This is a genomic window from Paenibacillus sp. PvR133, assembly GCF_017833155.1.
GTDB lineage: Bacteria > Bacillota > Bacilli > Paenibacillales > Paenibacillaceae > Paenibacillus > Paenibacillus polymyxa_B.
On the sequence record NZ_JAFIBS010000001.1, the window covers coordinates 3,335,931 to 3,393,601 of the forward strand.

Annotated in this window: 45 protein-coding genes (2 of these 45 cut by a window edge); 30 read left to right on the forward strand and 15 right to left on the reverse strand. The window is 45.7% G+C overall.

Annotation, left to right across the window (positions count from 1 at the left end):
- From JOE49_RS14795 to JOE49_RS14835, 9 genes are all read left to right on the forward strand, one after another.
- Positions 1 to 205, forward strand: partial view of an MFS transporter gene (locus JOE49_RS14795; RefSeq protein WP_023988092.1) — the 3' end only. Its footprint begins 1,001 nt before the window's first position; 205 of the gene's 1,206 nt are visible here — the last part of the coding sequence; its start codon lies beyond the left edge, outside the window; it ends in the stop codon at positions 203 to 205.
- Positions 206 to 599: 394 nt separating this feature from the next.
- Positions 600 to 2,207 (forward strand): extracellular solute-binding protein, encoded by a 1,608-nt coding sequence (locus JOE49_RS14800; protein ID WP_209941677.1) that lies wholly within the window; start codon positions 600 to 602, stop codon positions 2,205 to 2,207.
- Between the two features lie 30 nt (positions 2,208 to 2,237).
- Positions 2,238 to 3,140: an ABC transporter permease gene (locus JOE49_RS14805; protein WP_025721738.1), complete on the forward strand. Its 903-nt coding sequence runs from the start codon at positions 2,238 to 2,240 to the stop codon at positions 3,138 to 3,140.
- Positions 3,141 to 3,156: 16 nt separating this feature from the next.
- Positions 3,157 to 4,029 (forward strand): carbohydrate ABC transporter permease, encoded by an 873-nt coding sequence (locus tag JOE49_RS14810; RefSeq protein ID WP_209941679.1) that lies wholly within the window; start codon positions 3,157 to 3,159, stop codon positions 4,027 to 4,029.
- Positions 4,026 to 4,988, forward strand: coding sequence for a sugar phosphate isomerase/epimerase family protein (locus JOE49_RS14815; RefSeq protein WP_481856236.1), 963 nt, complete (start codon positions 4,026 to 4,028; stop codon positions 4,986 to 4,988). The genes JOE49_RS14810 and JOE49_RS14815 overlap by 4 nt, the downstream gene beginning before the upstream one ends.
- A 34-nt stretch (positions 4,989 to 5,022) precedes the next feature.
- Complete coding sequence (locus JOE49_RS14820; RefSeq protein WP_209941681.1) at positions 5,023 to 6,774, forward strand: hypothetical protein; 1,752 nt, start codon at positions 5,023 to 5,025, stop codon at positions 6,772 to 6,774.
- Positions 6,775 to 6,960: 186 nt separating this feature from the next.
- Positions 6,961 to 7,701 (forward strand): DUF1361 domain-containing protein, encoded by a 741-nt coding sequence (locus tag JOE49_RS14825; protein WP_209941683.1) that lies wholly within the window; start codon positions 6,961 to 6,963, stop codon positions 7,699 to 7,701.
- Positions 7,702 to 7,766: 65 nt separating this feature from the next.
- Positions 7,767 to 7,970, forward strand: coding sequence for a YwbE family protein (locus JOE49_RS14830; RefSeq protein WP_013309792.1), 204 nt, complete (start codon positions 7,767 to 7,769; stop codon positions 7,968 to 7,970).
- Positions 7,971 to 7,995: 25 nt separating this feature from the next.
- The gene (locus JOE49_RS14835; protein WP_023988099.1) at positions 7,996 to 8,628 is read left to right on the forward strand and encodes a DUF2238 domain-containing protein; all 633 of its coding nucleotides are present in this window, start codon (positions 7,996 to 7,998) and stop codon (positions 8,626 to 8,628) included.
- Between the two features lie 57 nt (positions 8,629 to 8,685).
- Here JOE49_RS14835 and JOE49_RS14840 read toward each other — a convergent pair whose 3' ends face one another.
- Both JOE49_RS14840 and JOE49_RS14845 read right to left on the reverse strand, forming a co-directional pair.
- Entirely contained in the window at positions 8,686 to 9,855 is a 1,170-nt protein-coding gene (locus JOE49_RS14840; RefSeq protein ID WP_209941685.1) for a glycosyltransferase family 4 protein, read from the reverse strand.
- Between the two features lie 93 nt (positions 9,856 to 9,948).
- On the reverse strand, positions 9,949 to 11,271 hold the full coding sequence (locus tag JOE49_RS14845; protein ID WP_209941687.1) for an MFS transporter: 1,323 nt from the start codon (positions 11,269 to 11,271) through the stop codon (positions 9,949 to 9,951).
- Positions 11,272 to 11,458: 187 nt separating this feature from the next.
- Here JOE49_RS14845 and JOE49_RS14850 point away from each other — a divergent pair, with 187 nt between their 5' ends.
- The 3 genes from JOE49_RS14850 to JOE49_RS14860 all read left to right on the forward strand — a co-directional run bounded on the left by JOE49_RS14850 (position 11,459) and on the right by JOE49_RS14860 (position 17,220).
- The gene (locus JOE49_RS14850) at positions 11,459 to 12,490 is read left to right on the forward strand and encodes an FUSC family protein (RefSeq protein ID WP_175405266.1); all 1,032 of its coding nucleotides are present in this window, start codon (positions 11,459 to 11,461) and stop codon (positions 12,488 to 12,490) included.
- Positions 12,491 to 12,846: 356 nt separating this feature from the next.
- The gene (helD, locus tag JOE49_RS14855) at positions 12,847 to 15,225 is read left to right on the forward strand and encodes an RNA polymerase recycling motor HelD (protein WP_245248383.1); all 2,379 of its coding nucleotides are present in this window, start codon (positions 12,847 to 12,849) and stop codon (positions 15,223 to 15,225) included.
- A 153-nt stretch (positions 15,226 to 15,378) separates the two neighbouring features.
- Positions 15,379 to 17,220 carry an adenine deaminase gene (locus JOE49_RS14860; protein ID WP_075154052.1) on the forward strand — a complete coding sequence of 614 codons (1,842 nt, stop codon included), beginning with the start codon at positions 15,379 to 15,381 and terminating at the stop codon, positions 17,218 to 17,220.
- 289 nt (positions 17,221 to 17,509) lie between these two features.
- On the opposite strand, the gene JOE49_RS14865 is transcribed toward JOE49_RS14860, so the two are convergent.
- Positions 17,510 to 18,358 carry a copper amine oxidase N-terminal domain-containing protein gene (locus JOE49_RS14865; RefSeq protein ID WP_071558910.1) on the reverse strand — a complete coding sequence of 283 codons (849 nt, stop codon included), beginning with the start codon at positions 18,356 to 18,358 and terminating at the stop codon, positions 17,510 to 17,512.
- Between the two features lie 243 nt (positions 18,359 to 18,601).
- Here JOE49_RS14865 and JOE49_RS14870 point away from each other — a divergent pair, with 243 nt between their 5' ends.
- Positions 18,602 to 19,876, forward strand: coding sequence for an ABC transporter substrate-binding protein (locus JOE49_RS14870; RefSeq protein WP_209943634.1), 1,275 nt, complete (start codon positions 18,602 to 18,604; stop codon positions 19,874 to 19,876).
- Positions 19,877 to 19,909: 33 nt separating this feature from the next.
- The gene (locus tag JOE49_RS14875) at positions 19,910 to 21,613 is read left to right on the forward strand and encodes a methyl-accepting chemotaxis protein (RefSeq protein WP_209941691.1); all 1,704 of its coding nucleotides are present in this window, start codon (positions 19,910 to 19,912) and stop codon (positions 21,611 to 21,613) included.
- A gap of 96 nt (positions 21,614 to 21,709) precedes the next feature.
- Here the strand turns inward: JOE49_RS14875 and JOE49_RS14880 are convergent, their stop codons facing one another.
- A complete protein-coding gene (locus tag JOE49_RS14880; RefSeq protein WP_071558907.1) occupies positions 21,710 to 22,984 on the reverse strand; it encodes an oligosaccharide MFS transporter in 1,275 nt (424 codons plus the stop codon).
- An 872-nt stretch (positions 22,985 to 23,856) separates the two neighbouring features.
- Between JOE49_RS14880 and brnQ the strand changes: the two genes are divergently transcribed.
- A complete protein-coding gene (gene brnQ, locus JOE49_RS14885) occupies positions 23,857 to 25,215 on the forward strand; it encodes a branched-chain amino acid transport system II carrier protein (RefSeq protein ID WP_023988110.1) in 1,359 nt (452 codons plus the stop codon).
- A 15-nt stretch (positions 25,216 to 25,230) separates the two neighbouring features.
- Here brnQ and JOE49_RS14890 read toward each other — a convergent pair whose 3' ends face one another.
- Entirely contained in the window at positions 25,231 to 26,151 is a 921-nt protein-coding gene (locus tag JOE49_RS14890) for an AraC family transcriptional regulator (RefSeq protein ID WP_209941693.1), read from the reverse strand.
- Between the two features lie 181 nt (positions 26,152 to 26,332).
- On the opposite strand from JOE49_RS14890, the gene yicI reads away from it, so the two are divergent.
- Positions 26,333 to 28,657: an alpha-xylosidase gene (yicI, locus tag JOE49_RS14895; protein WP_209941695.1), complete on the forward strand. Its 2,325-nt coding sequence runs from the start codon at positions 26,333 to 26,335 to the stop codon at positions 28,655 to 28,657.
- Positions 28,658 to 28,800: 143 nt separating this feature from the next.
- Here yicI and JOE49_RS14900 read toward each other — a convergent pair whose 3' ends face one another.
- Positions 28,801 to 29,754 (reverse strand): serine hydrolase domain-containing protein, encoded by a 954-nt coding sequence (locus JOE49_RS14900; RefSeq protein WP_209941696.1) that lies wholly within the window; start codon positions 29,752 to 29,754, stop codon positions 28,801 to 28,803.
- A 270-nt stretch (positions 29,755 to 30,024) separates the two neighbouring features.
- Here JOE49_RS14900 and JOE49_RS14905 point away from each other — a divergent pair, with 270 nt between their 5' ends.
- Together JOE49_RS14905 and JOE49_RS14910 are read left to right on the forward strand one after the other, a co-directional pair.
- Entirely contained in the window at positions 30,025 to 31,743 is a 1,719-nt protein-coding gene (locus JOE49_RS14905) for a methyl-accepting chemotaxis protein (protein ID WP_076294894.1), read from the forward strand.
- Between the two features lie 90 nt (positions 31,744 to 31,833).
- Positions 31,834 to 33,144 carry an MFS transporter gene (locus tag JOE49_RS14910; protein ID WP_028542766.1) on the forward strand — a complete coding sequence of 437 codons (1,311 nt, stop codon included), beginning with the start codon at positions 31,834 to 31,836 and terminating at the stop codon, positions 33,142 to 33,144.
- 91 nt (positions 33,145 to 33,235) lie between these two features.
- Here JOE49_RS14910 and JOE49_RS14915 read toward each other — a convergent pair whose 3' ends face one another.
- The 3 genes from JOE49_RS14915 to fsa form a co-directional block, all read right to left on the reverse strand.
- Positions 33,236 to 34,435: an MFS transporter gene (locus JOE49_RS14915; RefSeq protein WP_075154062.1), complete on the reverse strand. Its 1,200-nt coding sequence runs from the start codon at positions 34,433 to 34,435 to the stop codon at positions 33,236 to 33,238.
- 1 nt (position 34,436) lies between these two features.
- Positions 34,437 to 34,892: a MarR family winged helix-turn-helix transcriptional regulator gene (locus tag JOE49_RS14920; RefSeq protein ID WP_023988117.1), complete on the reverse strand. Its 456-nt coding sequence runs from the start codon at positions 34,890 to 34,892 to the stop codon at positions 34,437 to 34,439.
- Positions 34,893 to 35,095: 203 nt separating this feature from the next.
- Positions 35,096 to 35,743 carry a fructose-6-phosphate aldolase gene (gene fsa, locus JOE49_RS14925; RefSeq protein WP_013309811.1) on the reverse strand — a complete coding sequence of 216 codons (648 nt, stop codon included), beginning with the start codon at positions 35,741 to 35,743 and terminating at the stop codon, positions 35,096 to 35,098.
- A gap of 185 nt (positions 35,744 to 35,928) precedes the next feature.
- Between fsa and JOE49_RS14930 the strand changes: the two genes are divergently transcribed.
- Together JOE49_RS14930 and JOE49_RS14935 are read left to right on the forward strand one after the other, a co-directional pair.
- Positions 35,929 to 36,639 carry a CBS domain-containing protein gene (locus JOE49_RS14930; protein ID WP_034095015.1) on the forward strand — a complete coding sequence of 237 codons (711 nt, stop codon included), beginning with the start codon at positions 35,929 to 35,931 and terminating at the stop codon, positions 36,637 to 36,639.
- A 22-nt stretch (positions 36,640 to 36,661) separates the two neighbouring features.
- Positions 36,662 to 37,282: a TraX family protein gene (locus tag JOE49_RS14935; RefSeq protein ID WP_028542763.1), complete on the forward strand. Its 621-nt coding sequence runs from the start codon at positions 36,662 to 36,664 to the stop codon at positions 37,280 to 37,282.
- A gap of 91 nt (positions 37,283 to 37,373) precedes the next feature.
- Here JOE49_RS14935 and JOE49_RS14940 read toward each other — a convergent pair whose 3' ends face one another.
- From JOE49_RS14940 to JOE49_RS14950, 3 genes are all read right to left on the reverse strand, one after another.
- Positions 37,374 to 38,372 (reverse strand): polysaccharide deacetylase family protein, encoded by a 999-nt coding sequence (locus JOE49_RS14940; protein WP_209941698.1) that lies wholly within the window; start codon positions 38,370 to 38,372, stop codon positions 37,374 to 37,376.
- 118 nt (positions 38,373 to 38,490) lie between these two features.
- Positions 38,491 to 42,186 carry a non-ribosomal peptide synthetase family protein gene (locus JOE49_RS14945; RefSeq protein WP_209941700.1) on the reverse strand — a complete coding sequence of 1,232 codons (3,696 nt, stop codon included), beginning with the start codon at positions 42,184 to 42,186 and terminating at the stop codon, positions 38,491 to 38,493.
- 144 nt (positions 42,187 to 42,330) lie between these two features.
- Entirely contained in the window at positions 42,331 to 44,100 is a 1,770-nt protein-coding gene (locus JOE49_RS14950) for a methyl-accepting chemotaxis protein (protein WP_209941702.1), read from the reverse strand.
- 467 nt (positions 44,101 to 44,567) lie between these two features.
- On the opposite strand from JOE49_RS14950, the gene JOE49_RS14955 reads away from it, so the two are divergent.
- From JOE49_RS14955 to JOE49_RS15000, 10 genes are all read left to right on the forward strand, one after another.
- On the forward strand, positions 44,568 to 45,038 hold the full coding sequence (locus JOE49_RS14955) for a GNAT family N-acetyltransferase (RefSeq protein ID WP_028542760.1): 471 nt from the start codon (positions 44,568 to 44,570) through the stop codon (positions 45,036 to 45,038).
- A 60-nt stretch (positions 45,039 to 45,098) separates the two neighbouring features.
- A complete protein-coding gene (gene rpiA / locus JOE49_RS14960; protein WP_023988124.1) occupies positions 45,099 to 45,767 on the forward strand; it encodes a ribose-5-phosphate isomerase RpiA in 669 nt (222 codons plus the stop codon).
- On the forward strand, positions 45,767 to 46,216 hold the full coding sequence (locus JOE49_RS14965; RefSeq protein WP_023988125.1) for a VanZ family protein: 450 nt from the start codon (positions 45,767 to 45,769) through the stop codon (positions 46,214 to 46,216). Before rpiA ends, JOE49_RS14965 begins: the two co-directional genes overlap by 1 nt.
- Before the next feature lie 199 nt (positions 46,217 to 46,415).
- Positions 46,416 to 46,877 carry a MarR family winged helix-turn-helix transcriptional regulator gene (locus tag JOE49_RS14970; protein ID WP_160790245.1) on the forward strand — a complete coding sequence of 154 codons (462 nt, stop codon included), beginning with the start codon at positions 46,416 to 46,418 and terminating at the stop codon, positions 46,875 to 46,877.
- A gap of 193 nt (positions 46,878 to 47,070) precedes the next feature.
- Positions 47,071 to 48,135, forward strand: a complete 1,065-nt coding sequence (locus tag JOE49_RS14975) for a cobalamin B12-binding domain-containing protein (RefSeq protein WP_209941704.1) — start codon at positions 47,071 to 47,073, stop codon at positions 48,133 to 48,135.
- A 49-nt stretch (positions 48,136 to 48,184) separates the two neighbouring features.
- Entirely contained in the window at positions 48,185 to 49,900 is a 1,716-nt protein-coding gene (locus JOE49_RS14980; protein ID WP_209941706.1) for an ATP-binding protein, read from the forward strand.
- Between the two features lie 54 nt (positions 49,901 to 49,954).
- Positions 49,955 to 51,208 carry an MDR family MFS transporter gene (locus tag JOE49_RS14985; RefSeq protein ID WP_013309823.1) on the forward strand — a complete coding sequence of 418 codons (1,254 nt, stop codon included), beginning with the start codon at positions 49,955 to 49,957 and terminating at the stop codon, positions 51,206 to 51,208.
- 19 nt (positions 51,209 to 51,227) lie between these two features.
- Positions 51,228 to 51,782 carry a nucleotidyltransferase family protein gene (locus JOE49_RS14990; protein WP_023988129.1) on the forward strand — a complete coding sequence of 185 codons (555 nt, stop codon included), beginning with the start codon at positions 51,228 to 51,230 and terminating at the stop codon, positions 51,780 to 51,782.
- 42 nt (positions 51,783 to 51,824) lie between these two features.
- Positions 51,825 to 52,247, forward strand: coding sequence for a GNAT family N-acetyltransferase (locus JOE49_RS14995; RefSeq protein WP_023988130.1), 423 nt, complete (start codon positions 51,825 to 51,827; stop codon positions 52,245 to 52,247).
- A 71-nt stretch (positions 52,248 to 52,318) separates the two neighbouring features.
- Complete coding sequence (locus tag JOE49_RS15000) at positions 52,319 to 52,957, forward strand: GDSL-type esterase/lipase family protein (RefSeq protein ID WP_023988131.1); 639 nt, start codon at positions 52,319 to 52,321, stop codon at positions 52,955 to 52,957.
- A 103-nt stretch (positions 52,958 to 53,060) separates the two neighbouring features.
- Here the strand turns inward: JOE49_RS15000 and JOE49_RS15005 are convergent, their stop codons facing one another.
- The 3 genes in view from JOE49_RS15005 to JOE49_RS15015 are tightly spaced (each overlapping or abutting the next) and all read right to left on the reverse strand, a layout consistent with a single transcriptional unit that may run on beyond the window.
- Positions 53,061 to 53,942, reverse strand: coding sequence for a TetR/AcrR family transcriptional regulator (locus tag JOE49_RS15005; protein ID WP_023988132.1), 882 nt, complete (start codon positions 53,940 to 53,942; stop codon positions 53,061 to 53,063).
- The gene (locus JOE49_RS15010; RefSeq protein WP_160789435.1) at positions 53,939 to 57,019 is read right to left on the reverse strand and encodes an efflux RND transporter permease subunit; all 3,081 of its coding nucleotides are present in this window, start codon (positions 57,017 to 57,019) and stop codon (positions 53,939 to 53,941) included. Before JOE49_RS15010 ends, JOE49_RS15005 begins: the two co-directional genes overlap by 4 nt.
- Positions 57,016 to 57,671: the 3' portion of an efflux RND transporter periplasmic adaptor subunit gene (locus JOE49_RS15015; protein ID WP_209941709.1), read on the reverse strand. 757 nt of this gene lie beyond the right edge of the window; the window shows 656 of its 1,413 coding nt (coding positions 758-1,413); its start codon lies off the right edge, out of view — the gene reads right to left on this strand; it ends in the stop codon at positions 57,016 to 57,018. Before JOE49_RS15015 ends, JOE49_RS15010 begins: the two co-directional genes overlap by 4 nt.

Below are 57,671 nucleotides of genomic sequence, written 5' to 3' on the forward strand. Positions count from 1 at the left end.
TGCCGGGCTGGCAGGGATTGTAGGTAATTTGTTAAATGGCTTTCTTCTTCACGCTGGAGGGCCGCAATTAATGAACCTGGCGTGTCTGATCAGCGCAACCTTGGGGGCATTAATGATGGTTTATGTATCACGTAGCCGTAAGGATGGGAAAACAGGGAAGGTACGCAAACTATCCATGAGCCTCCCTTCAGAGACTTCACAGTAGGAGTAGTGACATTAGTATTTCATTGAAATTAACAAAATGTAGTGTGAGCATCGAATCCCTGATGAGGGTGAGGATGCTCTTTTTTTAGTGCGAAAAACTTTTAAATCACGTGATATGGAACTATAGCTCACACAAAACGAATAAAGAAAATGGTTTATTCACAGGAAAATAGTGATTTTTAATAAGAGTAAGCGCTTCATCATGTTCAGTAATCGCTTTCAATCAACCGGTTTATGATTGGGAAACTAGTTTATTGTCAGTTTTCCTGCGGTCATGTCATACTAAGGCACATCCCGGACCAAAAGGGACAGACTCATGCCGATGCATGAAATGTCATAACCTCCTCCTCAGAAGAGGCGACGAACGGGAAAAGCAGACAAAGGGGTGTTCAGGAATGAGTGGGAATAAGGCTGGAGGAACATTGAAGAAGCTTCGTCTGCTGCTTGCAGCTACGGTTGCACTGTCGGTTGTATTGAGTGGATGCTCGTCGGGTGAGGCGGACAAGGCTTCGACCGCTACCGGAAACAAGGGTGGTTCATTGAAGGTTGAAATTTTTGACAGAGGCAATACACCTCAGGGCTATACCATTACTGACAGCTATTTAACCCGTTATGCAAAAGAAAACTTTGGCAAACCCAACGATATTGATCTGACGTACGTGCCCGTTCAGCGCTCCGAAGAAGTTACCAAGCTGAATGTTCTGATGGCTAGCGGTGGTGATGTACCTGATATCGTGTTCACTTATGATTCCGGAACCTTTGAACGGTATGCGGAGCAGGGTGGACTGACAGACTTGACCCCTCTGCTGAATGAGTACGGCCCAAATCTTAAAAAATTCCTCGGTGAAGATACGCTCAGCTACGGTCAGGTGGGGGGCAAGCAGTTCGCCATTCCCGGCAAACGTACCATCTTAGGGAAATATTCCTCTTTTATTCGTCAGGATTGGCTCGATACGCTGAATATGCCTGTTCCTAAAACGACAGACGAACTATACAACACGCTAAAAGCGTTCAAGGAAAAAGACCCCGGCAAGACCGGCGGTAAGGTCGTTCCGCTGGGAATGACGATGGAGCCGGGGCAATATGATCCGCTGTTGTGGTCTTTTATTAAGCCAGTGACAGATGAGCAGAAATATACGCTAACCCAAGAGCTGGGTTCCCGTGACTATCCAATCCTGCTACCTGGATTCAAGGATGGAGTTCAGTTTATGAACAAGCTTTACAATGAGAATCTGATCAGCAAGGACTTTGGTCTGGATAAGGACAAAAAACAGCTGACTCAGGATATTCAAAGCGGAAATACCGGTTTTTTCAGTGAAGATTACGACAACATCTATTATAACGACTCCGCCTATCCGAATCTGTTGGCTAACCAGTCCGCAGCGAAGCTGACTCCAATGGACCCTTATACCAACAGTGAGGGTAAGCACGCCAAGCCAGAATTTGCATCCAATGGACTCTACATTATGGTACCTAAATCCAGTGAGCATGCGATTGAGGCGATCAAGTATCTCGACTGGATGTCTTCCGAGAAGGTGCTGCTTGAAATGCAAAATGGTGTGGAAGGCGAGAACTATACCTTGAAAGACGGAATTCCAGTTGCCAAGGAGAAACCGACACAAGAAGCGCAGGATCGTATCTATAATCAGGGTGATGTGGTCATTATTGCGAATGGCAAGATTGCAGGAGACGATAACAAAAACAAGGAAGCCTTTGTTTTGGGCATGCCGTCCCAATTCCAGGAGGATGTTCGCAAGGCGATGGATATTTCCAACACGGACACAATTTCACCAGTGAAATTTGACCATCCGATTAAAGCCGAGTCAAAATACAGTAACTCATTGCTGGATAAGTTTGACGAAATGGTCGTTAAATCCGTGATGGTGCCTCCGGCGCAGTTTGATGCAACATTCGAAGCGGCGTTGAAGGATTATATGGTGAGCGGTGGTCAAGCGATATTGGATGAGCGTACCGAAGCTTATAAGGCCATGACAGGCAAGTAAGAAGGCGGAAAGTAAAGGAGGAGACAGCGCATGAAAGGGAACGTTTACTTCCGCAGATATTGGCAATTATACGCGTTGCTTGTGCTGCCCCTGGCCTACTTCATTGTGTTCAAATATGGTCCGATGTGGGGAGTACAGATCGCGTTTAAGGATTTCAACTTTTTTCAGGGAATTACAGGGAGTGAGTGGATCGGGTTCGATGCGTTTAGAGAAGTGTTTCGTATGGATGATTTTTATCGAACGCTGCGCAATACCATCGTGCTAAATCTGCTTGATTTGCTGGTATCTTTTCCAGCACCTTTAATCTTGGCGATTTTGCTCTATGAAATGAAAGTAGTCTGGTTTAAAAAGCTGTCACAAACGATTTTGTACGTTCCCCATTTTATTTCGTGGGTGATTATTGGCGGGATTGTGTACCAGGTGTTTGGTACGCAGTCCGGCATGATCAACAATGTGCTTACTTCGCTCGGGTTTCAGGCGATTCCATTTTTGACAGATAAAAATGACTGGGTACTCACCTACCTGCTGACAGGGGTGTGGCAAAGTGCAGGCTGGGGAACGATTTTGTACCTCGCTGCCTTGACTGGGATTAACCGGGAATTGTTCGAAGCTGCCGAGGTAGATGGTGCAGGACGCATGAAAAGAATTTGGTACATTACGATCCCTGGCATGAAAACGACAATTGCTACGCTGCTTATCATTAATTTGGGTAATATGATCACTATTGGCTTTGATCGTCCTTATGTAATTGGAAATGTGGCGGTTCGAGATTATTCCGATGTACTTAGCACGTTCGTGTATCGCATCGGGATGGAATCCGGGCAATATACGCTGGCAACGGTGGTAGGCCTGTTCCAAGCTGTGGTTGGTCTCATCTTCGTATTAGGCGCTAACTATGCCTCCAAGAAACTGACAGATGAAAGTATTATGTAAAGGAGCTGACAATCTGATGAGTGAACGTACTGCAAATCGCACCTTTGATATCGTAACCACCGTGTTGGTGGCTGTGGCTGTACTACTGTGCTTGGCCCCGTTTATTCACATTTTGTCTATTTCCTTTAGCTCGAACCGGGCCATTACATCCGGGGAAGTTACTTTGTTCCCAGTAGAGTTCAATTTGAAGGCATACGGAAAGGTCTTTTCTGATATGAGCATGATCCGTTCGCTCGGGTTTACAGTTATGCTGACGCTGATCACGACAGTGCTGAGTATGTTAATGACAATTATCGCAGCATATCCATTAACAAAGAAACACCTAAGAGGTCGTAAAACGATTATGTTCATTATTGTAGTAACGATGTTTTTCAGCGGCGGCATCATTCCTGAATACATTCTGGTGCGCGACTTACATTTGTTGAATAATATGTGGTCCCTTATTTTACCAGGGCTGATCAGCCCGTTTTATCTGATTATTTTGATTTCCTTTTTTAATGGGATTCCAGAAAGCTTGGAAGAAGCAGCAGAAGTCGATGGCAGCAGCCAGTTCGGCACTTTGCTTCGGATTGTACTACCGCTGTCCTTGCCTGTGCTGGCGACATTAAGCCTGTTTTACGGTGTTGGCCGTTGGAACGGATTTCAGGATACGCTGATGTATATTCAAAACCCCGATTTGTTCCCGTTACAGCTCAAGCTGTATCAAATGATTCAAAATAATATGGTATCCGAGCTAACCAGGCTGGAAGGAGCCAGTGGCGCGAGAATTACGCCTGAAGGGTTGAAGGCAGCAAGTGTCATTTTTGCAACGGTTCCAATTCTGCTAGTGTATCCGTGGCTGCAAAGATATTTTGTCAGCGGCGTGATGGTGGGAGCGGTGAAAGGGTGATGATAATGAAGGCGAAGGGGGAATATTCCTTTTCCACCTGTTGGAATATTAAAAAGCATACGGTCGGCCGAGAACTTGTAGAGGAAATCCGTCAGTTGGGCTTTAGCAGGGTGGAGTTGAACTATAACATTACCCGGGAAATGCTGACGACGATTGAGCCTATGATTGAGCGGGGAGAAATCGGCATATCGAGTGTGCATAATACATTTCCTCATACACCAGACCCGGATTACGGCACGGATTCCGTTCTGCTCGGGTTTGACGATGAAAGCAAGCGACAACGTGCGATAGAGCTGTTGGTGCAATCTGCGGAATATGCGCATCGTTATGGTGCAAAAGCGGTAGTTGTGCATCCCGGAGAGGTTCCATTTCCATATGATATCAGTGAGGAACTAGAGGATATTTTCAATGAGCAGGGCAGGAATTCTGCTGCTTATCAAACGTTGTGGGGCCAAATGCTGGAGCGTCGGAATTCACTGAGTGGGCACTATGTACAACGCATCCGTGATAGTCTGGAAGAGGTATGTGACCGCATCGCATCCAAGGGATATGATGTAGCCATTGGCATTGAAACGCGTTCACGTTGCTATCAGATGCCTACGTTGCAGGAGGCAAAGACGATTATAGATCGTTTGAAGGGTGCACCTGTCTATCTGTGGTATGACATTGGACACGGTATGATTATGGACCGAATGGGACTGTACGACAACGCCAAGGAAGCCAATGAAATGATCGACTATATTCTCGGTGTTCATATTCATGAAACCATTGGATTATCTGATCACTGGTGCCCTTATATTCATAGCGGTGATCTGGAGTTCTTTGATCGTTTCGTGAATATTATCCGGCAGGCCCCTATTAAGGTTTATGAGCTGAAAGCAGCTTGTCAGCCGGAGGATATTGAACGTAGCCATGAGTTGCTGACAAGTAAGATAGCGAAGCTTCAGCCGCAAGGATGATAAACGATTATGCATATTACAGGGGTTGAGAGGAATGTATAGTAAAATCGTAGCGATCAACGATGCCTGGGTAAAACCAGGTATGGACCATCAGGTGCTGGATGCTGACAGCCGTTATTACGGCGGAGTGACTGATGATGAGAATGGAATCGCCTGGCCTAATCATTCGGTCGGTACTCCTGCCGCAATGGCGATCTGGGCGGCAGCGCTCGTCAATCCGGATTCTGCATATTATCGGAATGAGGATGTACTCATCCGACTGGAGCTGGCTGTGCAGTACATGCTACGTGTGCAGCATGAGGACGGTTCTATTTCACCGGGCTGGACCAATTTTCACTCGCCACCGGATACAGCGTTCGTGGTGGTAGGCTACGCCCAGGTCTATCAGCTGCTGGTTGGTGACGACTGGCTGGAGCTGCGTCGGGTGATTGATGCGATCCGCTTGTTTCTGGAGCGGACGATTCCGGTCATGCTGACCGGAGGTTGCCATACGCCAAATCACCGTTGGGTATTGTGTGCTGCGCTGGGATTTCTACATGAGCTGTTTAATCTACCCGAGGCACTCGTGCGGGCCGAGGCTTGGCTAGCCGAAGGGCTGGACGGGACACCAGATGGCGAATGGACGGAGCGCAGCAACGGAATTTATAATGCCGTTAGCGATATTATGCTGATTCATGCTGCCCGATTATTAAAACAGCCGGAGCTACTAGAGTCGGTGCGCCGTAATTTACGCATGATGGTGTACCTTGTCCATCCTGATGGCGAAGTGGTCACAGAGTATTCAGGGAGACAGGATTTTGGGGTGATCCTGAACTTATCTTCTTATCTTCTACCATATGCCATGCTGGCTACAGAGGATGAGGACGCTATATTTGAAGCGATGGCTGTCGCCGCTATTCAAGTCATGGATCATCCTGGCGGTGCTCCTATCAATGCGGCTGTGCGCTTTTTACTAGATCCGCGTTTGCAAACTCGTGAAGTATTGCCAGCTACATTACCTGTCACCTATAACCAACTACTGAACGGAGACTTCCCAAGGGCTGACTATCTGAGTCGAATGGATGAGGCAGGCCATCACCAGCAGATTTATCATAGCCGACTGCATACGGACTTTGGCGCGCCAGTCGTTCGATATCGGCAGGAGGATACCAGTGCCACACTGATGACCGAGGCTTCATCGTTCCTATCGTTGCGGCACGGAGATGCACGATTATTGGCGGTTCAGGCTGCATCGTATTTCTCGCCTGGTTTTGTACCCATGCAGAAGCTGACAGCTCACGAACATGGTTGGACTCTGTCGGGCACACAGGTCAAAGGTTATTATGGCCCTGTAGCGACCTTAGATCTGCCGCCTACCTCGCAGGAGGAAGTCAGTCCGTGGTACTTGCTTCCGCATCACAAACGGCCATTAACCCATGAACAAAAGCATGAAATTCGGGTCGATGTGGATCGTCAGGGTGATGTGTGGACGCTTCGTTTTCGCTCAGAGGGTCCAGTAGATTGCATGACACAGATTCGATTTATTTTTGGGCGCGAAGGACGCTTCACTTGCGGGGAATATCGGCTGGTTAACGAAACGATTCAATGTTGGACTGGCGGTATGGCGCGCTATGAATCTGGGAATGCGTGGTTTGAGTTGATGGGAACAACCGTAGAGCATATGGCTAATTCCGTAAGGGGAGCCACTCTCCCCATGGATTGCCATACATTGCTGGTCAACTGGATGGCTCCGTTTGATCAGACGATCCACATTCGTATGTCGCCTTTACCTGTGAGTGAAGTCTAAAACACAGTAAGCATCTATTTTTCGGGGATGAGGTCAATTCCCGGAGAACAGATGTTTTTTTATGTTCATTTATGTAGAGGTAGAGCGCTTCCATTGAGCTTGAAGCCATTGTGGTGTACACTGTCCAGAACAGGTGTAAATTGGAACGTCAGGAAGGCAGGACGGTTACAAGGAGGAAAGACACATATGTATGCCCGTTTAAGATCGTTAAATTATCCACTAAAACTCTATGTTTTTTTAGCACTGGCCTTATGCTCCGTAATCAGTACATTGTGGATCATTAACGTGCGACTGCCCTCAGGGGGCCGCCCTTATCTTTTTATTTGGTGGAATATGATGTTGGCCTGGATTCCTATGCTGTTGACGCTACTGCTTGATGTAATGTACAGCTCGTGGAGGCGGGGAACAAGGACATTTTTACTCTGGGTTACGGGGGCGGCATGGCTTTTCTTTTATCCCAATACACCCTATTTGATCACAGATTTGCTGCATGTATTCGCCAGATATCCATTTCTCGGGGAGCAACGTTTCTGGGGAAATCCGTACTTTTGGAATCATGTACTGGGAATGCTGCTGGTAGCCGTACTTGGCCTGACAATGGGTTTTGTATCGCTCGAATCCGTACGACAATTGGTACAGCGTGCACGTGGTGGGCTTGTTAGTTGGCTGTTTATGCTGGCGGTACTCTTGTTGAGCAGCCTGGGTATTTACATTGGCCGTTTCTTTCGAGGAAACACATGGGATATTGTTTCTGCGCCCTCTCAACTGTATGGACAGGTATCTTCCATATGGGCAGACTCCTTGCAACGTACTCATTTTGTGGAGTTTAGTGGGATGGTATTTGTTATTTTGCTCGTCAGCTATGTATCCACGATGTGCGTAGTCTGGATGGGGAACAACCGCCAGGACGAATGGCGTCGCTGGTGATTTGATTGCAGCTGAGTGGCTGGATATCATCAAAAAATTGTAAAAACAAAGGAGGAGTAGCTACAATGAACGGACAGAATCGATCCGATATTCGCGCTGGTCTTCAGGTAGATATTGTACTTAAAAAGGATCAGCCTACCGGTAAGCTGACGCGAGGAACGGTGAAAGATATTTTGACCAATTCCCCGCGTCATCCGCATGGAATCAAAGTGCGTTTGGCAGACGGACAGGTTGGGCGTGTCAAACATATCGTAACGAACGAAGGCTAGAGCTTTGGGCTGAGGAGGAATGAAGATGAACCAGGCAACGGCATGGTCTAAAAATGATCGCTACCCGCTTGTTTTACTTGTATTGCTGGCGCTTGCCCTCATTTGGTCCTTGATTCGCCCGGTGGATTATTTTACATGGGTACTGGAAGTTCTACCCGCGGTTTTGGGAGCTGTGCTGCTGACGGCTTTGTACCGTAGATTTCGGTTTACCAATCTGGTATACACCCTAATCTGGCTGCACGCATTGATCCTGATTGTCGGTGGACATTATACCTATGCCGAAATGCCACTGTTCAACTGGATCCGGGATACGTTCGGACTGGAGCGCAATTATTATGATCGACTTGGGCATTTTGTACAAGGTTTTGTACCTGCACTCATTGTCAGGGAAGTGCTGTTGCGTAAAACGGCCTTGGGAAGCGGGAGCTGGCTCACTTTCCTCACGGTTAGTGTGTGTCTTGCGATCAGCGCTGTGTACGAACTGATTGAGTTTGCTGTAGCCAAGGCAACCGGAACGGCAGCAGAAGCCTTTTTGGGCACACAGGGAGATGTATGGGATACCCAATGGGATATGCTTCTTGCGTTCATCGGTGCCTTGACCGCAGTGATTTTGTTGAGTGGGGTACATAACAAGCTGCTGAAACAATTAAGGTATTAGCAGAATTTATTTACCTCGCTTTTATCATGCTATCTGGAATTTCGCTGTTTTTGAAGGCTACATTCGCGTCATGGGACGGCTGTCGAGGTGTAGGGTTGCTGCGTCCATGTAGCTGTCCAGTAGCCGTTCAAAAATACGGTCCCACGTCTGCTCCAGGCTGTAGGCTCTACCCGCTCTGGACATAGAATCGCGAAGTGAGGCATTCTCGTACAACAGGTGTACAGCTTTGGCAAAGGCAGCGGCGTCCCCAGCAGGACACAATAGCCCTGTTTTTCCATGGATTAGATTATCTTTTACCCCGCCTTCATTGGCACCGACCACAGATGTACCGCTCGCCATAGCCTCCAGTACAACGTTGCCGAAGGTTTCCGTGGTGGAAGGGAAGAGAAATACGTCGGCTGCGGCGTAGAGTTCAGCTAATTCCGGCCCTTTCACAAAACCAAGCCAGTGGACTGCATGCTCCGGTACCCCTATATCCGCTGTAGTTTTGACCTTATACAATGGACCATCTCCTGCAATGACCAGCACAGAGGCTGCGCGGACGTCGTCGGGTAACTGGAGATAGGAATCCAGTAACGTGTCTATCCCCTTTTCCGGTGCAAGCCTGCCCACATACAAAATAACAAATGCATCTGCATGAACGCCCCATTTCCTCCATACTGCATTACGGTCCACCTTTGGTTGAAATCGGTCAGTATCAATGCCTCTACTCCAGATTTCGAGCTGCCCCATTCCTTTATTGCGCAACAATTCCATGGTTGATTGAGAAGGGACATACACCCTTTCGCAATGTCTGTGAAACCAGAGCATGTATTTCCATAACGCAGGTTCAAGCCAGCGAAGCTTGTAATATTCGAGGTATTTATCAAAGTGGGTGTGATATGAGGCGACGAGTGGAATATGGTGTTTGGCTGCGTAGCTTGTTCCATACAGGCCAAGGTTAAACGGAGTAGCGACATGAATCAAATGCGGGGAAAAGGCTGACAGACGCTCGTTGATCTGTTTGGCGTTGGGGATCGCAAGTCTGCATTCCCGGTACAATAAAAAGGGAATACTCCGAAATCGCTCCACACCCGGCCCAGAGGGCAGATGATGGTCTGCCTCCGGTGCGAAGACGAGCGTAGATACTCCATGTGTCTCCAGATAGCCAATCCATCGTTCCAGGGTCAGAGCAGCGCCATTCACGTCAGGCGTATACGTGTCCGTAAATAATGCAACTCGAAGCATGCCTTCATTCCTCCTCCGCCATTCTCATTTATCCTATGACGTTCCAGGGGAGTCCGCTTGGAGGCTCCGGCTTTTATTGTGTCATGATTTTGTTTACGGGCTTGCCGGGTTTTGTAAAAGCTGGCCCGCGGACGGGCGCTTTTCTCGGAACATTCTGTAATAGACGAGGGAAGACAAAATATAGAAAACACCTGTCATGCTAAATGTGATGGCATAGCCCCAGTAGTTGCCATAAGTTGTAACCAAATAGGCTTGTACAGGTCCCATACCTGCGGTGCCTAGCATCCAGGTCGTCTGGAGAATGGAGTTGGCAATGCCACGATTTTTATCTGACACACGTTCGACGAGAATGGCGGTTTGCAGCGGATTGGCTGCATTCATTAGCGCTTGCCTGAATAGAAAGCTGATGGAAGCGATCCATAGCACGTTCGTAAAGCCTGTAATGAGAAGGAACGGTAGCGAAAGCATTTGGAAGCCAACTACAGCTCTGACCAGTCCTATTCGGCTACCGAGGGTAGGTCCGATCAACATGGAGAGGATGGTCATGAGCTGGCCGAGTGCAATCAGTAAACTCATTGCGCTGAGTGATACGGAGAAGCGGTTCGTAAAATACAAATTAAGATACGGGATGACCAGACCTGAACCTAACCCAAGAAAAAACTGGGCCAGAACAAATTGTCCAATAACCCGGCGATCAGAAGCAGCAGCAGGCGTCTCCGAGTCAGGTATATCGGATGTACTGTGCGGCGTATGTACTTGTTCTGTTTGAGGTGAAGATTCGGCAGGAGCTGGTGCTTCTAAGGTTGCCGTAGTTTTTGTGATGAATAATAGAGGAGTAAAAGCGGTCAATGTTGCCATTCCTCCAAGGAACAGAGCAACCCGCAGACTGGATAGCGGTGTGATTCCCCACGTCTGCAGCCCATCTGCGAGTACACCACCCCCGAAGCTGCCTAGGACTTGGGCTGCCAGTACAAGAGCTGAGTAATAGCTGAATATCTTTAAGCGTTGGGCTTTACTTATGCTTTCCGCTAAGAAAGGCACAGCCAGCACCTGAATAAAGGCGGCGAATACACCTGAGATTACGGCAAATACCAACATGCTTCCACTGGTATCTGTAAAGGTACGGGCGAGAAAGGCCAGGCCGCTGAATAACGCGCCGATGACCAGCATATTTTTGCGGCTCGTCCGATCGCCCCAAAATCCGACCGGAATGAACAGCAACGCCGTCGCTAGCGCCTGCATGCTGACCACTTGGCCGTTCATATCATCGTCAAAGCCAAGCTTTTGGATATACAGGTTGTACAGCACAGAAAACATTCCCGTACCCATCTGGTACAGCAGATTGGCCATAAAAAACAATCGGATATTACGCGGCCACTTTCGGGGCTCTTCTAACATTTTGCTAATCCATGACACGATGAGTTCCTCCTGTGACGTTGTTGCAAATAAGTTAATTCTGTTGATATGTATTCTATCAGGAACTGTACATTTCATAAATATTCCTGATCTCCGATTGTTTTGGGTAATAATAAAGCATGGACTTTACATTGAATTTTCATTATAGTAATTCGGTATGAATAAATTTGAAAGGTAAGCAGGAGGGATGGCTTTGGCTTTTGGAGCACGGGTGTTAAAAACGGGAATCGCAGTGACGCTCGCCCTTTTTCTGAGCACGCTTTTGAACACCCATTCGCCTGTGGGGGCAGCGATAGCCGCTATTTTTGCCATGCAACCGTCGATATATAGGTCGTGGCGTTATTTTCTGGATCAACTCCAAACAAGCACACTAGGTGCAATCATGGCGTTGCTGGGCGGAATGGTATTTTCGAATGAGCCGATTGCAGTCGGGCTGGTATGTGTATTGGTACTTATGATATGTCTGAAAATAAATATGGCTGATACGGTTGGATTGACACTTGTGACCGTTGTTTCTGTAATGGAAGCCTCAGGAGACTGGAAATTTGCGGTGACCCGCTTTGCGCTCACTTTGATTGGGATTGTGTCTGCTTTTGTCATCAATGTTAGCGTTTTTCCTCCGAAACCGAAAAGGCAGTTTATTAATCAGATTCAAAATGTATTTAACAGCATGTCTTTGTTGCTGCGTACTGCCATTTCCGATGAGATTAAGGAGTCTGTCTTTAAAGAGGAAAAAGGAAATCTGGAGGGAGCTATTAAATCGCTGTCGGACAAATATCATTTGTTCGAGGAAGAGCAGAAGAAGCTCAAGCGCTCTAAGTTTAGTCAAACGAGACAAATGGTAGTATACAAACAAATGCTCGGAAGTTTGCACAAAGGATATGAGGTACTGGATGCAGTGGAAAGGCACTACTTCCAGTCTCTACGGCCAAAGGGAACGGATGCTTTTTTTGACAGTCATCTGGAGCTACTGATTCGTTTTCACGAGCATGCTCTACTGAAATTCGAAAATAAGCTAAAACCGAATGAGGACGAAAGTGAATTGTTTCAGCAAGCCAACGGCGAATTTATGAAGCATGCGATTACACGTTTTGACCATTGTCAGGAGGGAATGCTGCGGCTTTCCATTGTAGCTGCGGCGATGTACGATTATGGTCATCAGCTGGAGAGGCTGAGCAGACTGGCCGATCATATTCATCCTGTGGAAGAAAGCAGATAGGCGAATTTCCTAAAAGAAAAGCGACCGCATTCATCAATCAGATGGCTGGTCGCTTTTTTATGTAATGAATTCAATTATGTAAGAACAGGTTAATAGAAGGTTGCCAGAACGCACAAAAAAAGCCCACTGGTTGCGAACAGGGACCGAACTTGCTACAATAGAGGATGCTCTGTTTTATGGTGAAACCATATGCATAAGTTGTGAATTACACTTCTTGTTATATTATAGCATGCTTCAAAGGATTAGTCAATTTTCCCGGATCAGGGGGATGCCGCGAGTATGCCCGGGTCCATAATAGAGCATAGTTTGTACGCAAGGGAGCCCTGCGTGGAGCAGGAGGAAACGGAACAGGAGCGATGTCAGTGACTACTGAACAGCAATGGAATGAAGAACAACGAAGAGTAGAAGATGTGACCGCAGTAATTAGCGGGCGTATTCGGAAGCTAGAGACAGAGGTTGGTTCTGTGCGCGGAGATGTCGTCGATATGCGTAAAGACTTCTGGGATGAGGTAACGATCAATTTCAGTGAGGCGGATGATGTGGGCGAGACGTCCACCAGTTTGCGTCAGCAGTCTGAGATTTTGTCTGAGCGGGAACGAAGACACAAGCATTCTACAGAGGCGTTAGGTCGTTTGAAAAAGTTACTTGATTCACCGTATTTTGCACGCATTGATTTTGCTGAGGAAGGGCAGACTGCGGAACGTGTTTATCTGGGGATTGCCTCCCTGCTGGATAATCAAGATGAGGAGTTTCTGATATACGACTGGCGCGCGCCTATTTCCAATCTTTATTACGATAACATGCCGGGGCCCGCTTCATATAAGACCCCGGCAGGGGAGATGGAAGGGGAACTCACGCTTAAGCGCCAATTCTCGATCCGTGATGGACAGATCCGTTTTATGTTCGATACAGGGGTGACGATTGGAGACGAACTTCTTCAAGCAGTATTGAGCCGCAGCTCGGATGCTCAAATGAAAAGTATTGTCGCTACCATCCAAAAGGAGCAGAATCGCATCATCCGTGATGATCGAAGTCGGATGCTCATTGTTCAGGGGGCGGCGGGAAGTGGCAAAACCTCTGCTGCGCTTCAGAGAGTAGCGTATTTGCTGTATAAGTACCGGGATCGCTTACGAGCGGATCAGGTCGTGTTATTCTCGCCTAACCCGATGTTCAACAGTTATGTATCGACAGTATTGCCTGAATTGGGTGAGGAAAATATGCTTCAGGCCACGTTTCAGGAATATTTGGAGCGGCGTTTGGGCCGGGAGTTTCAGTTAGAAGATCCATTTGAACAGCTGGAATATGTGCTTTCAGCGTCGTTACAGCCTGGGTATGAAGCCAGGATGGAGGGTATCCGCTTTAAGTCGTCCAAGACATTCTTACACGTGATTACAGGCTACAAGACGTATTTGGAACAGGAGGGAATGCGTTTTAAACCCATCCGCTTTCAGGGACGTGAGGTGGTTTCAGTAGAGCAAATGGCACGCAAGTTTTATGAATTCGACTCTACGGTGCGGCTGGCGAACCGATTGGAACTGCTGCGGGATTGGATGCTCAAAGAGCTGGCCCGCTTTGGTAAGGAAGAATGCTCCGCCCCATGGGTGGATCAACAGATGGATCTGATGGAGCCGGAGGATTATCAGCGTGCCTATAACCGCATGCGCCGTAAATCCAAGAATAAGGGCGATACCTTCGACGATTTTACGCGTGAAAGAGAAATATTGGCGCGTATGGTGGTCAGTGACCGCTTAAAGCCCCTGCGCAAATGGATTAAGGCGCTTCGCTTCGTAGATACGACCCGGCTCTACAGCGAGCTGTTTATGAACGAGACGCTGCTGAGCCAACTGGCGAATCATGCAGAGCTGCCCGTCAGCTGGGGTGAAATTAGTCGACAAACTCTGGAACGAATTCAGGCTGGGGAGTTAGCGTATGAGGATGTGACACCCTTTTTATATTTGCGTGAGTTGATGCTGGGTTTCCGTTCTAATAGCAACATCCGTCACGTGTTTATTGATGAGGCACAGGACTATTCCCCATTCCAACTGGCTTTCTTCAAGCGCTTATTTCCACAGGCTAAAATGACGGCACTGGGTGATTTTAATCAGGCTATCTATGCCCATGCCTCGGTGCTTCAGGATGCAGAGCCATTGTATGACTTGTATGGTGCAGATCAGACCGAAATGATTTCCCTGACACGAAGCTATCGCTCAACACAGGAGATTGTGGAATTTACTCGGGGGATGGTCGCTGGGGGAGAGCACATTGTACCGTTTAATCGTAAGGGTGAGAAGCCTCTTGTAAACGAGGTGCATTCGCGTGAAAAGTTGCATCAACAGATAGCTGGGAATGTCACAGAATTGTTGGCAGAAGGCTATGAATCCATCGCGGTGATTTGTAAAAATGCTGACGAAAGCGCGGTAGCCTACGAAGCGCTGGAAGAAAAGCTGTCAGTGAAGCCAAAATTGATTAAGAAAACAACTCCCGCTTTTGAAAAGGGGATTCATATCATTCCGGCCTACCTGGCAAAAGGCGTGGAATTCGATGCGGTCCTGATTTATGACGGATCAGCGAAACAATACCAGCGTGAGAGTGAGCGTAAGTTATTCTACACCGCCTGTACGCGAGCGATGCATCTGCTGCATATTTATAGCATAGGGGAGATTACGCCATTCGTGAGTTTACGGGATTCGGATACGTATACTCGCAAAGTGGAAGAAAGTGATCGTGTTCTATAGAGAGGACATTGGCAATCAGCTGGGGGCAAATACCTTAGAAACCCATGCGATGCTTGAATAGATGTAGAGTTGGCTGGCATTATGGAGCGTATTCCAGTAACATAAGCAAATAAGAAAAACAGGTAAGAAGCATAAACGGAGGTTACAAACGTAATGGACATGAAGAGTGTATTTCAACGCCCGCCGCTGGCGGACTGTGTACCCGAGCTGGTGGCTACAGCTAGAGGGGAGCGCAAGGCATCGCTGGTGATCCGCGGAGGAACGCTGGTCAATGTGGTATCGGGCGAATTGCTGCCAGGCATGTCTATTGCTGTGCAAGGTTCTCGTATCGCTTACGTCGGTAGGGACGTCAGTCATACGATTGGAGAAGACACCATAATCATTGAAGCCGAAGGCCGCTATATGGCACCGGGGTTACTGGACGGACATTGTCACATCGAAAGCACACAGCTGACCGTAACTGAGTTCGCTAAGGCTGTACTGCCGCTGGGAGTGACGGGGGGGTTTTTTGACCCGCATGAAATTTCCAATGTACTGGGTCTAAAAGGGCTTCGTCTGATGCTGGACGAAGCACGTACGACACCGCTTGCTGCTTACATGCAGGTGGCTTCTTGCGTGCCGTCCACAGGTCCGGAGCTGGAAACGACGGGTGCCTCCTTCGGCCCGGCGGAAGTCGCAGAGGCGTTAAGCTGGGGCCCGGATATGATCGGGCTGGGCGAAGTCATGAATTTCCCTGGTGTCGTCTATGGAGACGATGTGATGATCGGGGAAATTCAGGCCACGCTGCGCGCGGGCAAGGTGGCGGATGGCCATTTTACATGGGCCTCCGATGATTGGCGTCTGCCGGTCTATGCAGCCGCGGGAATTACGGGCGATCACGAGTGTGTCACGCCCGAGGATGTAGCCGAGCGTATCCGGCTCGGCATGTATGCCAAGATGCGGCAAGGCTCCGCATGGCATGATGTGGCCGAGACGATCCGAGCCAGCACGGAAATGGGTCTCGACACGCGCCGCATGATGCTGGTAACGGATGACCGCAGCGCAGAATCCTTGCTCCATGAAGGACAGATGGATTTCGTCGTGCGTCATGCTATTGCACAGGGCGTCAAGCCCGTAACCGCGTTTCAGATGGCCACGCTGAATACGGCAGAGCGCTTCGGCGTGGCACGGGATATCGGAGCGATCATTCCGGGTGCGATTGCCGACATTATTTTGCTTGATGGCCGATTGGCCGAAGTGAATGTGACGGCTACCATCGCAGCGGGCCAGCTGGTGGCCGAGCACGGTCAAATGGTCGCCGATTGGGACGGCTTCGTGTATCCTGCGGAAGTGATGGACACCGTCCATCTGGGGCGAGAGCTGAGTGCTGCAGATTTCCGCATTGCGGCTCCAGTACAGGAAGGGGATGTACCTGTACGAGTGATTCGTGTTACGGAAAATCACGTGGACACGAAGGAAGTGCGGATGACCGTTCCGGTCCGTAATGGAGAAGTCACGGCAGATCCTGCACAGGATTTGTGCAAAATAGCCGTTTTCGAGCGCCATCATGCCAGTGGCAGTCACGCGGTTGCACTTGTAACAGGTGTAGGCTTCACCGAGCCGGCTGCGATTGCCATGACCGTTGCGCATGATAGCCACAACCTGCTCGTCATTGGTAATGATGACGAGCTCATGACCCAGGCGGCGAAGCAGGCTGTTGCCCTGCGTGGTGGCGTGGTCGTCGTATCCGCCTCGGGTGAGACGCGCTTCCCGCTGCCTATCGCCGGGCTGATGTCCCCAGCTCCGTTTGCAGAGGTGGCTGCGCAGTCCGAAAGTATCAGCCGGGCGCTTCAGCAATCCGGCTGCATGCTGAACAACGCGCTGATGACACTGTCACTGCTCGCACTGGTCGTTATCCCTGAAATCCGTCTGTCGGATCAGGGGCTTGTCGTGATCGGAGCGGATGGCATCCGCAAGGTATCTCTTTTCGTGGAAGAGGATGCTGCGGAAGTCTGATAGAACACGTCGCTGGGGGTTGTCCTGCAGGTCTGACCAGACCTGCAGGACAACCCCTGTTTTTCATATACGAAGCCAAAAAAGTTATCTTCGATTCCTTTATAAAAGTCAAGGAGTGGTGAGCAGATGCATCCCTATTATCGTTCATTAGAAAAGATGGCTCATCATGCCTCGATTATAGGGCAGGATTGGAACAGGTTTGTAGAGCAAACCCATGTGAAGCATATTCAGCAGGGAATTCGCCTTTTAACTTTTGGAGACGAAAAAAGTGTAATAAGAAAAAATCACATTATACAGTTGTGTTACTTATAATCTTCAGAAAACCGTTCTTCCCAGCGGTAAACATTAACTGATTAATGGATTTTCTTGCGGTATCGTTAAACAAATACCACTCATCTTTCGATACGTCATGAACTAAAATCTCTGGATATTCTGTTGAAAGTTCAGATGGAACAGGACTAATTAAAGAATAAATATCAAAACGAACTAAGCTTTTCCCTTTTTGGTCTAAGAAATCATATTGTGCATTTTTATAATAAGACCCAAATGTGTCAATAGTGAAGCTCCAAGAGTAGTTTGCAGGTGCTTCAACCTTTTCACCTATGTTTTTTGCAAAAATATTATAAATGGTTTCATTAAATGCATTTACATTAATTTGCTGAACTACGCCGCCCATAAACATATGGTATTCATATTGCAATGCTTTTACTTGTACACCGTCTATGAACAATGGTTTAGTATCAACAGTCACTGCAAAGTTGTTGTAATTGACATTACAGCCAAACGTCTCTGCAATAAAACGAAGTGGAACATATATGCGATTATTTTTCGTGTATGGTTTTACATCAAGCAGTATCTTTTCTCCGTTTTTTTCCGCGGTGCTTCTATTTATTGCTAATTTCACTTTCATATCGCTTTTTGCGAGAATAACCTCGGAATTGGACCACTCGACGCTAGCCCCCAAACTTTCACTAATAACACGTAGAGGTACCATTGTGCGTTTGTTCTTCATTTCGGGCTTCACATCGGATGTAGTAGTCACACCGTCAACTTTGATTTGATTTTCTGCTGCATAAGTAGTGGACGATGAAATAAATAAAAAAATTGTAAGAAAAGCCCCAAAGAAAGCTTTTTTCATAAATGATTGCTCCTTTCTTGGTTTAATTTGTTGCACAGCAACTTTACCCCATATTAAGACGCAACTGGATAAAGATCGTTGCGCTGTCCTGTCTGTTAACTTAACGTAACAACCAGTTTGTACTATTCAATTAACTTCCTTCATTTACCAATGGAAAATTCCTAACCTTCCCGGGGAATTATGTCGATAACATTGAATATTATTCATAAATTTTATCAAAGTAAATCCTTAGGGGGAAAGTTAATGAGAATACAGCTAAAAGTTGCGATTTCTCTAGCATGTTTAATGATGTTTATAGGTTGTTCAGCCTCACCAGTATCACAGCAGACGACCAAGATTACACTTTTGAATTCCAAAAGTGAAATAAAAACTCAATTAGAAGAAGTAGCAAAACAATACAATCAAGAGCACCCCGGAGTATCTTTAGAGATTATAACCGCTCCTGAGGGAACGTCTGCATATCAAAAGCTGATGTCGATGTACGGCTCAGGAAGTGCAGCGACCATGTCGATGCTTGATCCGGGAGACACTCAGCAATTTCTGGATAAAGCCGTTGATTTAAGTAAAGAAAAGTGGGTAGCCGATACAATAGAAAATGGACTTGACACCGTTAAGAAAAGCGATGCTGTGCTCGGATTTCCATTTGCAGTGGAAGGCTACGGATTAATATACAATAAGAAAGTGCTGGACAAAGCGACAGGGGGTTCTTTTGATGCTTCCTCGGTAAAAAGCAGAAGCAGCCTGAACTCATTAATGGCTAGGATTCAGAAGACGGGAGTAGCACCGGTCATGCTTTCGCCAATGGACTGGTCTCTCGGCTCTCATCTTTTAGCTTTGTCTTATTCTGTTCAGCCTGGGGGTTTTTCAGAGTTTGTTAAAGGTATGCAGAACAGCTCCATCGATATGTCCCAAAATAGTGTAATGTCTGGATGGGTACAAACTTTAGACCTACTCAAGGATAACAGCATCAATAAGCACTCGCCTTTGGACAGTACATATGACGATGGAGCCAAAGCTTTGGGAGAGGGCAAGATAGGGCTTTGGTTTATGGGCAACTGGGCGTGGGCTGGAATTAAGAGCAATGATACAGCAAATGAGGAATACGGCTTTTTGCCCCTTCCATTAAGCGATAATACGGATGATCCTAACAATGCTAAGATTACAGTCGGTGTGACAAAGTATATATTCATCGACTCCAAAACTACCACACCTCAGCAGCAAGAGGAAGCAAAGAAGTTTTTGAACTGGCTGGTATACGAAAAGTCTGGACAAGAGTTTTTGGTTAACAAGGCCAATGTTATACCGGCGTTCAAGAATATTGACTTGGAGCCTACCGATCCCTTGAGTAAATCGATCAAGTCATATATGTCGAGCGGAAAGACGCTGCCGTTTATGGCAACACTTCCACCTGATCATGGGGCCATCACAGGAGCATCTATCCAAAGCTACATCAGTGGAAAAATAGATAAGGCTGAGCTGTTGCGTCAAATACGCATATACTGGAAAGCTCAGCAGTGATGACACGAGACCAGTCACGGGAGGAAGATAAAGATGTTTAAATTAACGCTAAAGAAAAAAATAATTAGTGCAGCGCTCATACTGGTTATCGTACTGTCCCTTTCAAGTGTAATAGGCGTCATTAAGATGTCGGAAATGGGGGAGGCTTCTGATAAGGTAAATAACAAGTCTTTACCTGCGGTTATTCTTCTTCAAGGTATGGATAAGCAGATTACAGAAATCGATAGACTCACCGTTCGACTGATACTCGAAGAGGATGCTGCCGTTCGCAGCACTTACCAAGAAGAACTAACCAAAGCTACAGCTTCAATGGATAAGCGTGTAAATGAATATCAAAGTTTAGCCTCTACGGCAGAGGAAAAAGAACTGTTCACCAACTTTTATGGTCAGTGGGCAATGTATCTTCGCCATCTAAAGGTGGTTTCCGCTGCCATGGAAGAAAACGACAAAGTGATGGCCTACATGATCATTCATGGAAATTCTTCTATTTATAAGGCAGCATTAGACGATGTAAATAAACTGAAGCTACTTAATGAGCAGTACGCCACGGATGCAGCTAATCAATCGAGTGATTCCTACTATTCAGGTAAACTGTTTATGATTTCTCTGACTATCATATGTACAATCCTTGGGATTATCGGTTCTTTTTTACTGGCTCAATCGTTCACTAAGCCCATATTAAAGATAGCGGAACAGATGAAGCTGGTAACCGGGGGGAACCTGCAAGTGGAACCCCTTAGGATCCGATCAAAAGATGAGGTCGGGGAACTGGCATCCGATTTTAATGAAATGTGCGATTCACTGCGTAACCTTTTAAAAGAAGTCGTGGATAATTCCTTACTGGTTGCCTCTACGGCTGAACAGTTAACGGCCAGTGCGGAACAGACAAGCATCGCTACCGAGCAGATAGCTATAAGTGCCACTCAAGTTGCAGAGGGATCTCAGACACAGCTTTCAGATATAGCTGAAACGCTGAATTACACGGTAGACGTTTCTAAAAGTGTAGACAACATAACGAATCGCTTTGTTCATGTGGCTAATCTCACAACCCAAGCACAAGAAAAAGCAAACAACGGGAAAACCCAAATGTCTTCGACTGTCTCCCAAATAAGAGATGTGCATACCAAGGTAACTCAATCCGCTGAAGTGGTAAATATTCTAGGAGAAAAGTCTGCGGAGATCAGACAGATCACAGCTATGATCCGTGAAATAGCAGCCCGAACCAACTTGCTTTCAATAAATGCGAGTATAGAAGCTGCGAGGGCGGGAGAGCAGGGAAAAGGGTTTGCGGTTGTCGCTTATGAAGTACGCAATCTGTCGGCACAAGCAAGTGAAGCAACAGGCAAGATCTCTTCGCTCGTCAACGAAATTACCTTAAGAACAGATGAAGTTGTGATTTCAATGAATGAAGGTGTTCAATCTCTGAATGAAGGTATGATGCTTGTCGAAGGTGTCGGTAACGTCTTTTCTGAGATTGTAGGTGCCGTTGAAGAAGTGAGCGGTGAGGTGGACACTGCGGCTGTAGAAGCAAGATCTGTAAATGAAGGAACCGTTTCTATGGTGGAATCTATGAGAAAAATTGCTGAAATCTCCGAACGTGCAGCCGATTCTACTCAAACAGTCGCAAGCGTGGTCGAGGAAACTACCGCTTCCATGCAGGAAGTGTCTGCAGGTGCTAACATGCTTGCCAAGCGGGCGGAAGAGATGAATCAAACGGTGTCGGTATTCAAGATTTAAAATAAGCTTCAAATTAACTGGATTTAAGAGCGGCAGCCTTGGACGAGAAAAACAAGTCCTAGACTGCCGCTGTTCTGTTAAGCTCAAACCATTAGATTACGAATGAACTGCTTCAGCTTTTTTGTTTGCTCTTTTCAAATCTTGTTTACGGCGTTCCTCCAGATACCGTTCCCCATTCTTCTTGTCTGCTGTCAGTGTAAAGCAGGATATGATGGTGAACAGGCCTGCAATGGAACCCAGAATTACATAGGTAATCGGGAAATTTAATACTTCATACATATGCCCGACAATGGGCGAGAAAATGGAAACCACCAGGGAGCCCATAAACAAATACAGCAGGTACATGGTGGAGGACAGGCGCTGGTCAAAGTTAACGGTAATATATTTGAAGATGGCTACCAGAATAAGCGGTTTCTCCAGGGAGTGAATCATCTTCATTGCAGCGACCCATATGGAACCGAATGGCAACGAAGAGCCGATAATACGCAAAGACATAATCGACCCGGCAATAATTAATGCCCATTTGGCGGTCGTTTTGTTCACAAACCAAGGGGTAACGAAAAGGAACACAAATTCCAGGAAAACTTGCACAGCGCTCAAATCGCCAAGGAATTGATTTCCTTCCGCTTTGGAACTGAACTGCGATACGAAGTATGTGGCAAACTGTTGGTCATATACCTCATAAATTTGGGTCACGCCAACCATGAATAGCATAAGAAACCAGAACTTTTTGGTACGTACGAGATGCAGTACATCAATTAGCTTTAACGATTCTGTTTTCTGCTGCTCCTGTCCGGAAATTTCGACTTTGGTCAGGAAGATGCAGATCATGGCAACAATGGCAGATACCGAGGCGATCCAGAAGGTCAGATTTACATTGATATTGATGACCCGTCCAGCAACAAAAGTAGCCGCCGCCCATCCGAGCGAACCCCACATACGAACCCGTCCGTATTCAAAGCCATATTTACGCGAAACTTTGTCCATATACGAATCGACGACACCGTTACCTGCATTAAACACCAGGCCGATAAATAGCGCACCAACAATGGCACCAATGACGAACTGCGTTTGAAGCAATGGACCGTACACATAGATAAAAAAGGGTCCGACGAGCAAAAGGATTGTAAAGAGTATGTACAGCAGATGTTTTCTCAAGCCCAGCTTGTCAGATAAGTAACCGAACAGGGGCTGCATGATCAAGGCGACGATTGAATTAGCCGCGTATAGAAATCCCGTGTAGGTTTCTGAAATTCCCAGGCTTTGTCCCAGCCAAATGACAAAAAAAGACATGGCGGCAGACCATGTAAACAGATAAGCGAAGTTAAAAATACTCAAAGACCAATAGTTGCGTTTTGCCAAATTCATCATGTTTAAGCACCCCTTTAAATTGTAGCGGCTCAAATTGTATACAACGTCAATATGCATTGTCTGTACTATTAATTGTAAGGATTATTCAGATGCTTCCATAGGGCATTTTCCCAAGATTTCCTGTGCTTATTACAATCAGTTGATAATTCGAATAAAACAGCCGATCCTGATATGGATTAAATATGGTAAAATATACAAAACAGATTATGTATTACTCTTTCGAACAGAGATGAAGAATGCGTATGATTTTAAAGAAATCTAACATAGCGAACGCTTGAGAGTTAACTCACTTTCTTTATCCAAAAGCAACCAGGTAGCTCTTGATGTAAGCGATATGACGGTAACATGAGAATATGCTGTTACATGGGTGTTTGAACTAATTAAAAACTTTTACGAGACCTACCGGGTGTGTGTAACTACATCTACGTCTTGTAAGAAATAAGTCCTAAGTGTAAAATTCCCTTATAGTTCATTAAGCTCACTAAGTAGGAGGAGAAACATAGGGGGGCATCATAATTGTAAAAGCAAGGGGATGAAGTGATTCATTTTGCAAGTACAAAGTTACTTGAAACAGTGATCGTATATAAAGTATTGTGTAACGATGAGTTAAGACGAAACCCACTCACCCTAAGGGACAGGTTATCACCCTACACTAGTCAGAAGGGGGGAGCGGATGGCTGTCCCTGATTGGTGATGGCATTTAGATCGAACTGAGCATTATTTGTGAAAAGCACCAGATTACATACTCTAGGCATTCAGATACCGTTCTTTGGATGCAACATGGGCTACGTCCCTATTAACATATATTATACAAATTAAAGAGAAAACGAATAAAAACAAAATGTTGTGAATTCGTAGTTGGAGGATTTATTATGTCGAAAAGTGTTTCTTCGTCCTTTATTATCATTATAGGATCAATGCTATTTGCCTTATTTTTTGGTGCAGGGAATCTAATCTTTCCACCTATGCTTGGGCAAATGGCTGGAAAGAATGTATGGATAGCCAATGCAGGTTTCTTGGTTACTGGAGTTGGCTTACCATTACTAGCCGTCACAGCCTTTGTTTTTTCGGGCAAAAGCAATTTGCAAACTTTAGCGAGTCGTGTACATCCTGTATTCGGCATTGTCTTTACAACTATTCTTTATCTAGCCATCGGGCCTTTATATGCAATTCCTAGAACCGGTAGTGTGTCATTTGAAATTGGAGTAAAACCTTTTTTTTCAAACAATGCAGATCATCCTGTCGCACTTTTTGTATTTACTATCCTTTTTTTTGCAGTTGCATGTTTGTTATCACTTAATCCTACAAAAATTATTGATGTAATCGGAAAGTTTTTAACACCCATTAAATTGACATTCATTGGATTACTTGTGATTGTAGCTATTATTCACCCAATAGGAAAGTTCCAAGAACCTGCGGAGGGTTATACATCGAATGTCTTTTTCAAAGGCTTTCAAGAGGGGTATTTAACATTGGACGCTCTTGTAGCCTTTATTTTTGGAATTATCATTGTGAATGCAATTAAGGATAGAGGAGTTACTTCCAAAAAAGAGTTGATGATCATTTGTGCCAAAGCGATAGCAATTGCGGTTATACTCTTAGCTTTTATCTATACGTCTCTTTCATACATGGGAGCTTCTAGCGTTGAAAAATTGGGTGTTTTAGGAAATGGGGCTGAGGTGTTAGCTAAGGTTTCCTCCTATTATTTTGGATCTTATGGTTCTATTCTATTAGGCTTAATGATTACAGTAGCGTGTTTAACGACAAGTGTGGGGCTTATCACTTCCTGCTCTTCCTTTTTTCATGGATTATTTCCAAAAGTCTCTTACAAAAGAGTTGCTCTCATGTTATCTATATTTAGTACCCTTGTAGCCAACATAGGTTTAACACAGCTCATTAAGGTTTCAACGCCAGTATTAATGGCAATATATCCTATTGCTATTTCTCTAATATTTTTAACTTTTTTACATCCCGTATTTAAAGGAAGGTCAGAAGTATATCAAGGCAGTTTGATATTAACCTTTATCATTAGTTTATTTGATGGCTTGAATGCTGCTGGAATAAAAATTAATGTAATTAATGATTTTTTCACTCATCTTCTTCCATTATATAATGTAGGGTTAGGGTGGTTAATTCCCTCTGTTTTAGGAGGCGTAGCTGGCTACATATTTACTAAGTTAAGAGGAAGAAAAATAATTTTAGTACTTATGAAGCCCAAAAAAAATAAATGATTTATCCTATGCATATTAGTCTGTTATATAAGGGACAGCAAGCGCCTGATCTGCTTCGTGCTGCTTACGGTACTGCGAAGGGGTCAGGCCGTTCCATTTTTTAAAGGTCGCAATAAAATAGCTTAGATTGTCAAAACCAACATCCAGCGCAATATCAACCACTTTGCGATCACTTTGCTCCAGCAACCTGCAAGCCTTTTGAATCCGATGATAGTTAATATATTCTACCGGGCTTTTCTGAACCATCTGCTTAAAAAAACGGCAAAAATGCCCCTCACTCATTCCAATCTCATCTGCGATCTCCCGTAAACGTATAGGCTCATGAGCATGACTGTTAATATACACCAGCGCTTTTTTGATCCGTTCAACTTTATTGCGTTGCCCTGCCATAATCACATCCTCTCCGTTAGCGGGGGTCATGTGTGGGTACAGACAGGCGATCATGCTATAGAGCTGCGCCTTGGTCGCCAGTTCACGGGCAGGCGCATTCTGCTCATGGCTGGTGATAATGTGTCGCAATCCAGCCAGCACCTCTTGCTCCCAGGGCTGCACGCCACGAATGTGAGGGGGAGGGACAAGCTTTTTACTGATAAATGGGTCAATAAACTGTGTTTGCACCGTATCCTGCGTGCGGCTGTGCAGCATGTCGGGGTGAAACACCACCGCAGAAAATATGCAACGAGCGCTTTTTTGTAAATAACCTGCGTGAAGCTCACCACTGTTGACAAAAAGAGCTTCACCTTCGTTCACCTCCGTATAGACCATATCCGTCTGAAATACGGCGCTCCCCTGTTCGACTATGATAAACTCCATCTCTTCATGCCAATGAGACTCCAGTATACTATTTCCGTTCAACTGCTCCACGCTTGGGTATACGCTGACTGGGTACATGGGATTGCCATGAATGCGGTTTTCCCGCAACATTTCTCTTTGCATTTCTATGACTCCTTTTCCGCAAACTGATTTAAATAGAAAACATCAAAATATTGATACAATACGTCAAAATAAACGAAGTAAACCCTTACATAAATCAATATTATTATAGTAAGGATTTCGAAAAAATCCAACAAGCGATTTGGGATTAAGAAAATAAAGATTGAAGCGGAGGAAGAAACAAATGAAATTTACTGATGGCTATTGGATGGTTCGCAAGGGCTATGAAATACAAAATCCTGCTGAAATCCGTGATATTGTGACGGACGATGCTTCCATGACGGTATATGCAGCCACCCACCGGATCGAGCATAAAGGAGATACGTTGAACGGAGCGTTGCTGAAAGCGACCTACAGCTCGCCTATGCCGAATGTCATTCAGGTGCGTCTGAACCACCATAAGGGACGGGTGCATCAGGGACCGAATTTTGAAATTCACACCTTGCCAACAGAGGTAGACATTACGGTGGAGGAGGACGTAGCGGTACTGAAAAGCGGCGATCTGAGTGTGCGAGTCGGCCGTGGGAAGAGCTGGGATGTAGGCTTTTATGTCGAGGATCGCAAAGTCACAGGCAGCGGACATCGGGGACCAGGCTATATTACAGACCCGCAGGATCAGCCTTTTTTCCGGGAACAGCTGGAGTTGGGCATCGGTGAGTACGTATACGGACTTGGAGAGCGTTTCACTCCATTCGTAAAAAATGGCCAGGTGGTTGATATCTGGAATGAAGATGGCGGGACTAGCAGTGAGCAGGCATATAAAAACATTCCATTCTATCTATCTAATAAAGGGTATGGTGTGTTCGTCAACCATCCAGAAAAGGTATCCTATGAGATTGCATCGGAAAATGTATCAAAGGTTCAGTTTAGCGTCTCCGGCGAATCGTTAGAGTATTTTATTATTGGTGGAGCTAACCCTAAAGAAGTACTGGACAATTACACCAAGCTGACGGGTAAGCCTGCATTACCACCAGCCTGGACCTTTGGTTTGTGGCTGACCACTTCGTTCACAACAGATTATGATGAAGCGACAGTGAACCATTTTGTGGACGGGATGGCTGAGCGAGATCTGCCACTCTCGGTATTCCATTTTGACTGCTTCTGGATGAAGGAATACCAATGGTGCGATTTCCAGTGGGATCAAGATATGTTCCCGGACCCGGAAGGCATGCTGCAGAGATTGAAGGCAAAGGGCCTCAAAATTTGTGCATGGATCAATCCGTATATTGCGGAAAAATCCATTTTGTTCGATGAAGGCATGGAGAATGGTTATCTGGTCAAAACCGCCGATGGCGGCGTGTGGCAATGGGACATGTGGCAGGCGGGGATGGGGCTGGTTGACTTCACGAATCCGGCTGCAGTCGGCTGGTACCAGGATAAGCTGAAGGTGTTGGTAGATCAGGGGGTGGATTGCTTTAAAACTGATTTTGGCGAGCGCATCCCTACCCATGTGGTATATCATGACGGCTCTGATCCAATGAAGATGCATAATTATTATACGCATTTGTACAACAAGGCTGTATTTGATGTGCTGGAGGAAAAGCTGGGTAAAAATGAAGCCGCACTATTTGCACGTTCCGCTACAGCCGGGGGGCAACAGTTCCCGGTTCACTGGGGCGGAGACTGCTCGTCTACGTATGAGTCGATGGCGGAATCCTTGCGAGGCGGTTTGTCGCTTGGTTTGAGCGGCTTCGGCTTCTGGAGCCATGATATTAGCGGCTTTGAGTTAACGGCTGCGCCGGACGTGTACAAACGGTGGGTACAATTCGGGCTTCTGTCCTCTCATAGCCGTCTGCACGGAAACGAATCCTATCGCGTGCCTTGGCTGTTTGATGAAGAATCAGTCGACGTGGTGCGTAGCTTTACAAAACTCAAATGCTCGCTAATGCCATACCTGTATCCTTCTGCTGTGGAATCCTCAGTAAAGGGACTGCCGATGATGCGGGCTATGGTATTGGAATTCCCGCAGGACCCAACCTGTGCAACGCTGGATCTGCAATACATGCTGGGGGATTCCATTTTGGTAGCCCCGATCTTTAATAAAGAAGGCAATGTGCAGTATTATGTACCAGAGGGTAAGTGGACAAATTTACTTACGAATGAGAGCGTGTTAGGTGGTCGTTGGGTTAACGAGCATCATGATTTTACAACTTTGCCTGTGCTCGTGAAGCCGAACACACTTTTGGCAATCGGTCATGAGAACAGTCGTCCGGATTATGATTATGCTGATCAAGTGGCGCTTCATTTGTTTGAACTTGGTGAGGGGCAACAGGCTCGAACGATTATCGTGAATACGTCAGGTGAAGAGGAGCTAACGGTTACTGCTAGCCGCAAGAATTCTGTCATTACGGTGAAGGCAGAAGGTGCTGTTAAACCATGGTCGATAGTCCTGCGCGGTATCCACGAGGCTGTTCAAGTGGAGGAAGGCAGCAGCCAGTCGGGAGAACAGGGTGTAATCATTACACCAGCTTCCAGCGGACAGCAAGAGCTTACTATTCACTTGGGCTAGGTAAGGCGCTAGAAAGTGGATGAAGTATGTCATAATGTAGCGATTATATGCAAAAAAGGGCTTGCCTGATCCAATAGGCAAGCCTTTTTTGATGCAGATTTTTGATAGAGACCAGTTGCAACTTTTAGCTTTGGTATTTATTCCTATTTATTCTGCTGGAGTAGCAGCGGTACAATATACTGCTGGAAAATATCTACAGGAGTCCTTTTCTTTTTAAATCTATCAGCGGTAACGACAACAACCATGTCATACGACGGGACGACAACAATATATTGCCCACCAAAGCCGAGAGCGTAAAAATAGTCCGTTTCAGTTCCTATCTCTGTTTCATCTGAAAAGGAAGAAGTCCACCAGTGCCAGCCGTAAAATGCCTTTTGTGGTTTGGCAGCAGGAAGAAACGGACGGGTTGAATATCGGACTGTCTCTGTTTGGATGATCTGCCGTCCTTCCCAGCCTCCTTGGTTCAGATAAAGCCGCCCGAATTTGAGCATGTCCATCGGCCTGAGATGCAGTCCGAATCCACCCGTATGAGTACCCTGAGGATCGGTTTCCCAATGATAGCTTTCGATACCGAGCGGTTGGAATAATTGCTGCTCGGCAAATTCAGCAACTGTTTGTCCAGAAACATTACGTAGTATGGTGGCCAAAAGTTGAGAACAGCCAGAACTGTATTCCATTCGCGTACCTGGCACATCCGATAATGGCTGTGAAAGCACAAATTGCACCCAGTCTGACGTTTTGCTCATGGTAGGAAAAGAATTTTGTCCGCCAAATTCCGTCCAGTTAAAGCCTGCGGACATCGTCAGCAGATGTTCAATCGTAATATCACGCTTACGAGAATCACTATCTGTGGCCAACTGGGGAAAGAATTCGAGGATCGGCGTCTCCGGTTTCGGTCCCCGTTGCTGGTCCATAGCGATACTAACTAATGCGGAAATCACGCTTTTGGTACAGGAATTTATTTTATAGAGTTCATTAGCAATTTGAGGTTCACGATAGTAATTCATGATCATGTTACCCTGCTGCTCAATAAGGCAGCTGCGGGTTTCCAATTCGTTAAGTACGTGAATAAGCGGTTTTAGTTCCAGACTTTTCATGCAGATCCTCCTTGAGGCTTATGGCATAGCAATACATAGTATATCATTTTAATAGTCCGAAATTCGAAGAGTACAAACTGAAAACAGTTCATTTACTAATTTTGAATTTTTTTGTTCTTTGATATTAAAAAAGATATATATGTTCACTGAATAGACACAAGTATATTTAAAAATCTATACACTTTTTCTGTTTCATTCAAAAAAACAATCGAATAAAACGATATATAGTAAGTTGGACATTTTATTCAGAAATAACTGGGGGACCGATTCATGAATTTAACAATAAAGGCCAAAATGATTCTTAGCGCGATACTGATTCCGAGTGTGATTGCAGCTATGCTGCTGACCAATTACATTTTAAGCGTACATAGTGAGAATGAGTACAAGGATATTATGAGTCGTGAAGAGGCTATTGCGTATAACTCGAAGTCTCTTCAATTTTTGTTAAACGGCATATCTAATGATGAGCGGGCATATTTGCTAACTCGTGATGAACAGTACGGGCGAGAGATCGGAAACAAGCAAAGTGAAGTTGCAAAGTTGCTACAGGAGACAGAAGCTCTGCTTAATACAGGTAATGAGGATTCTAAGAAAAAAATGACTGATCTCAAGACGGGGATTAATACTTACATGAATCAAGTTCATCGTTTACTGACTACAGCGGGGTATCAGAGTACAAGAGACGATGCTTTCCCGCCATTTTCTGATTTGCTCGATGATTTTGAAAACGAACGGGTGTTGCGTAAGCAACTTGATACCAAGGTAGTAGCCTTTGTCAAAGCTCAAGAAGATATGGTAACGGTGAAAGTACAGCAAGCGCACCAAACGATGACGAATACATCCTTGATTACGAGTATTGTAGGACTTCTAGTTATCATTTACAGTATTGTTCAATCCATCGTTTTGATTCGTTCAATTCGTCCATTACACCATATGAATGAGCAGCTGTTGGAAATGTCTGAAGGTGGGGGAGATTTGCGTAGCCGACTGGATATTACGTCCAAAGACGAAATCGGTATGATTGCAAGCTCCTACAACAAGCTTATTGAGGGGTTCCGCAGTATTATAGTGGATGCTCAGGATACGGCGCGTACATTAACCGTAACCGCAGAGCGGGTTAGCGTAAGTACAGAGGAAATGAATCAGGCCAATCGTCATACTTCCGGTGTAATGGAAGAGCTAGCGGCTGGTATGGAGCATCAGGTCGATGATATTACACAAACTACAGATACCGTAAAAGAGCTAGCCCACGAACTGGAGCATATTGCAGCTACGAGCCAGCAGGTGTATGAGTTGTCTGATACAGCCGCTAAAGATGCAGAAGCAGGAGAACAATCTATAGGTCAGGCTATGCTTCAGATGGAGAAGGTAAGCGAAAGTGTAGACAGCTCTGCACGTGCTGTACGTTCACTTAGTGAACAGGCCGAACAGATTGGCATGATCGGAGCTGTTATTACTGGGATAGCCAAACAGACAGGAATGCTGGCGCTCAACGCGTCGATTGAAGCGGCAAGAGCCGGAGAGCAGGGCAAAGGATTTGCAGTTGTAGCCTCTGAGGTAAGAAGATTGGCCGAGCAGGTATCGGTTTCAGCAGCAGAAATCACACAATTTGTGCAAAATATTCAGGAGCATGTTGGAAATGTCGCTTCCAGTATGCAGACAGGGACGGTTGAAGTGCAGTCTGGCGTAAAGGTTATGCAATCCGCAGAAACCGCATTTCGTCAGATTGGAAGTTCCATTCAACTGGTCAGCGAACAGATTCACAGTGTAAATCGGTCTGTAGAACAGATGTCCGGCGGTTCCGAGCGAATGGTGGAAGCGGTGGAACGCATACGTGAAGTAGCAGAGCAGTCGGCAGGGGGAACCCAGAGCGTCAGTGCGGCAGCTGAAGAGCAGCTGGCTTCCATGGAGGAAATTGCATCATCTATTCATACACTGGCGGATATGTCGCAACTGCTGAATGCAAGGGTCGGTGGATTTAAAGTGTAACCGCATAAATCCCCACCAATGTAAACACAATAACATCTGTTGAACGAATCAGAACAGCTGTGTTATTACTTTTGCAAAGGTGGTAACGGGATGCAACAAAATAAAGGGAATCTGCTTGCGTTAGGTTCCATCCCGCTGATGATGACGCTGGGTAATTCCATGCTGATTCCTGTTTTACCGGAAATCGGACGTAAGCTACATGTAAGCTCTTTTCGGATTAGCATGTTGATTACAGTATATGCGGTAGTGGCCATTTTACTGATACCGATTGCGGGCTATCTCTCCGACCGATTTGGCCGTAAGGCGGTGATTGTTCCCTGTCTGATTCTGACTGTGATTGGAGGGGGGATTTCTGCGGCGGGAGCATGGCTGCTTCACGATTCGGCAGCATACTGGACCATAATTGGAGGCCGTCTACTTCAGGGTGCGGGAGCGGCAGGGGCTTTTCCTATTGTCATTCCGCTTGTAGGTGATTTGTACGAAAACGAGGATGAGGCCAGCAAGAACCTGGGCGTCGTCGAGACCTACAACACATTCGGTAAAGTGTTAAGTCCGATCCTCGGTGCCGCGTTGGGAGCAGTTCTATGGTTTTTGCCATTGGCAGTAATTCCAGGACTCTGTCTGATTTCGCTCATTTTGGTGCTTTGGCTGATCCATGTGCCCAAACGTAAGAACCAACCGATTATGTTTCGAGAGTTTGTGGGAAATGTGAAGCGGGTGCTTGCTGAAAAAGGACGCTGGCTCTATGCTATTTTCGCTATGGGCGGTATTTGCATGTTTGTCATTTTTGGCGTCTTGTTTTACTTATCCGACATACTAGAAAGTCGTTACAACCTCCGTGGAGTCTGGAAAGGTTTTGTGCTGGCCATTCCGCTTATTTCCCTCTGTCTGTGCTCTTATGTAGGAGGCAAGATTATCGGCAAGCACAAAAAGCGCATGAAATGGATCGGTTTCAGCGGTTTGGCCATATTGACGATCAGCTTTGCCATTCTCGGATTTCTTCAACATATTTATGCGGTGATTGGGTTGTTTACGTTAGGGGGAGGCGGAATTGGGCTCGCATTGCCTTGTTTGGATGCCCTGATTACGAAGGGAATTGAAAAAGAGGAGCGCGGAACCATTACTTCGTTGTACAGCAGCATGCGCTTTGTCGGGGTATCGCTAGGCCCTCCGGTTGTTTCCTTGCTGCTGGGTCGCAGTGGACATGGTCTGCTCTTTGGCGTGATGGCCGCAGTGGGAGGCATTGCAGCTCTGCTGATGCTATTTGCGGTCAAACCCAAGCAGGATGAACCAACAGATGACAAATCCAGTGACCGTATGAGTGTAAATGAGGAGCTAACAGGGGTGGCCCGAGAAAAGCCTCTTTCTTCCAAGCTAAAACGCAAAACTCCTGCGAAATAAATGAAAAAGCACCCGTTGTCCACACAACCATGGCAACGGGTGCTTTTGATTATAAGCAGTTATAAACTAAATGTATTTGAAAACAATAGCTTTACCCATTGAGAGAAACATGCGATTTAGGCTTACGGCTTGCGATGATTTGTATAACATAGATCAGCAAAAACAGTACAATAAACAGCGAGGAAAGGCGGTACATCCACGCATAATCACTTGCTTTGGCAATAATGCCAAGTATAAGCGCACCGGCTGCAACCCCGAAATCGAGGGAATTGAGAAACATACCATTTGCCATGCCTCTTTGTTTAGGAGATACAATCTGAATCATCCAGGTTTGCAGGGTTGGCTGCATCACACCAAATCCGATACCGTAGCAAAGAGCCGACACATACATGAAATCATCACTGTGCGCGTAGGAAAGCAGGAGCAGACCGCCAATTAAAAAGAGGGAGCCGGGGATGAGCAGTGCTTTTGCTCCTTTTTTGTCATAAATACGGCCCGAGAAGGGACGCACAATCAGCACGGAAACCGCATTAAACAGGAAAAAATAAGCCGGGTGCGCCAGATTTGCTTCATTTCCGTAAAGCGCCATAAAGCTGAGTAATCCGCCATATGTAATAGACATCAGCATGTTCAGTAAGGCGGGAATCCACAGTTTACGGTTAAATGCCGGTTTTCGCCCCTCTTCCAAAGGAATCATAGGGGGTTCGATGTGCCCCTTAGGTAATGTACGAATGAGCCAGTGAGCCAAAGGGAATATAACAATAATGACAGCTGCTGTCGTATAGGCGAGCAGGTTAAAGCTCCCATATTGCAGCATTGAGATGCCAATGGTCGGCCCAATCGACATCGCTAGACTGGTGGATAAACTAAAATACCCCATTCCTTCACCAAGGCGCTTGGACGGGATGACGTCAGAGGCCATCGTTGGAAAAGCCGTACTGCTCATACCGAAGCCGATCCCGAATAACATCCGCATGAGCAGCAGCACTGTAATCGTCGGCGAAACACTGTACCCCAGCGTTCCTGCCAATGCAAACAGCAGCCCCACGAAGATCAGAGTGCTGCGATGCCCTTTTTCCAGCATACGGGCGGAAAAGAGCCGTGCCGCAATCGCACTTAAAGCAAATAAAGTGGTAACGAGACTAACCTGAACGGAACTAGCGTGGAATGTATTTTTCACATAAGAAGGAATAGAGGATAGAATCATCTGTAATTCCAAAAACAAAAATAAATTGGAAACCGTAAGAACAATAAATTCCTTGGTCCAAAGAGGTTGCTTGCTTTGTTGCATATTAATCGTTATCTCCTTGTTTTTCTGATTCGGTCATGTTGGCGTGAATTTGTAAAAGAGTCTGGCGGAATTGCTCCAGATCGGCTGAGGAAATTCTTCTTACAAAATCGTGATTGGCATCATATTCAATAGGAAGAATCTCTTTTACAAGCTGTCGGCCTGCTTCAGTCAAATGAAGTAAATAGGCTCGACGATCCTGAGGGCTATTCACACGCCGTACCCAGCCCTTCTTGTCTAATAAATCAATAATTCGAGTCGTGGTCGGCTGGTCCTTCACGGCCTTAGCTGCAATTTCTTTCTGATTTAAACCCTCAGCCTGATAGATTTGGTACAGAACCGACCATTGCTCTGGGGAAATATCATAAGGCTTGAGACGCTGCAAGAGCTGCTGACTCATTTTGCGGTGAGTAATCCCGAGCAACATCCCAATGGAACAATCGGGAGGCAAGTTATTCATAAGGTACTCCTTTCTGTTTCCCGTACATAAATTACTTTGAAATCAATTAGTTGTTATAACAATTATATGAACAACAAGTTATTTTGTCAAAAAAAGTTGTTCGGCGTTTTTAATTCTGCCATCACTAAAGCCAAAATATAAAAACAGCCCGTAAAATACGGGCTGTTTGGGTTAATGCAATATCGTTTGCCATGACTGGCGAATTAAGCTTTAGGTACAGTTTCCCAGTCCTTCAGGAAGCGTTCGATACCACTGTCTGTCAGCGGGTGTTTCCACAGAGAAGGGAGCAAGGAACCTGGAATGGTGGCAATATGTGCACCAGACAGAGCAGCATCTTCTACATGCTTAATATTACGGATGGATGCGGCGATGATTTCGGATTTCAGACCATGAATGTCCAAAATTTGTCTCAGTTCACGAATCAGCTTCATACCATCAACAGCGATATCATCCAGACGTCCTACGAACGGGCTGATAAAAGTAGCGCCAGCTTTGGCTGCCATCAAACCTTGAGCCGCGGAGAAAATCAGTGTTACATTCGTTTTGATTCCGTTTTTGGTCAGCTCGTTACAAGCATACAAGCCGTCTTCGGTCATAGGAAGCTTGATAACCACGTTCGGTGCCCACTTGGCGATATCATAAGCTTCTTTTAGCATATCTTCAGCCTTCAGACCAATAACCTCAGCACTTACGGGACCTTCAACGATACTGCAAATCTCCTGAATGACTTCCTTGAACACTCGACCTTCTTTAGCGATCAGTGAAGGGTTCGTTGTTACACCATCAACCAGACCCAAACGTTCAATACGTTTGATTTCTTCAATGTTACCAGTATCCAAGAAAAATTTCATTTGATTTCCTCCTCAGGTTTATATAATACATAATACATATCACATGCGATGTACAATAGTTCACTTAAATGTAGCATATTGCACACGTTAAACTTATAATTAGTATGTATTACATCCTTAATTGTGACACATTTTAAATTTGAAAACAAGCTGTCTATGATTAAAATTTGATGAATTGTCGGAAGATGCTGAAATTTACCGATCTATGCTCATTTATAATATATACTACCCCACTTCATAAGGAGGTAATCATTATTCAACTGTCTGAAAGACAGCGGGAAATTGTTGATATTGTCCAGCGTCTGGCACCTGTAACAGGGGATAAAATTGCTGAAACACTGGGACTGACGCGTCCGACTCTCCGTTCTGATCTTGCTCTGCTCGTTATGCTCGGGCTGGTGGATGCCAAGCCGAAGGTAGGCTACTTGCCAGGACGTTACCCCAAATATGATAGTCATATCGGCAACATGCTCAAAAAGCTGACTGTGGCGGATATACTTAGTGATCCGATTTTGATTTCCGGTGACGCTACCGCCTATGATGCGGTGCTGATGCTGTTTCAGCAAAATACAGGCACGCTGATGGTCACAGGGGAGGAGCAGGAGCTCATTGGAATTGTTACGCGCAAGGATTTGCTGAAGGTCATGCTGGGGCATACCGATCTTCACACCGTCCCGGTGACCATGGCAATGACGCGCCGGGCCCAAATGACGACGCTTGCTCCAGAAGACTCTTTACTGGAAGCGATATCAAGACTGATTCGGCATCAGGTCAATTGTCTTCCAGTTTTGGACGAGCAATGTAGCTCCTCAACTCCAATTCAAGGGTTGGTAGGGCGGGTTACGAAAACGGACATCATGAACGCCATTCTGAGCTTGACAGAAGAAAAAACGTAAAAGATGAATAAGGGGGCCTTGTATGTATTGGTTGGCCATGCTGACGATGCTGATTGACCATGTCGGACTTGTGTTTTTTCCGACGGATCCGGCTTGGAGAATTGCCGGCAGACTTGCTTTTCCAATCTATGCCTACGCGCTGTATATGGGGTATACCCGTACCCGAGATATGCGGAGTTATATGCTCCGTCTACTCGGGCTGGCTCTGATTTCTCAGGTGCCCTATATGCTGGCGTTTGATGTATACAGACCGAATGTAATCTGGACGCTACTGGCCTCGTTGCTCGCGCTGGCTGCTGCATCCCGCTTGAAGCATTGGGCGGCTGTAACGGGTCTGTACGTCCTTACAGCTCTGGTCATGGAGTTCAGCCAGATGGATTACGGGGCCTATGGTCTACTGCTGGTTCTCATTTATCGATACACTCGCTCATATATGATGATTGCAGCCCATTTTGCTTTGAACGTTGTGTATGATATGGTGCACCACGCAAATCTCCAACACTTTAGTCTGCTGTCCAGCATTCTGATCGTATGTTTTGCAACGGGAGAGAGCGGATTTTATAGTCGGGTACCGCGCTGGTTGTGGCGCAGCTTTTACCCGGTACATCTGGCTGTTATCGCGGCAATTCGCATCTGGCCCTAATCTACATCTCATACAACAAAAGAACCTTTAAAACCACGACATAAATGGTTTTAAAGGTTCTTTTTTTATCCTTGAATAAGCTAGCTAACGTTTAGGATACCTTGTTAGGACCTTGGGCAAAAGGAAGTGGGCGAAGGGGAGCACCTTCCTTCATGTATTGCACCAATACTTCCGGAATATTGTGTATTCCACCTGCATTGACGCGATAGCCGTTCGTTTGCCCTGGCGAGTTAATCCCACGTTTCACCGTGAACGTAACATCAATTCCCAAGGAACGGCAAATTTCCAGCGTTTCCTTGGTATACCCACCATATGGGAAGGCAAGTACATTCTGATCATTGTGTAGATGCTTGAGCAGCTTCTTGTCAGCCATGCCCAAATCGGTATAAACCCGCTGTTTGAACTCATCCTCGGTTTCCATTCGCCCCAGCTTTTTCGAATACACAGGCCCCATCAGAAGCGGCTTTTGTTTGGTGCGTGCTGTGTTGGAGTACCCGTAAGCATGCTGGTCATTGGTATGATTGTAAAAATCAATGCCTTCGGCATGCATCTGATGAATTTGATCCCATGTCAGCTTTGGAATACCAATGTGTTTGGGATTGCTGATCGTGGACGTAATGAGAAAATTGGTTGCCGGAACCTGATACTTTTTCAACACGGGAAAAGTGTCCGTATAAAAGGACTCATAGCCATCGTCGAATGTCATGAGTACCGCATTATCAGGAACCTTGGCTTTATGTAAAATAAAGTCGGTATACTCTTTCATCGTGATCCAGTGGAAGCCGTTAGCTTTCATTTCGTCCAACTGCCTCGTTAAATTACTAAGCTTGAGAGCGCCGGGATCAGGTGGAGTCTTGGTCACCTCATGATACATCAGGACAATGACTTTGTTTTGGTAATATACTTTATCTGGTGTAGGCGTCAGTGAGAATAAATGGCGTACCAGTCGATCTGCATGAGCTGTACGTGTACGATGAGTCCCTTTAACTGTAGGTGTGTGGTATATGCTACGTGCTTCATACACCAAAATCCCTAAAATAGCCAACAAACTTATGATTAGCAATGTTCTTTTAAAAAAAGTGTGTTTCATTGAATGACATCCCCCGCATGCAAAAAATTCTGAAAGTATAGAGGTTTATACTAAATATGAAACTAGCAAAATCTAGTCTATCATACCGAAAACATGCGGGAGAAATATCACAACTTTGTTACCTCTGTGTTGCTTTTACAGATACCGATGAAGAGGTCGGGAAGTAACCGATCTCGACGGCATGCTGGATCATGTTCCGAATAAAGTTCAGGTCGGTTGCCGGGCATTGAACGCCAGCTTGTTCCAGCAGAGCTGCGGTTACAGAGCATCCGTAACGGTAAGCTGAATCCTTGGCTCCGTCACCTTCCAGTTGTCCCATAGCAAGGTGAAGTGCATCCTCCTGAATGCCGGAAGACGGATTCAGCAGCCAGGCGCTGTAATCGTCAAAAGGCAGGGTTTCTACTGCGTAACCGAGTTGGTTTACCATAGCGATCAGTTCATCATATGGCAATGGGTTCGGATTGCAGATATGGAAAATGCGGTTTGCGCTTTTTTGATGAACGGACAGCTCTACGATAGCACGGCTGGCGTAATCAATCGGTGTGAAGTCCGTATGCCAATCGGCTTGTGGCGCTTTGCCCAGCAGCAGCATCGCCTTCATCATACGGTAATAAGCATTGCTGTCGATATTTCGCTGGAAGCGTCCGTTGGCCGAATGGGCTGTCAAATTGCCCGCGCGATAGATCGAGACAGGCGTACCCGCTTGAGCTGCTTGGAACAACAGCTTCTCCGCCGCGAGTTTACTGTTCGTGTACAGGTTGTCCACGTTCAATTCGTCTGGGAAGGCAGAAAGCTCCAATGCCGACTCCCATTTTCCTTCGTTTGCAAGATCCTCCGGTATCCCCATAGTGGAGACATGATGGAAGGATACTCCCGGCTTGGCTTGGGCGATTTTCAGCAGTTCCAGTGTACCGGTCACATTCGTGCGATCGAAAGCTGCCGAATCACCAAAATGGCGAACGTCAGCGGCGCTGTGAATGATGCCGTCGATTTGGTGCTCCAGCATATGGCGGTCGACGGAAGAGAGACCAAGATCAGCTTGCTCCAGATCCCCATAGACAGCTTTTACCCGTCCTTCGATCAAGCTGGAGATATCTTGTCCAAAATATCCCGTCAATACGGACTGAATACGCTCGATACCGGATGGACCGTCCTGAGAAGGGCGTACCATCGCGTATACTTTGGCTTCTGTCCGTTGAAGCAAGTCATACAGAATGTGCGAGCCCAGATAGCCTGTAGCACCGGTCAACAAGATCACGCGCAAGTCGCGGACCTCAGCTAAGTCAGAAGCACCAGACAACTCAATAGGATGCTCATTCAAGTCCATTTTTTCTTGAGAAATCGCGAGTGGCTTGCGTTGCGGCGTTTGTTCCGTACCTAATTGTTCCACATATTCAGCAAGCTCGCGAACGGTTTTGTAGCGGAAAAAATCTCCGATGCGCAGCGCGCCATAGCGCGGCTTTAGAATAGCCAGCACATGAATGACACGAAGCGAATCGCCCCCGATCAGGAAGAAATCATCGGTAGCGCCAATGTTATTTTTACCAAGCACTTGTGTCCATGCTTCGGCAATGAGTGTTTCGGTTCCTTCTCGGAGAGGTTCCCCGCCAAATGAAAGATCAGACGCTTCCGGCAGTGGCCGCAGGGCCAACTTTTTGCGATCGATCTTGCCAGTTGGTGAAATTGGCATGGCTTCCAGATGAACGACATGGCTTGGTACAAAATAAGAAGGTAGCTTGCCCCCAATATAAGACTGAATAACGTCTTGTGGAATGGATTGTCCATCCGAAGTGGTAAAATAGCCAACTAACATGTTCTGATCTGTGTGATCTTTGACGGCTACTACAGCGACGTCCTGAACACCTGGATGTTTGGAAAAATGGTCTTCAATTTCTCCAATTTCAATCCGATTCCCCCGAATTTTGAGTTGTGAATCCTTGCGGCTTACGTATTCAATCGTACCATCTGGCAGCAGCTTGGCGATATCACCCGAGCGGTACATTTTTTCACCCGGAACAAAAGGATTGTCCACGAATGATTGGGCTGTACGTTCTGGCTGATGGAGATAGCCATGGGCCAATGCAGGAGTAGCAATGCATACTTCACCCGGAATATTGACAGGGCAAAGCTTGTTATCATCGTTAACGATATACACTTTGTAATTGTAAATAGGCTTGCCGATCGGAATATTGACGACATGCTCAGGCACGGCACCACGGACCCGATGGGTCGTCGTTGCTACGGTGCATTCTGTCGGTCCATATACGTTTACGATGTCGGTATCTGTACCGAATTTGCTTTGGAACGCTCGAACTTGTGAGCCGTACAGCGCTTCGCCTGCCACGGTAACAATCCGTACCTTAGCGAGTTTGCGATAGCCTTCGTCTGACAAGTACGTAGATAGCTGATTAAAGAATACGGTCGGCAAAATGGTAATAATCGTCGTGCCTGTACGTGCAATGGCTTCAGCGAATTCTTCAACAGATACACGTTCTTCGGAAGACAGCAAGTACAATTTTGCACCGTAAAACAAGGCTCCAATTGTATCCCAAACGGATGCATCGAAGCTGTAGGTCGCAAATTGGGTCAACACATCCTGAGGTGTAATGTCGCAATCGCGTTGCACGACAGCTCCTAGGTTAACGACACCGCGGTGAGCGATCAGGGCACCTTTCGGTTTGCCTGTAGAGCCGGATGTATAGATGACATAAGCTAGATCATCCGGACTTACATTAACGTTCGGATTGCTTGCAGCATAGCCTGCCAGTGGCCCGTTAATCGCTAAAATTTCTTTTACCGTCTCAATGGAACCGCACAGTTCAGTCGCTTGTTCCATGAGTGCGGAAGTTGTTAAGACAAAAGGAGAACGCGTGTCTTCGACAATGTAGCTACTCCGGTCAGCAGGGTGGGCGGGATCAACAGGTACATATACGCCTCCGGCTTTCAGGATACCAAGCAGTGAAATGACGGTCTCTAAGCTCCGTTCCATGAAGATAGTCACGAATTCACCTTTGGTAAGACCTTTGGATAACAAGACACGTGCGACTTGGTTAGCACGTTCGTTCAACTCACGGTACGTGTACTCTCCAGTGTGTGAAGCAATAGCCGGACGATCAGGGTATTGTGAAGCCGCCTCCTCAAACATTCCATGAATAGTTTGGTGCTCAGGATATTTCACAACTGTATTATTTAAAGCTTCGTGAGCAGCTCGATCCGCATCCGATAATATATCAATGGAATTCACAAGTGCATGGCTGTTGGTTAGCGCGCCACGCAAAAGGGTTTCAAAGTATTCTGCGTATCGGACAACCGTTGTTTCCAGCAAGAGTGATTGATCATAACGTATCTGTATTTGATAAGCGCCATTGTGTTCACTAACAGCCCAGTCCATAATACGGGATTCTACACCGCTGTCCGTAGGCAGATTTGCCGAAAATGAAGTATCGGCTTGTGGTTCCGCAAGGTATGCATTAGGCTCACGGAGCATGTCCTGAAATAAGTCTGCTAGTTCGTGAAAAGTCGTTTCCTTTTCGACTGTCAGCGAAGCTGTAAGCAGACCGGTTTGTGGCACAAATGTAGAAAAAGAAACTTCTTCTTCTGCGGATAGGCGATATACCCATGCAGTATATGCTGATAAGAGCAACGCTTGCTTGTCTTCCGCAGTTTTTTGCTGATTTAATTGTTCCGAGATGGACGCTTCTAACTCTACTTGATAAGTAGAGGATGTATGCTTGCGTTGTATACGTGCACAATCCAAGGGAACTAGGAATGGGGATGGGATTGTCTGTGTGCTGTTTTGTAGTAATGAAGCCATTACGCTAACCTCCTGAATGTATGATGTCTTAATATAAATGATAAACTCAGTAAATGCCTCCGATCCCTTCAAATGCATGAACAGGAGGGAGGCATTACCGAATGATTTACTTATGAAATAAATTTTGGAGTCGATAAATGGTTATTATGATTTGGTACGGTTGGTGTCTGCAATTTTGAAATAAGATGTAATTTCTTGAAGCTCTTCAGACATGGATGTCAATTTATGGGATGAATCAATGATCGAATCCAAAGAAGCTTTTTGTTCCTCCACCGTTCGCACAATGTGAACACTGTTATTGGCTGTTTTGGTTACGGTGGAAGAAAGATCGTCTGCTGTTGCTGTCATTTCCTGTGTACCCGCAGATATTTGCTCAGTAGCACTGGATACTTCTTGGATTTGCCATGCTACATTTTTAGTTGCTTGAAGAATATCATTGAACAGCACGCCTGCTTGTCCGGCAACGACGATTCCGTTTTGAACTTCAACGTTTCCTTGCTCCATCGACTTCACAGCTTGTCCGATTTCACTTTGAATTTCTTCAATCAGGGACGTAATTTGTTTGGTTGCATCCGCAGATTGTTCTGCCAGCTTACGTACTTCACTGGCAACAACGGCAAAGCCTTTACCTTCTTCGCCAACGCGCGCAGCTTCAATAGAAGCGTTCAGAGCGAGCAGGTTGGTTTGACTGGAGATGCCTGAAATGGTACTGATGATATTGCCAATTTCCTGCGAACGACTGTCCAGCAACTTGATGATACGGGAAGTATTGGTTACTGTATCGGTAATCAAGTGCATTTGGGATGATACCTTACCTACAATCTCGTTGCCTTCATTAGAACGTTTCTCTACCGAATTGGCTTCCTCCGCAACATTGGAAGAACTAGTGGCAATATTTTGAATTACCGAAGCCATTTCAGCCATGGCACGTGCACTATCACCTGTTGCTTTTTCCTGCGAACGGATATTCTCCGTGATTTCACTGATGTTTTGATTGATGATGTTGGAATTGATTCCGTTTTGTTCGCAGATTGCGAGTAATTCCTTGGCAGATTCATTGACTTCATCCGTTGTCTGCTTCACTTTGGTCATAATGCTGTTAATATGACTTACCATATTGTTGAAGTTCTGATTCACGAGCCCCAAATCATCATGACCTGCATGAATTTGAACATCCAGATTTCCTCTGCTTACTTCACTGATACCGTACATCAGTTGCTTAATCGGGGACAGCGTGCGCTTCACAACCCAATATTGAAGCGCCAGGCAGATCAGTAGGAAAATCACTAAAATGGTAGCGCCGCTAATGAGCAGCTTGGTCAATCCTGCAGGTACGGCACCGGCATCTGCATCAACTGCAAAATATGCAAAGATTTTGCCACTTGGATCTTTAATCGGAGTCATCAAAGTCGTCCATGTACCAAAAGAATCATCGTAGAAGCTGGTGAATGTTGGTTTGCCACTGTCCAGCATACCGGTTACGCCTACTGCTACGACATTGGGTTGCTCGTACATGGAGCCAACGAGCAGCTTATCTTTTTCAAATGCTTCTCTGAGATCCGTTGGCATCGCCACAATAGATGTTAGATTGCCATTTTCGAGCTCCGTCCCGAAAATATAAGCATGAGAGATATTCGGATTCGTCGCCATGATGTTATCTAGATACGCGCGGAGTTTGGTTTGAACGGGTCCATCATAATTTTTCTCTTGAACCGCTTGGGTTACTTCATTGGAATTAATGCCCTGGGCCCACTTCAATGTGATTTTTTCCACTTGCCCATGCAATTGGTCTATCAAAATCGTACGTTGGATCAAATAACTGGACACAATAAGGACTAGCCCAATCAATACGATGTTGAAGAAGGATAATAATAAGTTTTTGGTGAAGAATGATAAGCTACTCCACTTTTTCAAAATGTTCCACTCCCTGGTTGTATTTTTGTATATGGTGTTGAACCGCTTATCGAATGAGATAATCAAGTCCCCCTTACAAACATATTAATCGAGATCATAGACCCTTGAATTTTAAGTAATAGGTCTTAAGTCCTTTTATAGACAAGTATGATATCCCTATATATATGTCGTACGAAAAGCCCTTGAAATGAATACCTTACACAATAAAAAATTAATTTTTAATAGGTAAACGCTGTCTGTGTTTCAGTATATTCCAATTTATACTTCTACTTGAAATTCGACTTCATTACAGTCCATAAGCAACTATTCAACAGAAACCATCATACTTTATAATAGAGTCAAATGCACTTATCAATTTGGGACATTTTTCATATTTGACGTTGGAAATGCTTGATTTAGCGCGGTTTTTGTGAATTGTTTGCGAAATGAGTCCTTATATCCATGTAAAGAGAAGAGGGATAAGAAGAATGTCCAAGCTTACGATTTTAAAGGTTGAGAGTAATCATGAGGATCTGCATAAGTTGATTCAAAGGCTGGATGAGGACTTGCTGGAAAGGTATCCTGCTGACGAAATTTACTTGGTCGATTTTTCCAATCCGAAAGTTAAAAAAATGGTTTTCGCTGTTGTGTATGTGGACGAAAAACCGGTGGCTTGTGGAGGGCTTAGGCCTATAGATGCGGAAGAAATGGAGCTCAAAAGGTTTTATGTCGATTCTTCTTATCGCAGACAAGGAATTGCGGTGAGTCTATTATCTTTTTTGGAAGAGGAAGCCAGCAAACGAGGAGTTGTAAGAATTAAACTGGAGACCGGAGCGGCTCAACCTGAAGCGATTGCTCTCTATACCAAGCGGGGATACGAACCTATTGAACGGTTTGGGGAGTATGAACACGATGAAAACAGCCTTTGTTATGGTAAAAAGCTGTCTCTGTTATTATAAAGCGTTCTCTTATAAAATGGATGATGATCAATACTAGCCTATATAGCGGGAGAGATGATAATGAATTTGAAGCAAAAAGCGGCCGAAAAAGCAGTTGAGGCGATTCAGGACGGCATGAAAGTAGGACTTGGTACAGGCTCGACAGCCTTTTGGGCTATTCAAAAAATCGGTGAGCGTGTAGCACAAGGATTACATATACAGGCTGTAGCTACATCCCAAGCCTCGGAGGATCAGGCCAGGGAGCTGGGAATTCCCATCATTCCGTTTGATCAGATTGGAAGGCTTGACGTTACCATCGACGGTGCAGATGAAGTGAACGAGCAACTGGTACTGGTGAAAGGTGGAGGCGGAGCCCTGCTGAGAGAGAAAATTGTGGAAAGCAATAGCGACCGATTAATCATTATTGTCGATGAGTCCAAGGATGTGAAGGTGCTGGGTGCATTTCCTTTACCCGTTGAGGTCGTACCCTTTGCCAGTGAGTGGACGTTGGAGGCTTTGCGGGGGACGGGCTGTAAAGCAGAATGGCGTATGAAAGACGGCGAGCGCTTCCTTACGGATAATGGTAATTATATTGCCGATTGTCGCTATGGTAAGATCGAGAATCCGCAGGAATTGGAAATCCGCTTGAATCAAATTCCGGGTGTAGTCGATAACGGACTGTTCATTAATATGGCGGACCAGGTTATTATCGCACGGGCCAATGGACAGATCGACGTCCGTAACAAGTAATGTCTAGGACCCGCCTGCTTCATCATGTGGCATTGATGTTATTGATTTTATATACAGGGCTTCTATTATATTGGATGTTTCTCGGTTTTGGTCGTACATTACGACCAGGCCCCCCGTATTCGTATAATATTGTTCCGTTTGATACGATTAGGCAATACTGGCGGGCAATGGAGTCGTTTCCTTTTCGGGTATGGGGTGTTAATTTGCTCGGTAATATTGGCGTATTTATTCCCTTCGGTATCCTTGTGCCTATCATTTGGGTGTCCATGCGAAGTATAGGCAGTCTGTTGTTAACGATAGTGATCGCACTGGTTATTCTTGAGGTGTCCCAAATGCTACTGGGCGCAGGTACAATGGATGTAGATGACATCATACTGAATGTTCTGGGAGTATTATGCGGCCGTGTTGCCTACGTATTTGTACGTAAGAAGTTAGGGATAACAACATAATCGTCCCGCTCTCTGGATCAGTGCTTTAAGACTGGCTGAGAGCGGGCTTTTTTTACATAATGAACTGTAACCTTCTCATAATAGACGGTAATTCCTCCATTTATAGGCCGTAAGAGCAGGGAAAGGAACGCTTAAACTTGACAAAAGTGCACAATTAAGATATCTTGGAATAAAGATATGAGTAACGGAGGCTGTTAATATGTCTGTAAAACCAGATGATCAGGACTTAGCACTTAATTTGTTCGTTGTTCTGGCTCGTGCTTATAATTCGGTCACGTCCCGTACGAATCGGGACATTCATAGTCATGGATTAAATACAACAGAATTTGGAGTGCTTGATCTGCTGTATTATCGGGGACCACAGCCTTTGCAGAAGATTGGAGAAAAGGTACTAATCTCTAGTGGGAATATTACGTACGTGGTAGATAAACTTCAGAAAAAAAACTTGCTTACCCGTCGTGCATCACAAGATGATCGGCGTGTGATTTATGCAGAATTGACTGATGATGGACGTCATTTCTTTGAGCAAATATTCCCGCAGCATCATCGTGTCATTATGGAGACCGTAGATGGCTTATCTGTGGAAGAGAAAGAGCAGGCTATTCATCTGTTAAAAAAGCTTGGACTAACGGCTGAGGGGCAGAAGAGTAACGTATCATAAATTGTGCGTATGCAGGTTAAAACTGCTTTTAGATAAAATACCGACTTCTCGGTATTTTATTTTTTTGTCGTATTTTGGGGAGTAGGGTTAATGTAGAGACGCAAATCAGGTATAATTGTCTAATAGTCACGTCTGGAACAAATCCCCAGTATCTGTTTCGAATACAAATACCTTGTCGGGGAAGGAGCTGTACATGAGTATACAGCAATATACCGCAGGTGAATCGCTATTGATGCAAGCAGGAGCTTTGGCTGAATTAGTTACCCATAAGCAATACGAATTACAGCCCGATCTTTTGCAGCGTTTTGGGGATAACGGTAAAATAAAGACAAAACAGGATTCTATATATAGTTTGAACTATTTAGCTGAAAGTGTAATCATGAACAGCCCTATTTTATTTACACAGTATGTTTCCTGGTTAAAAAAGCTTCTGGAGGGTTTCGGCATAACCCAAGAAGATTTGAGCATCAATTTCAGATTAATCCAGGAGACGTTGATAGAGCACTTCGATCATACGGATAAAACCATGGTGCTGGAGCATCTGGATTTGGGGATACAGCAAATTGGAAAGAAAGAGGAGTATGCCTCTTTTATTACAGATGATAATCCTTATGCTGCTAATGTGACTCAATATTTGGTATATTTACTCTCAGGTAATCGCAGACAGGCTTTGGATTGGATCGTCCGTTTGCTGGATGAGGGTATCTCTATTCAACATACGTATAAATATATTTTTCAAATTTCGCAATATGAAATAGGCCGTCTATGGCATGAAGGCAAAATCACCGTCGGTCAAGAGCATTTTTGCACTGCCGCGACTCAATTTATTATTTCCAGCCTGTACCCCAGATGGATGGGAAGTGGAAGTAAGGAACGTTGCCTCATGGCGGCGTGTGTAGGCAGCGAGCAGCATGAATTTGGTCTGCGTATGCTGGCTGATATATTTGAAATGGATGGTTGGGATACGTATTATTTAGGTGCCAATGTACCTAACCGGAGTCTGCTTCAGGCCATTGTGAGTTACAAGGCGGATGTGGTAGCTATCTCAGCTACCATGGCTTACCATGTCCATCTAGTGAAAGAGTTGATTGCTCTCATTCGGCAAGACCCAACGACTAGCCATGTGAAAATTATGGTCGGAGGCTTGCCTTTTAATCTCGATTCCCACTTGTGGCAGGAAGTAGGGGCGGACGGATACGCACCAGGTGCGGAGGAAGCACTGGAGGTTGCAGATGACTTACTTTCGCTCAGGAAATAAGGTTAGTTTTGTGAACCTGTTAGTCATTTTGTAAAGGGGGCCTTTTAATATGAAGGAACCGACAGCAGAAATGGCTGTCTTGCGGAAAACGGTCGAACAATTAACGGATGAGATTGTGAAAAGCAAGGCTGAGGAAGAAAAGCTGCTGAATGAATTTTCATCAATGAACAACGAACTGGTCAATCTGCAGCGTCAGCTTGCCAAAAGTAATGCGGAATTAACACGGACGAAGGAAGAAGCGGTACGGGCTAATGACCTAAAGAGCACTTTTCTGGCTGTGGTTAGTCATGAATTCAGAACGCCAATGAATGGAATACTTGGAATGATCGAAATGTTAGGTTCATCCAAACTTTCCCCAGATCAACGGCAGGCCATCGGTGTGATACGTGAGTCAGCCTCCCTGTTGTTGAACATGATTAATAATCTGCTTGATATATCCAAAGTGGAAGCAGGACAGATGGAACTGGAGATCGGAAATGTCAGAGTTCAGGCGATTATGAGCCACGTTGCTCAGTTGTTGGAGCCACAAATCTATCAGATGGGTAACCGATTGAGTATAGAGACCGATACCAGTGTGGCAGAGCATCTGGAGGGAGATTCGGCAAGGATCATGCAGATTTTGCTCAATCTGTTGAACAATGCGAATAAATTTACGAGTGACGGATTGCTCATCGTTCGAACAAAATTAGTGGAGGAAACAAAAGATTCCCAACGTGTTCGGTTTGAGGTGCAGGATTCGGGTATTGGGATTTCACCGGAGGATCAGAATAAGCTGTTTCAGCCCTATGTACAGGCCGGTGAAGGAAGCGCATCCCAATATGGAGGAACGGGTCTGGGGCTATGGATATGCAGTTCATTTGTGGAACTCATGCAGGGAGAAATTGGGGTCGTCAGTGAAGAAGGCCAAGGCTCTACGTTCTGGTTTGAAATTCCCTTCATGAAAGGATCGGAGCAGGCAGACGAAATGGAGAAGCATGAAACTGGTGATTTGAAGGTATTTAGCGAGTTGCTGCGTGAGCACAGTCATTCTCAAACTATTTTGGTGGCTGAGGATAATCGGGTAAATCGTCAGGTGGTGCAATTACAGCTTAACCACTTGGGATTCCAGCATATTGATTTTGCTGAGGATGGACAAGCTGCTGTAAGAGCGGCCTCCGAACGATCCTACGCTTGTATTCTAATGGATCATCATATGCCTCTGCTGAATGGTCATGATGCGGCGAAAGCGATCCGCCAGCGGGAAGCAGAAAACCAGCAACCACCTGTGCCAATCATTTCTTTGACCGGAAATGTGTCCGAGGAGGATCAGGCACGGGGCCAGGAGGTTGGAGTGAACGATTACTTGATGAAGCCAGTAACGATTGAAAGGCTCTCTGAAAAGCTTGTCAAATGGCTTCCAAAGCCTGAAACCGAGCCGATTTTGGATGAGGAAGTTATACGTGAAATTATGCTGCTGGACGAGGATGGCAGCACGGGACTACTGGAGTCATTGGTCGAAATGTATACTAGTGATACACCTGCCAAAATCAATAGGTTAAGAGAACTAGCTAATGCGGGCGAAGCCACAAAAGTAGTAGAGGCTGCTCATGAGTTGAAATCAGGCAGCGTGAGTCTGGGTGTCGGGCGTTTGTCCTCGTTGCTGTCCGATATTGAACAGCTTGCACGGGAGAACCGACTTGAGAATGCGAAAGCGAAGTTGTCTGCGCTCCAATCTGTCTATCAAGCAACGTGTTTAGAGCTGGAAAGCTATATTCACCAGTGCTAGACAGGTTTCCCCCTTGTTAGACTTGCATACGGAAGGAGGACGTAAGAGACATATATGAAAGAACAGTTACGTTCCATTCACCCGCTGGCCTGGACGATTATTGTCGGTACAATTTTTGGACGGATGGCGACATCCATGAGTATCCCATTTTTGTCTATTTACCTTACCACCCGTCTAGGGGTGTCCCCCTTTCATACGGGGGTGATCGTATCGGTCAGCTCGTTGGTCGGCATTTTTGCCAGCTTTTACGGTGGATATATTTCAGATCGAATCGGACGGCGTAAGGTGATGCTGGTGTCCATTGCGAGCTGGGCGCTTGTATTCGTTGCTTTTGCGTTGGCGGAAGCGGCCTGGGCCTTTTTTGTCATTAATGCTCTGAATGGACTGTGCAGATCCTTGTTCGAGCCAACCTCACGGGCACTGTTATCAGATGTAACCCCGAAGGAGAAAAGACTGCTTATCTACAATATGAGATATGCAGCCATTAATGTTGGGGTGGTGGCAGGGCCGTTGCTTGGTTTAATGTTAGGATCTGCATCCACGGGTACGCCGTTTATGGTAGCTGCTGGTGTGTACGCATTGTACGGGGTACTGTTGTTGATCCAATTTGCCCGGTATGCATCGGATCTGCATATAGGCACAACGGCGGGAGAGGCTCCACTGCGGATGGGCGAGGCATTCCGTACAGCCAGCCGTGATCCGGTGTTTATGCCGATTTTGCTGGGAACGGTATTTTGTGTGATGGGCTATGCTCATTCCAATTCCACAATGCCTCAATTCTTGTCCTTATCCTTCGCAGAAGGAACCCGATGGTTTACATACATGCTGACGGTCAACGCGGTTTGTGTATTGGCATTTCAATATCCGCTGGTGCGATTGGCAAGTCGATTTTCCCCGGTGAATTCCTTGATTGCAGGGAATATATGTATTGCGGTCAGCCTGTTGCTGTGCGGTATGCTAAACTCAGGCTGGATGTTTATACTGGATATGGTGCTGTTTACGGTTGGTGAAGTGTTATTGTTCACGATGCTGGACGTACTGATTGACCAAATTGCAGATGCTCAATATAAAGGGACCTACTTCGGTACAATCGGCTTTAATAATTTGGGAAGCGTGCTGGCTCCTTTATTTGGTGGCTGGTTGCTGGATATCTATGGTCAAACGGCGCCGCTTGCCGTTTTTGTTCCGGTTGCCCTGTCGGTTGTGATTGGAATTCCGTTCCTTCTGGTCGCACGCCGCCGTCTGGTGCAGCGTACAGCACGGATCGCGGCTCAAGGAGGAGAATCGGTGCAGCAACTGTCATCATAAAAAGGGAGTTGAGTGCAGGATGAAGTCGGAAGAAAATGTGCTACGAATCATACAATATATGAATGATCCGCAGGTACTGCAAGACTTGCGATATGTGCGAGAGCTGAAGTTGCCGCAAGGATGTATTGCCGCAGGCTATGTACGTAACCGGGTTTGGGACAAGCTCCATGGCTATACAACTGCTACACCTTTAAACGATATTGATGTTATTTACTTTGACCCGAAAAATACGCTAGAGGAACGAGATGAGTATCTAGAATTGTCCTTGAACCGTAAGCAGGCCGGACGTAACTGGTCTGTCAAAAATCAGGCTCGGATGCATATTCGCAACGGGGAGGCTCCTTATTCCTCGATAGAGGATGCGATGAGCCGCTGGCCAGAGACGGCAACGGCTGTGGCGGTTAGATTGAATGACAAGGATCAAATAGAGGTCATTTGTCCGCATGGATTGGAAGATCTGCTGGATATGCGGGTACGGCAAAGTCCTTTGTTTCGTCACACAACGGCTTTTCGTCAGCGTGTATTTGAGAAGCAGTGGCTTGATAACTGGCCGTTGCTTATTATGGAGAATTAGAGGTAATCCTAATTTCAGGATATTAAGGAGAGACGACATACAATGTTTAAAAATATAAAAACAGATTCAGATCGTGAGGAGGTTCTGGAGCTGTTAACCTACGCTGTGCTGGATCATCCTGAACGCGGAGAAGCAGCTTTACGTACCTATCAAGCCTCGGATGACTGGAAGCTGTTCGGTGTAGAAGATGAAGGACTTATTGTAGGTATTGTTGGCTTTGAGGAGCAGGAGGATGGAACAACCGTAATTCGCCATCTGGCCGTGTTGCCTGAAAACCGTCATAGAGGATATGCCAGAGGTATGCTGCTTACGCTTATTCAGGAGCGTAATCCGAAACGGCTTACTGTGGACACGGATGCGGAGGGGGCAGATTTCTTCCGCAATGTGGGCTTTGCCGTATATGGATCAGAGGATTTGCCGGATGGTGGACAATTCCATTGTGTATATGAAATAGACGAAGAATAAGCGAATCTCCGGGTCCCGCGTTCCTCTTTCTACATAAGATATGTTATGTAGAAAAAGGGAGGTGGGTTTCATTGGCGTACCACTATACAGCGATTGGAGATTCTTTAACAACAGGTGCGGGGACGTTGCTGAGCGGCGGATTTGTACCTATCTATCGGCGAATGGCAGAAAGACATCTCCGTACGCCAGTCAGTTACGAGAATCTGGGAATCAACGGGCTGACATCGCAGGAGTTGCTGTCAATGGTCCGCAACAATCCGCTTTTTCGGTCGGCGCTCAGCCGGGCTGAACTTATAACGGTAACGATCGGCGGGAATGATCTGCGCCCATACATCAGCGCCCTTGCTGGAGATTCCGGCTTGTCGGGTTCCTCCATTCCGCAAGCCCTGAATCACACCAAAGAACATGTGCGCCAAATTGTACATGCCCTGTATCAGATAAAGTCCGGTCAGCGTGAGCCATTTATCATCCGAATGGTGGGATTATATAATCCTTTTCCAGGGGTAAGGGAGGCGGGAGTGTATGTGCGCCAGTACAACTCGTTTCTCTACACATTGGGCGGACCCAATTACCGGGTGGCGAACATTTATCCCGCATTTGAGGGCTATGAACGGGCACTGCTTTCGTTAGACCGGGTGCATCCGAACAGTCGTGGTTATCGCGTGATTGCAGAAGAACTGAATCGGCTTGGTTATGCGCCGTTACGGTGAGCGTGAGAGGATGCTTTGGATCGGACAAAGTATATTAAAGAAAGAGGTTCATGATGGCAGTAGATCTGACTATCATGAACCTCTTTTTATGCATTTCGGCGTGCTAAATCTCCAATACAGCCTTCAGCTTGGTACAGTCTTCCAGCAACTCGGGCAGCTGTCCCAAAAATAGAAGGAGGGCTTTCACGTGAGCTATTTCCACGTTTTCTTCCGAGAGCTCACGCTGTAATCTGCTTAGGATTTGCACATATTCATTCCGTGTAGCTTCATTTAATTTAGTTTGTTTCAGAACCGTATCTATACGTTGCAGTGCATAGGAGATTTGTTTTCCTTTGGTCCAGATTTGATCAGAATCTTCATAGAATACGGAATCGCGGCCCCACATGATTTGATGTTGAACATCAGGGCTCAACATTCCTTGTGCCAGTATATCCGTAATGCTGACAATAAATTCAGCCAGTGTTTGATGCTCCGTCGAGGACAGTTCTGAATCGCTCATTCGGAAGGAATTAATAATGATACTTTTGATGACAAAATTGATATCGTGCGCATAGTCACGTATAGATTGTCCATAAGCATCAATTAAGAAATCAACCATCACGTTAGACAAATAATGTTCAACACGATCAATGGCTTGTGCGATTTTTTCTTCCTTAGAACCGATTAAAGGGACGGAGTATACCAGCAAATGAACTTTATTCTTATAAATCCGGCCCAGCGCAATCAAATACAGTTGTCTCAACTTTTCACGGGAAGGTAGCTGATGCTTCAAATAAAGTTCTTTAATATCTGCATCAAGAAGTTTTTCAATCAGGACGATTGTCCCCAGCAGCAACTCTTCTTTACTTTGAAAGTATTTATAAAAGGAAGCCTTGACCATCCCGCTTTTGCGGGCAATTTCATCCACCGAGGTGGCATCGTACCCTTTTTCAGAAAACAGGGAAAGGGCGGCATAGATAATATCTTCACTCGTTATTTTTTTCATTGTACCCCCAATTTTTTGCTCTGTCTCTTTAATTTCCAGCGGGCAATAACCATATACAGGGATGGAACCACAAACATCGTAAGAATGGTCGAGTACATCAATCCAAACATAATGGTATACGCCAGCGGTCTAAACATAAGCTCTCCAATAAGCGCAATCGGAATCAGACCGACAATGGCTGTCAGTGAAGTAAGCAATATGGGACGGAAACGCGCTTTGGTCGCTGCAATAACCGCCTCCTTCAGTTCGATCCCTTCACGTCTTGCATCCTCAATAAACTCAATCAGCACAATGCCGTTACGTACGACAATACCTGCCAAGGTCATTAAGCCCAACACGCCCATAAAACTAACCGGCGTATTTAGAATGAACAAGCCAAGAAATCCGCCTGCTGCTGCCATATACACGGTAGTCAATATGATGAGTGGAGTCGAGAAAGAATAAAATTGCAAAAAGATCAGCATGAAGATTAATAGTATGACGACAACATATAACCATCCTATTTCTGATAAAATGTCATCTTGTCCTGAAATCTCGCCCCCAATTTCCCAAGTGTAGCCTGGAGGAAATTTAATATCCTGCAATTTAAGCTTGACATCCTTCATGACTTCGGAAGCTGTACGCCCGTGAACTTCAGCTTCAACAGTAATCGAACGTTTTAAATTATAATGGTTAATTTTTTGTGTTGCAAAGGATGGTTTCAACTCAGCCAATTGAGATAAAGGGATTTGTATACCATTGGCATTGGTCACATTCAATTGCTGAAACAAAATTTCAGGATTTTGATCGGTTTGGCTTAGCTTCAGCTTAATATTGATCAAATCTTTCCCCGTATCAAATCGGCTAAAGCTCACGCCATTACCCATTAACAAGAGTGTACGTGTCAGATCATTATTGCTTACCTGATATTGATCCATCGCTTGTTTGTTGATTTGGAAATCCAACGTATATCCTTCATTTTCCATATTATCTTGTATGTCCTGTGTTCCTCTGGTAGCCATAATGCCTTCTTTTAACTGCTGTGACAACGAACGCAACTGATCTACATCATTGCCTAAAATCCGAATGGAGATCGGCTTACCGAGAGGCACCCCCACTTTAGCTATTTTCAAGGAAATGGATTGACCCGGATAACGATCCTTTAAGATGGAGGGCCATTTGTCTGCCATTTCATCGGGATCAAATGCACCTTCTTCCCCAATAATAGCAATTTGACCCACGGTTGTGCCTGTTTTGGCGTCAGCGGTCATATCTTTAAACAACCGGGGAGCGTCGCCGCCAGCCGCATAACTGATCGTTTCCACATGAGGTTGCTGCTTCACCCATTTGGCAATATCCTCGGTGACCCGCTTGGTTTCTTCTATAGAAGTACCTGTAGGCATACGCACATTAATGCTTAATTCCGGATCGTTGGTTCTGGGGAACAGGTCGATCGGAATCAGAGCAAGTATGCCGTACAGCGTGGTACTGATCAATAATCCTAATGCAGCATATAATCCAGGTTGCTTAATGACTCTCGGAATCAGCTTGCTGGTATATACGTTACGAAGAGCATCAATTTGTTTTCCCAGCAGTCCCGACGGCTTCATGGTGGAGTTGGGCGTTTTTTGATTTCGTTGTCCATACCATTCTCTAAAGATTGGGATGACGGTAAAGGACATGAGCATGGAAGCCAATAACGTAAAGATAACAGCAAACGGTAATGGTTTGATAAGGGAGCCTGCATCGCCTGATAAAAAGAACAGCGGGGCAAAGGAGGCTACAGTTGCCAGGGTTGCGGTCAAAATGGAAATGGAAACTTCTTTCGTTCCATTTAATGCTGCTATCTTGGGACTCTCGCCCAAGGTCATCATTCTGCGTTCAATATTATCATTAACCACCACAGCATCATCGACTAGAATCCCCATTACAATAATTAAGCCAATGACCGTAACCTGATTCAATGTTATTCCGAGCATAGGGAGAATAATGAGACCTATGGCGATTGAAATAGGAATAGCCAGTGCCACAAAAGAGGATGTAATCAGATTCAAGCCCAATGTACATACGATCACAACCGCCGCAATGGCAAACAGCAATTCACGGGTCAAGCCATGAAAAATATGATCAATCCGCTCGGTCTGTGAAAATAACGTATTCAGTTGAAACGTATTAGGCAGATCTGGTTTTAACAACTGCATTTCTTTATTTACTTTGCTATAAATCGTGTCTACGTCAGAGCCGGTATTACCGTTAATCGTCAGCGTAATAGCTGGTTTACCGTTAAAAAAGGCCATATAGCTGCTGGTGTTATGTGTAAGCAATACGGTGCCCACATCACTGAGATACACAGGAGCGCCACTTTCAGTTTTGGAAATAATGACTTTACTCAAATCCTGAGCATTCTTGGACTGCGTCACATTCATTCGGTAGGTACGTTCATTGTAATCCAGATTGCCTATCGGATATTGCTCATTTTCCTTCTGCACTGCACTCATGAGCTGTTCCCAACTGATATGGTACTGCTGGAGCTTTTGAGCATCAATCTGAATCTGAACCTCTTGATCCGGTAATCCCTTGATTGTTACTTCCGATACACCGGGAATGGTTTTTAATTGATCCTTCCATGATATCACCATATCATTTAGTTGATACAATTGCTCCACAGAGTCCCCCGTGATGGCGTAGGAATGGATAAATACTTTATTCAAATCATCGTTAACGACAGGCTTTTGAGCATCTGTGGGCAGAAAAAATTGGGCATCGTTCATTTTTTTGCGTAATGTATCCCAGACTTCTGCGGCATTGGCGTTGCCTTCTGTCTCAATGATAATCGTCGAAAGTCCATTTTCGGATGTAGAAGAAATCTTTTTAATATGATTGATTTCTTTCATTTTTTGTTCCAGAGGCTTCGTGACCGTTTGTTCTACCTTTTGGGGTGTAGCTCCAGGGTAGAGGGTCGTGACCACAGCGGTTTTCTTGATAATATCCGGCGTTTCCTGCCGGGGAAGTTGAGAGACACTATATAGCCCGGCAACAATCGCCATGATAAAAATAAAGAGGGTCAGTTTTTTCTTTTTGATAAAATATGCAATCATTTGCTCGTTCCCCCCATGATCTGAACGAGCAGCCCATCGTAGATCAGGTTTACTCCGGTGGTAACGATACGATCCCCGACATTCAGTCCCTTGGTAATTTCGAGCTTATTGTTGGACATCTGACCGACATTCACGACCGTCTTGACCGCTTTGTTGTTCACCACTTTATAGACAAAAGTATCTGTACCGTTATTAATGACAGCTTTGGCTGGGAGCAAAATTTGCTCACTCTGAGTCAGTTGGCGGCCTGCCTTTATGACTTGTCCCGGGGCCCAATCATGCTGGGGGTTAGGAACAATCACTTCTACGTTGATACTGCCCGTATTGGTGTTGGTGGCCGGATAAATTTTGCTGACCGTTCCTTCTCTGTTCTCATCGTACAGTTGAAGTTGGACTGTCTGACCTTGCTTCCAGTTCGTGATTTCATGATCGGGAACAGGGAGCAGCACCTTGAGCTTGTCGATTTGTCCGATACGATATATCGGCTGTCCAGTGCTCGCCAATTGTCCCACCGTTGCCTTTTTCTCCAGAATAACGCCGGAAATGGGGGCTTTTAAAGCTGTCTTGGAGAGGGAAAGTTCGGCTTGCTTTTTGGCAATGACCGCCTGTTGATATGCCGCAGTTGAGTTATCTCGAGAGGCTTCTGCCTGTT

Excerpts from the sequence above, each read along its gene's own strand:
- JOE49_RS14800 (WP_209941677.1), top strand. The coding sequence starts at position 600 with ATGAGTGGGAATAAGGCTGGAGGAACATTGAAGAAGCTTCGTCTGCTG.
- JOE49_RS14805 (WP_025721738.1), top strand. The coding sequence starts at position 2,238 with ATGAAAGGGAACGTTTACTTCCGCAGATATTGGCAATTATACGCGTTG.
- JOE49_RS14810 (WP_209941679.1), top strand. The coding sequence starts at position 3,157 with ATGAGTGAACGTACTGCAAATCGCACCTTTGATATCGTAACCACCGTG.
- JOE49_RS14820 (WP_209941681.1), top strand. The coding sequence starts at position 5,023 with ATGTATAGTAAAATCGTAGCGATCAACGATGCCTGGGTAAAACCAGGT.
- JOE49_RS14825 (WP_209941683.1), top strand. The coding sequence starts at position 6,961 with ATGTATGCCCGTTTAAGATCGTTAAATTATCCACTAAAACTCTATGTT.
- JOE49_RS14830 (WP_013309792.1), top strand. The coding sequence starts at position 7,767 with ATGAACGGACAGAATCGATCCGATATTCGCGCTGGTCTTCAGGTAGAT.
- JOE49_RS14835 (WP_023988099.1), top strand. The coding sequence starts at position 7,996 with ATGAACCAGGCAACGGCATGGTCTAAAAATGATCGCTACCCGCTTGTT.
- JOE49_RS14840 (WP_209941685.1), bottom strand. The coding sequence starts at position 9,855 with ATGCTTCGAGTTGCATTATTTACGGACACGTATACGCCTGACGTGAAT.
- JOE49_RS14850 (WP_175405266.1), top strand. The coding sequence starts at position 11,459 with ATGGCTTTGGCTTTTGGAGCACGGGTGTTAAAAACGGGAATCGCAGTG.
- helD (WP_245248383.1), top strand. The coding sequence starts at position 12,847 with ATGTCAGTGACTACTGAACAGCAATGGAATGAAGAACAACGAAGAGTA.
- JOE49_RS14860 (WP_075154052.1), top strand. The coding sequence starts at position 15,379 with ATGGACATGAAGAGTGTATTTCAACGCCCGCCGCTGGCGGACTGTGTA.
- JOE49_RS14865 (WP_071558910.1), bottom strand. The coding sequence starts at position 18,358 with ATGAAAAAAGCTTTCTTTGGGGCTTTTCTTACAATTTTTTTATTTATT.
- JOE49_RS14870 (WP_209943634.1), top strand. The coding sequence starts at position 18,602 with ATGAGAATACAGCTAAAAGTTGCGATTTCTCTAGCATGTTTAATGATG.
- JOE49_RS14875 (WP_209941691.1), top strand. The coding sequence starts at position 19,910 with ATGTTTAAATTAACGCTAAAGAAAAAAATAATTAGTGCAGCGCTCATA.
- JOE49_RS14880 (WP_071558907.1), bottom strand. The coding sequence starts at position 22,984 with ATGATGAATTTGGCAAAACGCAACTATTGGTCTTTGAGTATTTTTAAC.
- brnQ (WP_023988110.1), top strand. The coding sequence starts at position 23,857 with ATGTCGAAAAGTGTTTCTTCGTCCTTTATTATCATTATAGGATCAATG.
- JOE49_RS14890 (WP_209941693.1), bottom strand. The coding sequence starts at position 26,151 with ATGCAAAGAGAAATGTTGCGGGAAAACCGCATTCATGGCAATCCCATG.
- yicI (WP_209941695.1), top strand. The coding sequence starts at position 26,333 with ATGAAATTTACTGATGGCTATTGGATGGTTCGCAAGGGCTATGAAATA.
- JOE49_RS14900 (WP_209941696.1), bottom strand. The coding sequence starts at position 29,754 with ATGAAAAGTCTGGAACTAAAACCGCTTATTCACGTACTTAACGAATTG.
- JOE49_RS14905 (WP_076294894.1), top strand. The coding sequence starts at position 30,025 with ATGAATTTAACAATAAAGGCCAAAATGATTCTTAGCGCGATACTGATT.
- JOE49_RS14910 (WP_028542766.1), top strand. The coding sequence starts at position 31,834 with ATGCAACAAAATAAAGGGAATCTGCTTGCGTTAGGTTCCATCCCGCTG.
- JOE49_RS14915 (WP_075154062.1), bottom strand. The coding sequence starts at position 34,435 with ATGCAACAAAGCAAGCAACCTCTTTGGACCAAGGAATTTATTGTTCTT.
- JOE49_RS14920 (WP_023988117.1), bottom strand. The coding sequence starts at position 34,892 with ATGAATAACTTGCCTCCCGATTGTTCCATTGGGATGTTGCTCGGGATT.
- fsa (WP_013309811.1), bottom strand. The coding sequence starts at position 35,743 with ATGAAATTTTTCTTGGATACTGGTAACATTGAAGAAATCAAACGTATT.
- JOE49_RS14930 (WP_034095015.1), top strand. The coding sequence starts at position 35,929 with ATGCTGAAATTTACCGATCTATGCTCATTTATAATATATACTACCCCA.
- JOE49_RS14935 (WP_028542763.1), top strand. The coding sequence starts at position 36,662 with ATGTATTGGTTGGCCATGCTGACGATGCTGATTGACCATGTCGGACTT.
- JOE49_RS14940 (WP_209941698.1), bottom strand. The coding sequence starts at position 38,372 with ATGAAACACACTTTTTTTAAAAGAACATTGCTAATCATAAGTTTGTTG.
- JOE49_RS14945 (WP_209941700.1), bottom strand. The coding sequence starts at position 42,186 with ATGGCTTCATTACTACAAAACAGCACACAGACAATCCCATCCCCATTC.
- JOE49_RS14955 (WP_028542760.1), top strand. The coding sequence starts at position 44,568 with ATGTCCAAGCTTACGATTTTAAAGGTTGAGAGTAATCATGAGGATCTG.
- rpiA (WP_023988124.1), top strand. The coding sequence starts at position 45,099 with ATGAATTTGAAGCAAAAAGCGGCCGAAAAAGCAGTTGAGGCGATTCAG.
- JOE49_RS14965 (WP_023988125.1), top strand. The coding sequence starts at position 45,767 with ATGTCTAGGACCCGCCTGCTTCATCATGTGGCATTGATGTTATTGATT.
- JOE49_RS14970 (WP_160790245.1), top strand. The coding sequence starts at position 46,416 with ATGTCTGTAAAACCAGATGATCAGGACTTAGCACTTAATTTGTTCGTT.
- JOE49_RS14975 (WP_209941704.1), top strand. The coding sequence starts at position 47,071 with ATGAGTATACAGCAATATACCGCAGGTGAATCGCTATTGATGCAAGCA.
- JOE49_RS14980 (WP_209941706.1), top strand. The coding sequence starts at position 48,185 with ATGAAGGAACCGACAGCAGAAATGGCTGTCTTGCGGAAAACGGTCGAA.
- JOE49_RS14985 (WP_013309823.1), top strand. The coding sequence starts at position 49,955 with ATGAAAGAACAGTTACGTTCCATTCACCCGCTGGCCTGGACGATTATT.
- JOE49_RS14990 (WP_023988129.1), top strand. The coding sequence starts at position 51,228 with ATGAAGTCGGAAGAAAATGTGCTACGAATCATACAATATATGAATGAT.
- JOE49_RS14995 (WP_023988130.1), top strand. The coding sequence starts at position 51,825 with ATGTTTAAAAATATAAAAACAGATTCAGATCGTGAGGAGGTTCTGGAG.
- JOE49_RS15005 (WP_023988132.1), bottom strand. The coding sequence starts at position 53,942 with ATGAAAAAAATAACGAGTGAAGATATTATCTATGCCGCCCTTTCCCTG.
- JOE49_RS15010 (WP_160789435.1), bottom strand. The coding sequence starts at position 57,019 with ATGATTGCATATTTTATCAAAAAGAAAAAACTGACCCTCTTTATTTTT.